Here is a 57,671-nt window from a genome sequence, read left to right as displayed (position 1 = left end):
GCCAGTGGAAAGAGCCATCTACCAATCAATATTCGAAAAACTACAATCCGCATAATGGCGAAGTATTAGGAGAGTTCCCGTTAAGTTCAAAAGAAGATACTGTGTCTGCGATTGCATCAGCGAAAGAAGCGTTTCAAAGTTGGCAACGGTTATCGTTTCATGAGCGTGCGAGTTACTTATGGAAAGCCGCTCAGATTTTAAAAGAACGAGTGACGGAGATCGGCCAAGATTTAACAAGTGAAGAAGGAAAAACACTCGCTGAAGGAATCGGTGAGACGAAGCGAGCAATTAGTATTTTGGAATATTACGCAGGAGAAGCGAATCAGCCGATGGGAGAAATGATGCCTTCGGCAAACGCGAACACGATGCTTTACAGTAAACGTGTCGCGGTTGGACCAGTCGGACTCATTACGCCGTGGAATTTCCCGATTGCGATTCCAGCTTGGAAAATGGCACCGGCACTCATTTATGGGAATACAGTTGTCATAAAACCGGCTGAAATTACACCGAAATCGGTGTATCATCTCATAAATGCTTTTCATGAAGCGGGTATTCCAGCAGGTGTGATCAATTGTGTATTCGGTAAAGGTTCTGTTGTTGGAACGGAATTAACGGAAAATCCGGATATAAAAGCGATCTCTTTTACAGGTTCAAATAACGTTGGGAAAACGATTCAGCAAGCGGCGATTGCGAGCGGAAAGAAAGTGCAGTTAGAAATGGGAGGGAAAAACCCATTAGTCGTATTAAAGGATGCTGATATCGGGAAAGCAGTCGATATTGCAATCAAAGGTGCATTCGTGTCAACAGGACAAAAATGTACAGCGACAAGCCGTGTCATTGTGGAAGAAGCTATTTATGAAGCGTTTCGAAATGAGCTTCTATTACGTACGAAGGCGCTGAAAGTTGGCAATCCATTTGAGCAAGATACGTTTATGGGGCCATGTGTATCTGAAAATCAACAGCAATCTGTTTTATCGATGATTGAAGTAGGAAAGACAGAAGCTTCTCTACTTTGCGGAGGCAGCGTATCAGAAGAAGATGAGTTAAAACGAGGATATTATGTTTTACCGACTATTTTCGAAGATGTGCCGCAAGATGCACGAATTGCGAAAGAAGAAATCTTCGGTCCTGTTATTTGTTTGTTTAAGGTGAACAGTTATCAAGAAGCGATTCATGTAGCGAATGATACAGAATATGGGCTGAGCGCATCTGTTTGTACAAATAATCTCAGCCTAGCCCAGCAGTTTATTGATGATATGGAAGTTGGGATGGTCCATGTCAATTCAGAAACAGCAGGAGCAGAGCCGCAAGTTCCATTTGGTGGTATGAAAAATTCGAGTGCAGGACCGCGTGAACAAGGAAAAACAGCGGCGGAATTTTACACAAGAGTAAAAACAGTATATATCGATCAAGTATAAGTTATAAAATGGGGGATGAACATGCGTAAAGGTACTTTTTTCATGGCAGGACACTCAAGACTTCCGAAAGGGATGGCTGTACGCAGTGTCTATGAAACATTAACAATCACAATAGAGGCAGATCACAAATATCACGTTATCATTGAAGCGTCATGTACCCTTGCTACTGAACATGGAAGAGACTTTATTGCTCAAATGTTAAGAGGACATAGTTTACAAGATGGCATTGAAGATATTATTCAAGAAATCTCGCACCATTATCAAGGAAAAGCACAAAATGCGATTATTAGTGCGGTAAAAGATTTGTATCGTCAATATACAAGCTATGTAAACGGCGAAAAACCGCATGAAGAATATGAAGAAACAAATCTATAACAAACTGCCTAGTTTATTGCGTTTTACTCTCTAAAGCGCATCCATAAACAAGAGCCAGTTATATTTCAGCTTATTTGATGAGCAGAATATGACTGGCTTTTTTATTTTTAAATGAATGAGGAGGCTAATAAAATGTCAAAATTAAATCAAGGTGGAAAACAGAAAAGAAGATGTACGGAAAATGGTGTGGTGAAAACTTGTAAGATGTGTAAAACGTGCGTGCGAGAGAAAGAAAATGAAAAGCATATGTTAAAGAAATCGAAAACGCTTTAACTTATAGAGATGAAGAACATGCCATTTCCTACTATAATAAAAATGAGAGTAAAGATTGGGAGGAAATGGCATGGGAAAAATGAAAGTAGAGTTTGAAGTGAAAGGGTTCGGTGAAGAAGAAATATCACATGTTGATGGTGCGTTCAAAAGTATTGAAATTGCAAGAGTACACAGCTTATCAAAAGAAACGACGTTAGGTGAATTAGAATCGATGTTACAAGCTATGTGTGATGAAGTGGAAAAAGATTATGAAAATCCGCCACAATTCACTGGAAGGATCACGATTCGAGCGAAAAAGGAAAATGCTGAAATGAAGTATTACGGATAATAAAACGTGAATGATGATGTTTTTTTGTACACAACAATCATAAAAAACATATTGACAGTGTTAATATTTTGAATTATTATTTAATTATAAAGTGATAAGATCCATATAAAGAATTAGCCTTCTCTATATCCGATCTTCATTTTCTGTCTGCCCATATTTGAATAATTAACTGTCTATTATTACTGTACTTTAAGAGATTAAAGAACACTCGTAATTTAAAGCCAGTTGTACGTTATCTGCAATTTGTATTGTAGATGCGTATGACTGGCTTTTTTGTTTAGCTGAGTAGTAAAAACCACCTCAAAATGCAGCTAGGTGGAGGTAATGCCGATAAAATTCCAATTGGTTGGGGAATGAAGCCCCTGCCGCGTATAGTTTTACTTTATTAAGACTAAGGAGGAAATAAAATGTCAGTAATTACAAAACAAGAAGTGAAGATGAAGTTTGCAAAGAAATATGAGGGGTATGAAATTGTACCTCATCCAGAACATAAACGTTTGTATCATATTGTGTTAGACGCACAATTACTTGGGCAGTTTTTTGAGGAGGTTAAAGACCATTCTGAGCAATCACTGCAATACATTCCGTATTCTCGCTTTATTATCGCAGATCAAATGAAAAAGCTATTCGGTGATTCATTTATGGAAAATATTCGCGGTATTATTCATGACCGTGAAACAGGCGGATTTACAATTGGTGTACAGGGCGAGACGACAGATGCAGGTGATTACGTAAAATTCGCAACGGCATTAACGCATTTAATTGGGACATCGAACTTTGATGCGATGACAGGCACGTACTACGCAAGATTTAATGTGAAAGATACGGACAGTAGCGATTCGTATCTTCGCCAAGCGTATCGATTATTTACGCTTCATACGGACGGGACTTTTGTTGATGAACCGACAGATTGGCTTCTTATGATGAAAATTGAGGAACAAAATGCAGTAGGAGGAGAATCACGTTTACTTCATTTAGATGATTGGGAAGAACTTGATAAGTTCCGCAACCATCCACTCGCATCTGTTAAGGTTACGTACAAAGCACCTCCAAGTAAAAATGCGCAGGAAATTGTATACCGTGAAACGTTCTTTGATGTAAACAATGCACCGTGTATTTGCTTTATCGATCAATTCGCTTATCCGGATAATATTGAACAGGCAACATACTTGAAGGAATTATCACACTCTGTGGAGAACTCTCCAGCAACGCATGCATTAAAATTACCAACTGGAGATCTCGTTCTATTAAATAATCTATTTTGGATGCACGGACGCGCTGCTTTTGAGAAAAACAAAGATTTATATCGCGAGCTTATGCGTCAGCGCGGTTGCTTTTCTAAATAATAGATTTGGCGGGTCTTTTCACAAGGCCTGCCTTTCCTAATATAGGGGATACAGACATAAGGAGGAAGTTACATGTATGATTTTCTAATTATCGGCGGAGGAATTGTCGGTCTTTCAACGGGAAGGGCCTTAACGAAAAAGTTTCCACATGCGAAAATCGCAGTCATCGAAAAAGAGGACGAACTTGCGCATCATCAAACCGGACATAATAGCGGTGTCATTCATTCTGGCATTTACTATAAACCAGGCAGCTACAAAACGAAATTTGCGAAAGAAGGAAACGCAGCGATGGTTGAGTTCTGCAAGGAAAATGGCATTGCCTATGACATGTGCGGCAAGGTGATCGTTGCGACAGAACAAGAAGAAATCCCTCTTTTACATAACTTGTATGAAAGAGGTCTACAAAATGGGCTGAACATTGCTAAAATCAACAAAGAAGAACTAGCGGAAATTGAGCCTCATGTAAAAGGATTAGGAGCCATACGTGTTCCGTCTTGCGGCATTGCCGATTATAAAGGAGTCAGTCATACATTTGCCCGTTTTATAGAAAAGAGCGGAGGAGAAGTACACTTAGGCACAAAAGCAGAACAAATTTTTGAACATAAAGATTTCGTTACAATCGAAACAAACAAAGGTGTTTTCGAAACAAAATTTCTCATTAATTGCGCTGGACTACATAGCGACCGAATCGCCAAAAAAACAGGAATACTAACAGATATGAAAATTGTCCCGTTCCGAGGTGAATATTATGAACTCGTTCCAGAAAAACGTCACCTTGTTAAACACTTAATTTACCCTGTTCCAAACCCAGACTTTCCGTTCCTTGGTGTTCACTTTACAAGAATGATCAATGGGGACGTTCATGCAGGGCCAAACGCAGTATTAAGTTTCAAGCGTGAAGGTTACACAAAGAAAGACTTTGATATAAAAGATTTCATGGAAACAATGACATACGCCGGCTTTTGGAAAATGGCGATGCCAAACATGAAAGAGGGCATGAAGGAAATGATTCGTTCTTTCAGTAAACAATCCTTTCTTAAAAGCTTGCAGCGCTTAATACCAGAGCTCACAGAAAAAGATATCGTTCCAACTCATGCCGGTGTAAGAGCGCAGGCGATTTTATCGAACGGCAACATGGTTGATGATTTCTGTATTATCCCAGGTATCAACTCGATGCATATTTGCAATGCACCGTCTCCAGCGGCAACCGCAAGTTTGAAAATTGGAGAGGAAATTGTGGGCAAAGTACCAGACGTAATTTCAGACCAAATTTCTTTGACAAAAGCTACTTTTTGAGGTAGCTTTTTAATTTTTTTTCGGTGAATTATGAAATTTGTTGAATTACGGATATATGCTAAGAAATAAGCGATATCTTTGCAAAATAACGAATATGGGATAAGAATACTCGATATTTCTATATGAAATAGGGGGGTATCCGGACGGTTTTGAAATATTAACAAGGTGTAGTTTTTAAAATGAAAGCGCTTTATATGTTAACCTATATTCCACATCGTTAGACAAGGAATTGATTTTATGAAACAATAGTAACAGGTAAGGAGAGGGTGCTTTTCCTTAAGTGCTTCGTATTGAATTTATTCTATAAGAGAAAGTGTGCTTAATGATTTTAAATGAAATAAGGAGCTGTTTTTATTATATGCAACCAAAAAATGATTTAGATTTTAGTCCGCAAGATGTAAATGTAGTGAACCCAAAACAGGCCAGGAAAGCCGTTGTTGCTACTGGTATCGGGAATGCGATGGAATGGTTTGACTTTGGATTATACGCGTATTTAGCGGTTATTTTAAGTCAATTATTCTTCTCTGGTGTTCACAATAGTGGCTTACAGCTTGTACTCACATTTGGTACATTCGCTGCTGCCTTTCTAGTTAGGCCGATTGGTGGTATTTTCTTCGGTAGAATTGGTGATAAATATGGCCGAAAGATTGTGCTAAGTACAACGATTATTTTAATGGCACTTTCCACATTATTTATCGCGCTACTACCAACATACGAACAAATTGGAATTTGGGCACCAATTTTATTATTAGTTGCTCGTATGGTTCAAGGATTTTCCACAGGAGGCGAATATTCCGGAGCGATGGTGTATATCGCTGAATCTTCACCTGATAAGAAGCGTGGTATACTCGGCAGTGGCCTTGAAATTGGGACGCTTTCTGGTTACATCGCCGCTTCAGTAATCGTTACTGTTTTGACAGTCGTGTTAACAGATGAACAAATGCTGAGCTGGGGATGGCGTATCCCGTTCTTAATCGCTGCACCAATTGGTTTGGTCGGTTTATATTTACGCCGCCATTTAGATGAATCCCCTATATTCCAAGAGATGGAAAAGGCACAAGAGGATTCTGAAGAAGATGAACAATTTTCGTTCATTGATATTTTGAAATATCATAAAAAAGATTTTCTCTTAAGCACAGTCATTGTAGCCTTCTTTAATATTACAAACTATATGATCCTTTCTTATATTCCTTCTTATCTAACACAAGTATTAAAAGTCAAAGAAACGACTGGTTTAATTATTATTTCAATTACGATGGCACTCATGATTCCACTGGCGCTTTATTTCGGGAAATTAAGCGATAAAGTTGGTAATAAACGTGTAGTACAAATCGGATTACTCGGTTTGACAGTATGTTCAATTCCTGCCTTTTTACTAATCGGTAATGGACATATTGCAGCTATTTTTATAGGTATCTTTATTTTAGGTTTCTTCCTAAGTGTTTATGAAGGAACATTACCTTCCTTGTTACCATCTCTCTTTTTCACAGATGTACGTTATCGTGCACTCTCGATATCATTTAATATCTCCGTATCCATTTTTGGTGGAACAACACCACTCGTATGTTCATATCTCGTTCATGCTACTGGAAATGCACTAGCACCCGCATTTTATTTAACTGGTGTCAGCGTCATCGGCTTACTTGTATTTAGCCTACTATTTATAACAACGTCAGGTCGTGCATTAAAAGGTTCGTACCCGACTGTAGAAACAAAAAAAGAAGCACACGAAATAGCGAAGCAAGACCCAGAAGAAGCACTTTGGTGGCACGAAGAATCTCTAGCAATTGAAGCAGAGAGACAATCATAATTGTGATTGTTTGAATTTTCAATATAATAAGGTTGAAGGTTACTGAATGCAAAATAGGAAAGGTGACGATTCGTTCAATTTTGAATGAGTCGTCACCTTTTTCTTTGTTCTGTTTCAATATGGAATATAGAAGAAAGAATGTTTTGATTTCAATTCATACTCTATCTTTATAAACATCCATTACCTTAAACGTTTGACAAACTAGCAATAAGTCTGGAGTAAAAGCAAGTCCATACTGGCTTAATTCCCAAGTGAAAAATTTAACATGCTCACTATACCAATAATCATAGCTTAAATCCCCTGCACCCTCAGACCTTGCAAAATCACTTGTTACTTCATTCATTTTTAAAAAATCGATCTTTGTATATTTTATAATTGCTAATGGATTATTGTCTCCATCCAATACAATATCGTACTGACCAACTTTTTGAATTTCTTCTCCTTCAAGCTCGTAAACACAATGTGCCGCGCATGTTCCTGTTTTGATTCCTTTAATAACTAAACTTCCTAATTCATCTCCCATTTCTTTGGAACCATCTCCAAACATCCATGCATCTGGAACACTCATGTTTAACTCGTTTTCTCTAGCATACATATGCCAATATTCTTCTATCTTATTAACCGACATTAGTCACTTCCCCCTTTTTAGTATTTGAATATTGCGAATTTAACATACAACCTATTATCTGTCAATAAGGTGAGTAGACACGGATAATGAGGTGATAGAAAGATAGTGCCTTTCGATTGAAACCCTGAACTGTGGAAAATTCAGGGTTTTTTGCGTTTCGTATCAATGTTCTTTTTTATGAAATACAATCCCATACTTCTTTAGCTTCTTATACAAATTAGCGCGTGACATTCCTAGTTCTTTTGCCGCAATGCTTTTGTTCCCATACGTTTTTTGTAACGTTTGAAGGATGCGTGTTTTCTCTAGACTTTCTTTTTCATCAGTGAGTGAGGGGATAGTCTGGTTAATGGGCTCTGAAAAAGATTTTGCTTGCGGTAGCAATTTGAGAATATCGGATTCGTATATTTCGCTTCCTTCGTGAAGGACGATCAGTCTTTCGATGAAATTCCGTAACTCACGGATGTTACCTGGCCAAGAGTATGCATGTAATCGCTCCGTTGCCCCTTGATGAACGAAAGGAGTCGGTTTGTTATATTTGAATGAAAATTCTCTGAAGAAATGATGAGCTAAATAAGAAATATCATCCGTTCGTTCCCGAAGCGGTGGAATGCAGGCAGTAAATACGTTGAGACGATAAAATAAATCAGACCGGAATGTTCCGTTTAACACCATATCTTCTAATATGCGATTCGTCGCGGCAATAATTCTGACGTTAATTTTTTTCGGCGTTTGTCCTCCGATTCGATAAATCTCTTTTTCTTGTAACGCGCGAAGGAGTTTCACCTGCATATCGAGTGGAAGTTCTCCCACCTCATCTAAAAATAAAGTGCCGCCGTCTGCTAGTTCTATTTTTCCAGGTTTCCCGCCCTTGGCAGCTCCGGTATACGCGCCTGATTCATAGCCAAATAATTCACTTTCAAACAAAGCATTTGGGATAGCCCCGCAATTAATTGGAATAAATGCTTGTTTACTTCTCAAACTAGCATCGTGAATCGCTTGCGCAAACAGTTCCTTCCCAACGCCGCTTTCCCCAGTAATCAAAATCGTCGCATCTGTCTTCGCTACTTTTTTCATGTCATGAATGATATGCTGGATCGCTAAGTTATTTCCTTTTATATTGCTGAAAGGATCGTCTCTATTATTTTGAATCATTTGTTGTTTAAGTTGCTGGAGTTCTTCAGATGTAGAGGTTAACTTTTCGTTTAATTTAATTGTCGCGGTAATATCTTTTTCTACGGACATAGAGCCAATCAGTTCATTACTTTCATTGTAAATGGGAGTTGTGCTGATCAATACATGCTTATCAGGACGAGGGAGGTGATAAAGATCCCGAACAGGTTGCTCTGTTTTCAACACTTTGAAATTCATAATATCTTCCTTAAAGAAAAATTCCTGAACATTCCTTCCGATAATCTCTTCTTTTTTTATGTCATACATCTTTTCCGCCGCTTCATTCCAATACAGCATCACACCTTCCGTATTTACAATCGAAATCGCTTCTTCTACATAAGAGAGTAATGTATGTAAAGTAGGCCCCGCAAAAAAATCAAATTGGTTCATAAAATCCCCCTTTAAGTCGTACACAAAAGTAGACACTTGTAGACAGTTTTGTCGCTAAAAGGATACAACTTTTTCAAGACAATGTAAATGAAATGACGGAATATTCGTTACTTTATTTATTGGCATGATACTTGCTAATAAAAAGTAAGACACGTTTCAAATACAAAAATGGAGGGAACAGAGATGAAAGTTAGTAAAATATACACAACCATTGACGCACATGTAGCGGGGGAACCGTTACGTATTATTACTGGCGGAGTGCCGGAGATAAAAGGAAACACACAATTAGAAAGAAGAGCTTATTGTATGGAGCACTTGGACCACCTTCGCGAAGTGTTAATGTATGAACCGAGAGGACATCATGGCATGTACGGATGCATCATTACGCCTCCGGCCAGTCCACATGCGGATTTCGGCGTATTGTTTATGCACAATGAAGGCTGGAGTACAATGTGTGGCCATGGAATTGTTGCGGTTGTCACAGTAGGGATTGAAACGGGCATGTTTGAAGTGACAGGAGACAACCAAAAGTTTATTATTGATAGTCCTGCTGGAGAGGTAATTGCGTACGCAAAATATAATGGAAACGAAGTAGAATCCGTCTCATTTGAAAATGTTCCTTCGTTTGTCTACAAAAAAGATGTTCCAATAAAAATGGATGGCTATGAATTTCAAGTAGATATCGCTTTTGGAGGAGCTTTCTATGCCGTTGTCGACAGTAAAGAATTGGATTTGAAAGTAAACTTTAAAGATTTATCAGCTATTCAAACGTGGGGCGGAAAAATTAAACACGATATTGAAAGCCAAATGGAAGTAAAACATCCTCTCGAAGAAGATTTAAAAGGAATATATGGCGTTATCTTTTCAGATGAACCAAATGAAAAAGATGCTACGTTACGAAATGTAACCATTTTTGCTGACGGTCAAGTAGATCGCTCTCCTTGTGGTACTGGCACTTCCGCAAGACTTGCTACTCTTTTTGAAAAGGGTGCTCTGCAGGAGGGAGAAAGCTTCGTCCATGAGTGTATCACTGACGGACAATTTATCGGTGAAGTATTGTCCGTGACGAAAGTGGATGAGTACGAGGCAATTGTTCCAAAAGTAACGGGTCAGGCATTTATTACAGGGTTTCATCAATTTGTAGTGGATCCGAGAGATCCGCTAAAACGAGGTTTCTTATTAGCATAATGTTTGTAAAGAGTTGTTTTCTACTTAGAAAACAACTCTTCTTATAAAAAGGGGGAATTGGATGAAGTGGTGGAGGAAACAGAATTTACCTATCAAAATTTTGATAGGGGCATGTATAGGGATTTTGCTAGGAGTCATATTGGGACCGAAAGTCGTCTTTTTAAAAGCAGTCGGTGATATCTTTATCCGTTTACTACAAATGATTATCGTTCCTTTGACGTTTCTAAGTATTGTATCAGGCATCGCACAACTTGAGAATCCGAAAATGTTAAAATCAATCGGCGGTAGAATTTTTGTTTATTATGCAGTAACCGCTGTATTAGCCACAAGTATTGGTGTCGCAATTGCTTTTTTAATTAATCCTGGTAAAGGAGCAGAAGGGCTTCTTGAGAAAGGAAAGAACTTTAAAGCAGAAGAATTTAATTTTGTTGATAACATTACCCAGTGGTTTCCTTCAAACGTCATTCAAGCAGCCTCAGAAACGAATATGCTTCAAATCATTATCTTCGCTATTTTTGTCGGCATCGCACTTATCCTTCTTGGAGACCAAGCAAAGAACGTTCGTAAATTAGTACATGAAGGTTCAGGGGTCATGATTAAAATTGCTGAACTCGTTATTGGATTTGCCCCTTACGGCATTATGGCGCTCATCGCAAACGTAGTCGGAACATTTGGAGCTGACATGCTTACCGCAGTCGTCAGCTATGTCATAGCCGATTATTTGTCGTTGTTACTCATTTTGTTCATTATGTATCCGATTATATTGAAAACGATTGGGAAAATCAGTCCCGTTTCCTTTTACAAACAAGTGAGTCCAGCTATGCTTGTCGCTGCGAGTACAACGTCAAGTAGTGCCACACTTCCTGTCACAATGGAAGTAGCGCAAAAACGACTTCGTATACCTGAGAAGGTAGCTGGATTCACCATTCCGCTTGGCGCTACAGTTAACATGAACGGACTATCAGCAGCGCTCGGCGTTTTAGCAGTATTTGCATTAAACGTATATGGCATCCCGATTACGTTCGGTCTTATTGTACAAACTGTATTTCTAGGAATCGTACTTGCGGCGGGATGTGCTGGAGTAAAAGGTGCAGACGTCATTACCGCAACCATTCTACTCTCGACACTAGGTCTTCCTCTTACAATTATCCCGATTATCGCAGCCGTTTCCCCGCTTGTAGATATGGGGCACACAGTTGTAAATATTACAGGCGACTTAGTAGGAGCGCAGTTCGTGAACAAAAATATGGAATCTAGTGATATGTTAGATGGAGATGTAGAGGAAGGGAAGCAAATTGGTTAGTGATAGCGCAAAAACAAAGATCCCTCTTATTACAAATATGAAATGTAATAAGAGGGATCTTTTTTATGATACGGCTTGCTCTTCTTTCTCTACGCGGCGATCTTCCCAACACTCTGTGTTCTGTAAGTCAGGGATATCACTCGCATGGAAAATCGGAGTTTTGCCAGCTTTCTTTTGTTTTATATAGTCTGCTAAAGCGGCGTATGCGAACTTACCAAGAAGGGTAATCGCAATTAAATTTGTAAATACCATAAGACCCATAAATAAATCTGCCATAGTCCAAACTGTTTGAAGCGTCGCAACGGAGCCGAATACAACCATCGCAACTACCGCAACACGATAAATCATTAACCAGGCTTTACTTTCTTTAATGAATGCAATATTTGTTTCACCATAATAGTAGTTTCCTAGTAATGAACTGAATGCAAATAAGAAAATAATGATGGCTAAGAAACTGCTTGCCCATGGGCCAATTTGTGAGCTTAGCGCTGCTTGTGTTAACTCAATACCTTCTAAATTTGTTTGCTTATATGCCCCGGAACATAAGACGATAAATGCTGTTGAAGTACATACTAAAAACGTATCAACGAAAACGCCGAGAGCTTGAACAAGTCCTTGTTTTACAGGATGTGTGACATGTGATGTAGCAGCAGCGTTTGGTGAACTACCCATACCAGCTTCCGTTGCGAATAAACCGCGCTGAATACCGTACTTCATTGCTGCCCCAATACCACCCGCAACTGCTTGATCTAAACCAAAAGCACCTTTAAAGATTTCCGAGAACACATCAGGTAATATATAGAAGTTTTTAATCACAACAAAAACAGCTACAGCGATGTAAACAATAGCCATTGGCGGAACAATCGTTTCTGTAATACGTGCAATACTTTTAATACCACCAAAAATAATAATCGCAACGAGTGCAGCCATTACAATTCCTACGATATAACGCTCTAAACCAAAAGCGTTTTCAAATGCTAATGTTACTGTATTTGCCTGTACAGAGTTGAAAATTAAGCCATAAGTAACAGTAATCAGGAGTGAGAACCAAACGCCCATCCAGCGTTTATTTAGCCCTTTTTCCATATAATAAGCGGGACCCCCGCGGAATCCACGCCCATCTTTTATCTTATAAATTTGTGCAAGCGTACACTCTACAAAACTTGTAGCCGCTCCAATAATTGCGATGAACCACATCCAAAATACAGCACCAGGCCCACCCATTGAAATCGCCAGCGCTACACCAGCTAAATTTCCGATACCAATACGGGCTGCTGCACTCAAACAAAATGCTTGGAAAGGAGAAATACCATCCTTTTTCGCGCCCTTCTTGCTAAACCCATTACTAATTAAACGAATCATTTCACGGAAATGACTAATTTGTACAAATTTTAATTTAAAAGAAAAATAAAGCCCGAGACCGATTAACATAGCAATAAGAATATATGACCATAAAATGTTATTCGTTATCCCAAGGAATCTACTAAAAGTATCGACCATCTAATGCACTTCCTTTTTTAGTTATAAGAAAAGTATATTTTAAAAATAACGTAGACGCAAATCGAGTGCGGGAGAACGTTGATTTATAAGGGTTTATAATGTTTTTCTTATTTTTAAAACTTTTCTGAAATAAATAAGTGGAGCAGGTTGGCGAAATTTGTTGCTTGGTTGATATGTTTGGAGAGATAGATGAGTTGCGGGTAATTGAATAAGTGAAGGAGCTATTTGGGTTTGAAATAGCTCTTTTTTGTGGTTAGAGTCGCAAAATTTGTCGCTTGGTCGATATATTTGGAAAATCGCCGATATATTTGAAGGAATGGTTGATATCGTTTTATTGATTATGATGATTACGCGAATGTATGTTCTTTTTTGCTATTTTGTAGTACAATTTAGAAAGAAGATAAAGAAGAAAATCTTGCTGCAAGAGAAAATATACAGTTTATTAAAATTGGATCAGCATGGTCATAAATTGTACGCTTATTCCGCAGAAATAAACCATTACAGCTACTTCACCAAGACTTCCACATGTCGATTGAATCCCAATCATAAGTAAGAAACTGAAGTACGATGTTCAAAATTCTGAAAAATGAAAGAGGATGATTGGAATGGAAGGAAAAGAAATAGATTTGCTTCTTTCGCATATGATTATGGATGTTATAGAGGAGCATGTTGCTTTTAAATGGGAAGCTACGAAAGAACCATTTATTAACCCATACAATGGTAGAGTAAGCTATGATTATTCTGGAGAGGTCAGAAAAATGACAAAAGAGGATCTAAAAGAGATTGAAAAAACGTTGGGGGAAAATGATGCCTCCATGCTTTTTGAATCTAAATTGGATCAACTGTTAGATACAATTCATATTAATAGTTGGACTGCTACTTACACATCAAACCTCGGAAAACATTGGATCAGTTTTAGAGATTTAGTTGAAGAAAAGTATAATGAATGGAAGTATGAGAACTTCGAATTATATGATGAGGACGGTGAAGAGATAAATGAGGAGTTAGCAGAAGAGCTAGATGATTTGTTTTTTTCTTTTTTTCGTAATACTTCTCATGAAATGTATGTAGCTAAGTTATTGAAAAAAATAGAGTGATTATATATTGAAAGGTGGGTAATAGTTTTTCAAAAATAGATTCGAATTTTACAAAGGATACAGACGTGGAGAGGGACTACTGGTTAAAGTGGTCTCTTTTTGTTTGCCTTAGATAAATCAATTCAATAGAGAAAAATATCTATTTTAAACCTATGCTACAATAAAGAAAGAATATAAATAAGGAAGTGGAAGTATGGATGTATTACAATTTGTGCAATCATACATAATGAAAAGTGCTGAAAAGATTGATCGTTTATATGTACGTAAAGAGCATAATGTCACGATTCTCCCCGTTATAAAGCAGACTCCTCGCAAGGTTGTAGCAACTGCAGAAATTTTCCTCAGTGAAGTAGAAGTTTTAGAAGCTTCTGCGGATGTAACTAAAATATTTTATTCACCTAATGTAAAGAAAAAAGAAAGTGAAGTTTTAAAGTGGTTAACTGTACATGAGGTTACAGATTGTATAGAGCGTGGGATTTTAATAAAAGAGGTTCGATTTAAAAAGGATGGAAAAACGGTTGAATCCACTTTGTATCGTATGGGATATGGTTTGTTTACGTATATGGAAAAGAACAAAGAGATAGAGAGGACAAAGGAGGAGGAGGCTTTAGGCCGATGGATTCAAGAAAAGAAATCCGCTCCTGATTATACAAATGAATATACAGAAAGATTGTGGAATCTTTTACATGCTATCGAAGGGAATATAGAGAATGGACTACCAGTTATGGATGAGAAACGTTGGTCCTTTCATAAGGTATTTTTATTTTTAGAGTTTCTACTTGCTATATATAAAATTAGTTGTGAGAAACGGGCTTTTGATTGGAAAGAGGTTGGTGCAGCGCATTATCGGGTGATTAGTGGTTCCAAAAAGTTTGATCCATATAAAAAAGAATTTCTCGGTAAGTTGGAGGAAGTGTTAGATGCACCACCGCATTGTTTAGGATTAGTTAGTCTAGGTACGGTTACACCAATATTCTTTTGCGGAGATTTATATGAAGGAAATACGCATTATGAATGCGACACAGTGAGATCATTAACGGATTTACTTGTATTTCGCCATGAGTATAAAACGAATGCGAAAGTTTTATGGCTTGTTGAAAATAGAGCTGTACTAACGAGGATGGCGGCAGAGAGTGAATTTTTAGTAAGTTCGGGTAGCCTTATAGTAGGTGTAGATGGTCAATTGCGTAGTGGGCATAAAAAATTTGTTCAAAGCGTACTGGCACATTCGGAATCTATCACAAAGATTATGATTTGGACAGACTATGACAGTGCAGGAAAAATCATTAGTGATACATTATTTGAACTAGTTGCACCATATGAATGTCGAACGCGCTGGGTTTCTTCAGATGGAAAAATATTAAGTAAGCAGGAATTTGAAGAATCAAGTTGTTTAAGGGAAAGTGAACAAGAAGAAAGTTTAGGAGGTGTGGATATTTGGAAGGAATGGATCAGTCAGTAATTTCGATTTTGCAAACAGATACATCGCATATTTCATTAAGAAATGCGATGAAAGATTTGAATAAATTATCAGGTGTTATTTCTGAGCTCGGACAAAATGAGTATTTTAATGATCCATTAAAAACTTACCAATTTCTACAGCTATTACATATTTTGAATGAAGAAGCTTTAGGTTTGACATCGTCTATTGAGGATGTACGTACGTTAAAGTTTCGTTATCGTAATATGTATGGTGATGATCCAGATATTAATTTAGATCACTTTATTAATGTTTTAGATAAGTATGGTTGGATTGCAAAAGGAAAAAGCAAGATTACGATGATGGATGTTGGAAAGCGTATGATTGATGTATTAATTCGGCTTGCGAATGATTCGTTGGCTTATTATATGCAAGATGATGTAACGCGTTCATTGCATCAAGCGAATCGCGATGCAGATTTAAGTGAAGCGTATGATGACAAAGGGATATCTGGTGGGAATAAGTTAGCGAGTATGATTAAAAATGTTGAAGAAGCGGTTGAAAAGTTAAAAGAAAGAGAACTTGAATATTTGGCAGATCGATATGCGTTGCCGCAGGTGCAAATTATTCATAGTTTAATGACTGAATTAAATAGTCGTTTTGAAGAACGGTTCCAAAAGTTTCAAACGTTTGAAGAAAGTCTTACGCTTGAGCCAATTATGAAACGGGGAACAAGTGTCATTTTTGAAGGATCACAAGTAAGCTTAGGGACGATTCGAAAAATATTAAATTTCACTCATATTCAGGATTCATCAGTTGGTGTTCGTATTCAACACGATTTGCTTCGTCGTTTTATTGAAAATTGTTTTACAAAGCAAGATATAGAGCAGCCGGATGCTCATGAAATATTAAGTTTTATGGAACAAGATAGGCGCGTTGGTGAACGCCTTGATGGATTGTGGATACCGGTGAAATTTGCCTCGCCATTATCACCAGACGCGATAGCTGGTGGAATTGATTTTCTAGAAAATTATCAACCATATACAGATGAAATTGAGGAAGTACCGGAAGAAGAATATGAAGATGTAGAAGCGTTATCGAAAGAAGAGGTTGCAAGACTACTTGAAGAGCAACAATGGAGTATGACAAAGGAACAAATTCATACAGAGCGTCTTGAATCATTTCTGATTGAAAAAGAAGAGGCAGATATGGAAGAACTTGTGCTAGAAGCAGGATCGGATATGTGGGGAGATGCTGTCAATGCATTAATTGCACTATCGGCATTAACTGCAAATAATAAAGCGGAAATACTTGATAATCAAAATGTGAAAGAACGAAATATACAAAAGGAATGGGAATGGGTGAATGAAGATGATAGGAGAAAACGAGTTCGAAACAAAAGCAGCAATTAGCCCACTAACGAAACTGAGTGAACTGCGGCACGTCTTATCACGCGATGAAGAATATACTTTTATGCAGCTATTATTTTCTTCTTCAGCACGCGTTCGAGTGGACAATTTTGGACAACCGCGCAAGGAAGTCATGCGTATGCTCGGTCTGAAAAATGATGATGTCGAAGGGTTCCAATCGTTTTTAAAGCGTGTAAACGGTGCATTAACTGGCTATTTTCAGTGTATATATGATGAACGACGTGATCAAGTGGTTGTGTTAATGCGTGTCCCAGCAAGGCAGGCGCGTTCTGTTTTATCTTCAGAAAGTCTTGGTATGCTTATGTTTATTTTTTATCATCAAGAGGTTTTGCAAAATGAATTTACGTTATTTAATCAATTATTAACAGCGCTAGGGCATGAAACGTTGCAAGCACGCCGAAAGGTACAAGCCAATTTAGAGCCATTACTGAAAATCGGAGCCATTACAAAGTATGAATCTTCATCAAAAGAAGAAGCTTATGCGCTTACAGCGATTGGAAGTAGAATGTTTTCGAATGCATTTTTACACCGGGCAGCAGAGTTTAGTCAGTCGCAACAACTCCATATGGATGATGTGCTAAAGTTTTTCAAACGTTATAACGTAGGAGGAGAAGAATTATGATTCCATATCGTATCTCTTTCACTGGTATACGTGATTATAAACCGACAAAGATTGATCTATCTGGTAGTCAGGAGCACATCTTAATTGCAGGGGCAAACGGTGCTGGAAAATCAACACTTACCTTTTGTTGGGGTGCGGTGATGGCCTCTAGTAAAGTGAATATTGAGGGGCTTCGTTCAAAAAATTTACCGGATCATCAAGTATGGCGCTCACAAATTGAACTTATTTATGAAAATAACGGTTTTATTGATGCTGCACGCTTTGTGAAATTTAGGATTGCCCTTGAACAATTGCCGGGACAACCAATTAAGAAAGCATATTATATTGCAGAAGGTGATGCCGTAGATGAATGGGATCATGAAACTCGCTTTTCATCCACGGACAAGCACTTTAATTTTCGAGAATATAAAAGGTTATTATTGCAAAAATACAAAATTGATCCAGATGCATTTTATTTAATTTGGTATCAGCAAGATGTAAATCAATTTGCGGTTATGAAGCCAGAGGAACGGTTTCGTATTTTTAGTGAGATGACAGGTATCGATAAGTTGCAAAAATCGTTAGAAGCAATTAAAGATAGTGAGCGCGAAGCTGAATCTGCGATGCAGGTGGCGAAGAATAATCGGAGACAGTATAAGTTTGATCTTGATATATGGAAACAGGAAAAGGACCGGTATGAAGGCCAGCAACTTCGTTTGAAAGGTGGGCTAATTCAATATAAAACAGCACTTGATGTACTGGAAAACTACTACAACTCTGAACGTTTACACTATCAGGAAGAACTCGAAGAAACAAAAGAGAGGCTGGAAGACAAGCGGGAAGAATCGCTGCGTAAAGAAAGTGATATCTCTTTGCTGGAGGCGGAATTAGCCGAGAGAAAAGATGGGCTTCTTGATGCTGAGAAGGAACTTGAGAGAACAGAGGATGAACTAGGGAAGTGTAAGGAAGAAAAGAAAGAGTATCAAAGAGAATATGCGAACATTGCAGAAGAAATAAAAGAAATAACCGAACGAGTGAACAGCATTCCAAGTGAAAAAGAAGTATATGAAGAAACAGTAGAAAAAGAACAATATATGAAAAAATCAGTGCAAGAAAAAGCACGAGTAAGTGGAGAAATCAGTGGTGCAGAACATAATCAGCATCAACTTGTCGCAAGTGTAGAAAGTTTAAAGATTCAAGTACAGGCAGATAAAGAAGCAGTAAAATATGCGAAAAGTTACATAGAGCAATATAGCTCGAGTTTTTCTATTGAACAGCAGCAAATGGAAACAGAACAATTACTTCGTCAAAAAAAAGACGAGGCGGCATTACTTATAACAGAACTTGAGAAAAAGCGTGATGAACAAAAGCAGCTTAAATCAAATCGTTACGTAAGTCCACGTCAAGAAGAGGGGTTACGATACTTTAAGAGGAAGGGTGTAAAAGCTTACCCCCTTCGAGATTTAATTGAACTTGAAGGTGATGCTGAAATCCAGGTAGAGAATATTTTAAATACAATTAAATATACAATTTTTGTAGAAGCGAAACAATTTATTCCACCAAACGATTTGTATTATGTTTCACTCCCGCTAATTATCCCAACAGAAAGTGTAGTCTCAATGCCACAATACAAATTGAAAATAAAAGATCGTATTGATGATCGGCTAGTACCAGTTGCGCTAAAGGCATTATGGTGGGTAAAGCAATTTTTTACTGATGAGTATCCATGTATTCAGCGAAATGCACTTCGTGATGAACGAGGATTACGCGGCGCACAAGAAAAGGGAGAATATATTTTAAGTGAAAAAGCCATTGCACATCGTTTGCAAGAAACAGCAGAATGGATTGAAAAGCATGAGAACTTACTTGTGCATTGTAATGAAAGTATTGCAGAGTTAACTGAGAAGGAGAAGAAGCTTCGTGATATTGCTTATAAAGTGAGAGAAGCAGAAGCAGTTCTTCAAAAAGCAGGAGACCGCGCTTTTCGCATCGAGATGTTAGAGCGAAAACAAAAAGAAAAGGAAAACCTAGAAGAATCGTTATCTTCTCTACGGAAGATAGATCAAGAACTTCATACACGAATTGAAATGGTGAAACAACGCCTTGAAAAACTACACGAATTTGCACTCGTTTACCGAGAGCTTGAGAAGGAACAAGAAAAGATTGCGCGAATGCAACAACTTGAAGCGCTCCAGCGCGAAGTATCTCAAAAAATAAAAGTATTGGAATCACAAAAAGATGAATTAGGAGATACATGTAATGAATTAGAAAATCAATGTGAAAAGCTAAAGAGAAAGGGAAGAAATGAAAAATTAGAGTTAGAGGGACTGCGTGAATATATGCAGCAGTTAGAAAAGAAGCATAAACAAGCATATGATAGCTTTATAACAAGTGAGGAAAATCTTATTACAGCACAAAGGCAACAGCGAGATGTACGTGACACGTATGGAGATCTATTAGAGAAGTTAGAAGAGAAAATAGATGGAGAAACTTGGTCTGAAATAACAGCTATTTCAAAGCGTGAGGAAGGAAAAGCGAAGCTAGATTACGCCTTGCAAGAGGACGTCAATCCATTAGCACCAGAAAACTACGAAAAAATGAAAGTAGAATATGAAAGAAGTAATGATGAACTTCATAATTCTGAGCAAATCTTGTCCGAAATCCGTGAAAATATGGAAGTATTCACAGAGCGCTTGGAAACAACCATTCAAATGAATGTGTATAACATCCATAAAAATTTTGAGCATTATATGGAACAATTCCATTTTGAAGGAAAAGTGGAATGGCATATGGAACCGAATAAACACGGTGAAATGCGCTATTACCTCTATATAAAAGCACGCAAAAAAGGGCACCGTGGCAAAATGGAAGATATAAGTGCTAAAGGACGAGGTGGTAAGGTCGGAAGTGGTGTATCTGGTGGCGAAGAATCGCTATCTTCACTACTCTTTGCTCTCGCACTACTGAAAACAATTGAAGCATCTCCAGGTTATATTATTCTTGATGAGTATGATAGCGCACTTGATGATAATCGAAAAGAAAAAGTATTTACGTTATTTGAAGAAGAATTGCAGAGGAAAATGATTATCGTATCACCGAAAAGTCATGATCCAAAGTATTTAAATCATTTTTCAAAATCAATTGCTGTCATGCATGATGCGAGTGTGCCAGTTAGTAAGCTGATACCGATTAAGAGAGCGTAATGATCTTTAATTGCTCTACATATATTTTGATACTATTATTTGTATGGACGTTTAAAGTTTTCGAAAGAGGATTGTATAATAAGTATTAAAGACTGAAATGATAAGCTATTCGTGTACTTTTCTTTAGACGATAGAAATCGTAAGAGGTTCATGAGTCATTCTCTATAGAATTTCATATGAGAGGAAGTGAAGAGATGAAAATTCAAGCAATGGAGATGGAAAATTTTAAGGGGATTCCCTATAAGAAAATTCATTTTAATGAACAGTTTACTTTAATCATAGGTGATAATGGGATTGGAAAAACTTCTATTTTAGAAGCATTAAGTGTAGGATTAGGTGGTTTTTTAGCAGGACTAGACGGAGTAGCCACAAGGAATATACACGCTGAGGAAATTAGAAAAGAGTGGGATCGTGTAGGTGATGCAACAGTTACTCCTGAGAAGCAAATACCGTGTTCGGTAACTTGCCAAGGTGTTGTTCACGGTAAAACTTTTAATTGGAAAAGATCGATTGAAACGTTAAAAGGAAAGACGACCCGTATACATGCAAAGCAAATTATTTCTTATGCGGAAGAAGTACAAAAGCAAATTACAAGAGAAAAAAATCATGATATCGTATTGCCGATTATCTCGTATCAGAGTGCAGGGAGACTCTTTTCCCAAAAGAAAAATAAGTGGATAGACCCATTTGAGCGTCAGGAGTTATCGAGATTCATTGGTTATACGGATTGTTTAGAAGCAGAATCAAATATTAAGTTGTTTGTAAACTGGTTACGCAGAATGACAATGATTCAAATTCAAAAGAGGAAAAAGATTGGTGAGTTAGATGCCACTTTACATGCAGTTGAAGAATTTATGCGAGGGCTCGTCAAAGATAATGAAACTGTAAGTATGATGTATGACTTTGAGGAAGAAGAAGTCATTGTACAATTAGGAGAGCAATCGATACCACTGCGTTTAATGAGTGCTGGATATAGAAGTGTAATTGGGATGGTAGCTGATCTTGCTTTCCGTATGTCACTTTTAAATCCGCAGCTTAAAGAGATGGCAGTAAAAGAAACGCCGGGTGTTGTTCTAATTGATGAGTTGGACCTACACCTTCATCCAAAATGGCAATGGAAAATTGTTGAAGATTTAAAGCGGACGTTCCCTAAAGTACAATTTATCGCAACTACACATGCGCCAATTGTAATATCTTCATGTAAACAAGGGGAAATCATTCAATTGTATGAAGATAATGGAATCATTATGAATGAAAATCAAAATAGTCCGTACGGTTGGCAAACTGAAGATATTTTATTACATGTCATGGGAACTGTGAACCGTGTGCCTGCCGTCCAAAAAAAGATTGAAGAAGTAAAAAAATTATACGCTCAAAAACTACAAAGAAAGCTAACGGAAGGTGAAAAATTGATTCTGAAGCAACTGACAGCGGAGCTATATCGTATTTTGCCAGAGGATGACCCTGCTGTCACTTTAGCAAAGTTAGATGCATTGGACGAGAAAGTATCAGGGATGGGATGAAATGAAAAAAGTAAATCGTAGCGTAATCCCAGATAGTTTGAGAATAAATGGTGGTAAATGGACGGCCGACCTACTAGCGGCCGTTCAACAAACGGGAGAGTTTAGTAAGGTATCATCCTCTTTGAAAAGTAACTATAATCAACCAGATGTCAAAGGAGCTTTAGAAAAGATGTATAGCGGAAAATGTTGTTATTGTGAAAGGTGTCTTGGTATTGGTAGTTATGGACATATCGAACATCGGAAGCCAAAGGCGCTTCCTCAATTTCATCATTTAACATACGAATGGAATAATTTACACTGGTGTTGTCAAACGTGCAATATGGCTAAAAGAAATCAGTGGGATGACGAATACCCTATTCTTGATCCGGCAGTAGAAGACCCAAAAGAGTACGTAACATTTAATATTATAACCGGAGAAATTACCCCCATTCAAAACCAAAAACGTGGAGAAACCACAATTAAACACGCCGATTTGAACAGGGACAAACTTGTTCGAGCAAGAGAACGAATAAGCCAAAAAGTAATGAAAACCATTGTGAGGGCCAAATCTACCCCAACTCCAGAAGATGAGGCATTCTATAAAGAAAGTTTACTAGAATTAACACATGAAGAAGCAGATTTTTCATCTTTTATGGAACAGATTGTGCGGGAGTATTTGTAGGGTTGGTTTGTCCGAGAGTTATTAGAAGTTAGTGCGTGAATATGAGGAGATAAATTGGTGCCTTAGGTATGGAAAAAGAATGGGGCTTTACTAGATAGGGTTTTGTGTATTTTCATGAATTATTAAAGGAAAAGGTATATTATATAATAAGTGGAGGGAGTCACATGAAAAAACAAGAATCTCCAGTAGAGAATTCTCTTATTAATGAGGACATTGAACCGATACTGCGACAGTTTATTTCCATTAATGTAGAGAGAGGCGTTCCAGTAGAAAAATCATTAGAGCTACTTAAAGATTTATTAAATCTTGTTACTCAAGATAGAGAGCATGAATGGCTTAATAAAGTGGAAGCAGTCATACGTTCCGCAAATAATAATGAATGATTTAAGACGTGGAGATGCACGTCTTTTTTGTACAGATAATTCTTTTTCTACATCAGTATCCTAAAAAATGTAATGATCCAGATAGAAAGTTTGTCTGTTATTACAAATGAAAGAGAACTAGATTGTATGAAACGGTTATAAAGAGACTTTCAATTTAAGTAGTTGTCAATTTTTTTTTGAAGGCATTCTATTACCACTCTTTCGAAATTCATAGCGTAAGTTAATACGTTAATCTGTTTAGGAGCGGAAAGTTGATTAAATCGTTTGGTATTTCTAAAGAAGCGATGTAAAAACTTACGCTTTGTATCTGTTAATCTGTCTTGGTGTTTTTGGGGAAGCCCAGCTCTTTCGTATAGAAATTCTTTTACGGCTGCATCTAACCTCAAACTAGCAATCCAATTTAAAGTGGCCTCTGTTGAATGATTGTTTATATATTTTTGTGGAACAGATGGGTTGTAGTGATACTCTTTTAAGTCTTGTTTTGTAAATCCGGTCATTTTTGTAAGTTGTGAAAGAGACAAATTTTGGTTTGAAAGTTTATTTAAAATATTTTGTTTGCTAGTTTTATTAGAATCTCCTTTATTATGCAGTCTTCTTAATATTTTCAGGGATTGTGTAGTATCTCCTGTGAATTCTTCTATTATGCAGGGAGCTTCATCTAGATTAGTATGACTAATCATGAAATAATATAAATCATATTTTCCTACTAGAACATATTCATCGTCCTGAGGATGCTTTTCAACTGGTAAGAGTAAATCAAAGGTACTAAGATAAGAGAACACGTTATCCATCCTTGTATAGAACACTTTTGTAATATGTGGGATATATAGTGGTTTTATTTTTCTAAGAGGAATCGTAATAATTTCTTGTGTGAGATATGTGCTAATCATATATACACCTCCTAATAGTATGTATACGACATTTTAAAATTGTCCTATGACAATTTTATATGAAAAAGTATGTAGCAAATTTGTGAAGAGAATTGTTTGGTAGAGGTATGAGACTCCGACTGGGTGAAGTTGGAGTTTTTTTGTTTAATATTTACATTTTGAGCTATATACTTGTATGTAAATGGAATAATATGAACTATTGTTACGGAGGAAGTATATGCGAGAGAAACTACTTATTGAATGGGCAAAAAAAATAAAACAGGTTAACCAGATAGATACTAATAAATCGAATTGGATTACAAAGATAGATGATAGAGGATTATATGTTGAAACAGAATTCTCACGTGAAAAGTACAAAAGGGGAGAAGGATCACATCCATATTTTATGATAACTTTTGAGGCTCTTCAGCAAGCTTGGCAAAAATTCATTAATGTTCGTGCAGTAACGGGTGAAAATTTTGGGCAGGTGAGTGAACATAACGCTTTTTTGATGACTTTCTTTTCACAACTTCCTTTTGTGAATGTAACTGGCTCAAAATCTATTACACTTAAAGAATTTCAAACAGATGATCTACCATGTGAGCAATACCATAAAGTGATTACTTTTTTAGAAGAGGTAATAGATAATGCATATGATCCCAAAGAATTAAGTAACCAAACTACTGGGAATTTATATAGAGTTAAATCTAAAGGACGCCAAGATCTGAGATTGTTAGGCTTTTTGAATGAAGCTCATGAGATTAATATAACTCTATTAAATGAATATATTGAATCAAAAAATAAGAATGCTTTTATTCGCAATTTGATTTTGAAACAGGAATATTTTCAAATTGCTCTATTTATACTTGATCTCTTACGTAGCTATTCAAAGCCTGAAAAGAAAGAAGCTTTAGTGAATTTAGCAATGACGATTGTTCGAAATTCGCGAGGGGATAATTTAATGCTTGAATCATTAGCTAAGGAGCGTACTCATAACTTGCTAATGTGGCTTGAGAAGGTAGGATTAATTAACGAGAGCTGGGTTCCAGTTGAGCAATATTTAAAAGAGAATGGTGAAGAGGGCAATACTATGGATACTAAATTACGTCAAGGTTTTTTGAAAGTTATGGGAGAGTATTTGGAGGCAAAAAGAGAAGATTTAAAAAATCATGATTTAGCTTCATTTGTTAGAGCGGACATGCCAAAAGAGTTTATGCAGCTTTCTTTTATAGATGGTAGTAAATATACTGTAACAGGTTCAGTTGGAAAGGGGAATTGGGCAGCTGTCCCTTGGTTCGCGATTATGAATAGCGGCATTACAACATCGACTAGAAGAGGGTATTATGTTGTTTACTTATTTAGCGAAGATATGAATCGACTATATTTAACAATAGGACAAGGTGTAACCGACACTTCTAAGGGAGACATGGAGAATACTAAAATTGAGATTCGCCAACAAATACATATGTCTGAAAAAGTGAAAAAAGATGATGATATATCCCTTGGAACAGGCCAAAGAGGAACAGGATACGCAGACTCAACAGCGGCATACATTTCATATGATGCTAATCAAATGCCAAGTGAAACAGAATTAGTAGAAGATTTAAAAGAAATGCTTAGCTATTATGAGAGGTATATTGTTTTTAGAGAGAAAGGGGCTGAGCCTGCAATGGTTTCCGAGAAAAAAGAAATAGATTTGAACGAGAAGGAAATTGTAGATCATGTCTCTTCTTATATGAAAAGCAAAGGTTTTTATTACGATAAACAAGATATTATTAACTTTGTCTTTTCCTTAAAGACGAAACCCTTTGTTATTTTATCTGGTATTTCAGGGACAGGGAAAACCAAAATTGTTCAGTGGTTTGCTGAAGGTTTAGGTGCAACTGAGGAAAATGGACAGTTCACGCTTATTCCTGTACGCCCTGACTGGAGCGATAGTTCTGACTTACTTGGTTACGTGAATATTCAAGGTGAATTTCAGGAAAGGCCGTTAATTCAAGTTCTGAAAAAAGCAACAGAGAATCCGGACAAGCCTTATTTTGTTGTGCTCGATGAGATGAATTTAGCTCGCGTAGAATACTATTTCAGTGATTTTCTAAGTGTCATTGAAAGCCGTAGATGGGAAGAGGGAGTATGTGTTACATCGGCTGTTCTTCCAGAATCAATTGTTGGGGAGAGAATTACGATTCCATCAAATGTGTACGTTGTTGGAACGATCAATATGGATGAAACGACACATCCATTAAGTAAAAAAGTACTGGATCGTGCGAATACAATTGAATTTAATCAAGTGAAGTTAGATTCCTTTGAGTTTTTAATGGATGCAGAAGAAGTACAGGCAAAGTGCGTTTCCAATAGTTCCTTAACAGCCAAGTTTCTTCATTTAAAAGAATGTTTTCAGCTTAATAAAGATCTCGTGAAGAAAGTATCTCATATTTTAATTGAAATGAATGAGATTCTTGAACTGATTGGAGCGCAAGTTGGGTACCGGATACGTGACGAAATTTGTTTTTACATGGCTTATAACGAAAAAAGTGACCTGTTATCGTTTGACGAGGCGTTAGACTATCAATTGTATCAAAAGATCTTACCGCGTATTGCAGGAAGCGATGGGAGAACAGAAGAAGCATTAAAGAAATTGTATACGCTATGTACAAATCAAGAGTTTGATAATGAAGATGTGATGTCTTATGCGAAGTATCCTCGTTCTGCTAAAAAGCTGTCTCATATGTTAAGGAGGTTCGAGTATGATGGCTTCACCTCTTTCTGGATCTAACAGTGATATAGAGTTAGTTAAGATTGAGACAAAAGATTTGTCATTGACGATTAAAGGGAATACCTATCATGAAAAATATGAGGGCTTAAAAAAACACCAATCAATTGTTTCAGATGAAATGATGCATTTTCATGTGTCTGGAACAAGTGATTCTGTCATGGTATATGATGCTCGGTTACAAAAGCTTAGTGAATTAACCGAGCACCCTCCTATCTTTTTCGAGAATAGAAGTTATCAACTCGTTGTTGTTCCTAAAAATGATCAGGAGTTGTCTTTTCACCATGAGCATCCATCTCTTCGAAAGGGAATCAGCTCTACTCAAATGGGTTCATTGAAACTATTAATGGGAAATCTCTCATTTCCAAATGAAGTAGGATATACAACATTTGAAATTAGAGATGATAAAAATACTTTATTAACAGTCACATTAGAGATTTTTCCATCAAAGCTCGATTACAAAGATGACTATCGAGCTTTATTGGAAGAAGTGAACGATGAAATTTACAATTTGGCATTTCATTTATTGAAAAGAACTTACTTAAGAGCATCAACAATCTATGCGACTAATCCATCTAAAAGTGAGTTTTATCGAATTTTAAATGACTCGTTTCATAGATTTATGAGTGCAATTTCTCATATTAAAAGGCAGCGGCACCATACACTTACTACTCGACATCAGCTTGTACAAGGGGAAAAGATTCGTAGGCTTGATTCTGTTGGGATGAATTACTTACGAAAAAGACCTCACTTGTTTCAAGAAGTAGGGGAAAACATGGTTCCATCAAAAGGCATTACAGCTTATAAGGAAGTAACGTACGATACATTGGAAAATCGATTTGTTAAGTGGATGATTCAGAGAGTCGTACATAAAATAGATGATTTACTTAAATCGTTGGAAAAGGATAATGGATTTAAGAGTTTACCAATTGACGATGAGCTGATTCAAAACGTAAGAAAAATGAGATCTCGAATGAAAAATGAATTGAATGATCCATTTTGGAATGGGATTGGAAAATTGGATCGTTCTGTCTTTTCTCTAGTCATTCAAATGGCTGCTGGTTATAGAGAGGCGTATCAAATTTTTCTAATGTTATCGAGAGGTTTAACACTAAGAGGGCAGATTTTTAAAATGTCTGTTAAAGATGTTGCGAGATTGTATGAGTATTGGACGTATTTAAAGCTTGGACAAATTCTATCTAAAAAATATGAAACAGTGGATCAAGATATTATTAAAGTTCGGCAAGACGGATTATATGTAACACTTGATGAAAGTAAAACGGCAAAAAGAGTATTTAGGCACCCAGAAACAGATGAAATGATTGAACTTTATTTTCAAAAAAGAAACAAAGCATTGCCAACGGTCACGCAAAAGCCGGATACAATGCTTGCGATTGAGAAGAAAGGGAAGGACTATCAATATCAATACATTTTTGACGCCAAATACCGAATCGACTTTGCCAAAAGTGACTCCCATTATAAAAGACAGTATGGAACGCCGGGGCCAATGGAAGAGGACATTAACACAATGCACCGATATCGAGATGCATTAGTAGTAGACCAAGGTGGACCATTTGAGCGAACAGCCTACGGAGCTTATGTATTATTCCCATGGAATCAAGAGGAAGAATATGAGTATCATCCTTTCTATAAAAGCATTGAAAAAGTAAACATCGGTGGATTTCCATTCTTACCAAACGCAACAAGACTAGTAGAACAATTTCTCGACCATCTTATTGAAAAGAGCCCAGAAGAGATTATAAGGGAAGGAATCCTTCCAAGAGGAACAAAAGAAGAATGGCAATCCTCTTTAGATGAAAAGGTATTAGTTGGTAGTGTGAAAACAGAAAAAGACTATGAAGAATATATGAAAGAAGGCTTCTATCGAATTCCTGTCTCACATTTAAAAACAGGCTGGCAAGAAGCGAAATACATAGCCTTATATGTACCAAAAAAGTGGTATGGAGAAAACGGTGGGATTCAATATGTCGCCAGGATTAAAGACATCCATATAAACAGGGAGGATTCATTATTTAGTGATGAAACAAATAATTATGTTTATTTTAAACTAGGGCCATGGAAAAAGCTCGATCATCCTATTCGTCCAGTGGGATATGGTATTCAGGCATATATTCTAACAAGCATGTCACTATTAAAAGAAGTGCAAGAGCTCCCTGAATTATTTATGAAGTCAAAAGAAGAACGGGTTCTTTGGAAGACGATGCGGCGATTTACGAAACAAGTGAAGATCGAATTAGATCACTTATATTTGGATGAGGCGTCTTCTATTAGGAGTTATTCTATTCAAGATGTTCAAATTAGGATTGATTATGAGCAGGGGAATGTGATGGTAGGGAAAGAAGACCAATTTAAGGAATTGCCTTTGGAGTTGGTTGTTAGGAGTTCTGCGGTATTGTTTAAGGTGGTTTTGGAGTGTTTATGTTTGTATAGAATATATTTAGAAGGTGTTTGATGTTTTCGTAACTGTTGAATACTGCTTTAGTTGTCTTTATCTGTTATAGGATATTCTAGAGTAATTGTTTGGATAATTTGTGACTATATAAGGAGGTTGATCATCAATATTTCAGAAGAATGGTTGTTATAGAACGGAATTAAGGATTAAGATATAATACAATTGATTGGAACGATGAGTGTTTATGGATTTTGTTTTCAAAAATAGCGGATAGAGATAGGATTTTCTATCAATTTTCGTTCACAGATAATAGTAGTTTGAAGAGGAAGCATTAAAGAATAGATATCTTTGGAACTTCCTTTTTTTCTGTTTAGACGGAGTTATGATAATAGGATTAATGTTTGTAAGAAATATTTTTGTTTTTATACAGACAATTTTGTGAGTTTAATTTCAATATATTATTTGCTATTTTTTATTGAACTAGTTCTTTATTTAATGATTCAGCTTTATTTATACTATCTCATGTGAATGAAATATTTGGTAATGTTTGTTTTGGGCAATAGGCGTTTGGGTTGCTATAGTTCATAACCCTTATATTAACGATAATAAATTTATACATTAATATTGATTTATGAAACTGTTATGATAACAATCATCCAGTGAGAAAGAGTGTAATTTCATTGTCATTTCATCAGATATTTCTTTGATGAAATGACAATGAAAAATATATTTATATAAGGCGATTTTAAACGAATGGTGTAGAAAATTATGATTGTCACAGAATGCGAAGAAGAAATTAATATGAAACACTTTGTATACAGAATGTTTAAATCAGAATTGTGATTTTGAAAGTGGGTGTAGAGGGCTTAATTGAGGAGATGAGAAATTATATCTTATTGAAAAGTGAAATGAAGTTGTCTGGTATGAATGTATTCCATTCTGTAGCGATGAAGATTAATAATTATTGTATAAGATAAAATAATTCAAATTGCTAATAGCATGCTTGAAATAAACTTTTAAAGAAGAGATGTATTTAATGAATTAATTAACGATGTAATCCCAATATAGTTTATACTGTGTGACAGTATTAGATTTAGTGTAGAAATATCAATGTATAATGGGTAAAATAATAAATAAATTCAAATTGATTTAGTGAGGTGGTAACTAATGGGGAATGTATTAGATATTAAAGGTGTTATGGAAAAATCTGCAGAAACTTTAACTTACAATACTATGGTAACAATAGATAATCATGGAGAGCTTTATGCAGAAATGGTACATTATTTAGAAATGTTAAATATGTGGACTAGTAAATTACAGGGATTTGAGCAAAACGCAGTTCTTAAAGAAGTCTGTTATGACCTACTTTCTTCTTTATACATAGCTGGACAAGGCATGTATAGAAATGCGTATATATGCTTAAGAAGTGCTCTTGAATTAGGAGTTAGTTTTACATACTTTATTGATAGAAATTATGACTACCTACTATGGAAGGTAAATGACTATGATATGAAATGGTCAACTTTAAAAGATCCTGATAATGGTTTGTTGAGCAAGAAATACTTTTCATTATTTTTAGGTGATATTGAAGTTTCAGAACTGATAGAGAAGTTTAAAACTGTTTATAGGGAATGTTCTGAATATGTTCATGGAAAATATAAATATATGCATACAATTGGAGAACAGAAAATACTTTACCAAAAAGAAAAAATTGAAACATGGGCATCGATGTTTATAGACATAGTAAAGTTACTAAATATATTATATACAATAAGATTTACTGAGTATGCAAATTCATTTGCAGATGATAAGAAAATAAGTCTAAAGGAAATACTTTCAGATTACAAACTAGGGGGGATTTTATGAGCATGACTTTTGATGATGAATTTATTTTTCGAACAGAGGATATCAGATCTCAGGAACTAATTGATATTTTTGTTGCAACTAAAATGGATAGGGATAATTTAAACTATATTAAAAGTAAATCTCCTTTATTATTAGAAGGGAGCAGGGGTACAGGTAAAACAATGCTTTTAAGAGTTGCTGAAAAAGAAATGGATGAAGCGTTTAATTCCACAAGAGAGCTAGCGGTATTTGTGAATTTTAGTAAAGCAATATTTGTTGATGTAAATAAGGATATAGGTTTCTTTAGAAATTGGATGTTTTCAAAGGTGTTATTTGCTCTCAAAAGAAAATTGGAAAAAAAGGGGATACTACTCTCTTCAACTGGTATATTAGGCAACTATTTTGGATTTATAGACAAAGAAGATGATATTTTACAGAAGTTAGATGATTTTATATACGTTCTTGAAAATTCATGGGGTAATAAAAACTTTGACATATCTGAAAAAGTTAGTGAAATTTTTGGAGTTGATATAAGACGAGTCGGAATTATAAGAGATGTTGATTATTTTAAAGCATTAATAGAAGATATCTGCGAAACGTGTAATATTAAAAGGATAGTATTACTTTTTGATGAAGCATGTCATAATTTTATTCCAATTCAACAAAGAGAATTTTTCACTATGTTTAGGGATTTAAGGTGCCCTTTTATTAGCTGCAAGGCTGCTGTGTATCCTGGTATAACATCGTATGGTACATTTCAAGCTTTTCATGATGCTATGGTAAAAAAGGTAGAGAGAGAGATTACTAGTCCAGATTACTTAGAAAAAATGAGAGAGATTGTAAAAAATCAAGTGGATGATAACACTTATAAAATATTTGAAAAAAATGGTGATAATTTTAATGCTCTAATTTATGCAGCATCAGGAAATCCAAGATTATTACTTAAAAGTTTATTTATGGCAAGTGAAGATTTAAAAAGCCTTAAAACTAGTAATGTTAACTCTACAATTAAAAATTTCTATAGGACGAATATTTGGAATGAGCATACTAAATTAAGTGATATCTACATAGGCCATAAAAAACTTATTGACTGGGGAAGATGGTTTGTAGAGAATAAAGTCTTAACAGAAACAATTAATAAAAATGAGAAAAGGTTAAATGAAGAAAAGCATCAACAAACAATCTTTTTTACAATCCAGAGAGATGCTCCTGCAGTTGTGAAACAATCGATAAGGATACTGGAATATTCAGGGATTATATCGCTTCACACTGAAGGTACGAAAGTTAGGACAGATGTTTTTGACAGATATCAAATAAATTTTGGAGTTGTATTAGCTTCAGAATCTAAGAGTACACCGGTTAACAGATATAAGGAAATAATCTCGGATTTGTCAATAAAACTGTTTACCGAATATGGTATAAATTCACCATCATATGAAAATATAAATGAATTGACATTTGCTAAATCTGAAGCGGATGTAAAAAAAATTCTGGAAACGTTGTTGAAAGAACCTATAGATAAATTAGATATCACAGGGTTTCAATGTGACACATTAAAAAATGTCGGTTTTACAACGTTAGAAGATATTATAAGCGCTAAAGAAGAAGATTTACAAAAAGCTTATGGAATTGGTCCTGTAAAATCAAGGAAAATTTATAATGTTGCTTTTAATGCTACTATAGAATATATATCTGGTTAATAGATATCAAAACTTTAATTAAAGTATCTTCACAATCTGAACTGTACCCTATAAAATGGACAGTTTAATAAAAAGACCCTAAAAAATCAAGCACTAAAAAAGATGGTTTCGGTATTCTACCGGGGCGATCTTTTTTAGTGTCCACTAATAACGGTTATTATTATAGTCCTCCATAATAATAAAGGTCTATTTTTTAACCGCGCTTTATACCATCCCTTTGTTCTGGAGTCAGCGGTGATTAATCCCTGTTTACTTTTAAAAAGCATATGTTGTGAAATCCACAATCTTCATTTATATAGAACAAATTTTAATAGTTCTCCCCTCAAATCTATGAACTTTGTCATTATAGGGGTTGTCTATTTGTTTCCCATCACATTTTGAGTATGTTATATATTGTCCATAAAACTTTAGAATTAAGTGACGTAAATAATACCTCTTTTTAGTATAAAATACTATTAAGATACTAATTGATATTGTTTTATTAATGTAATAACTAAAATTCACCTACGGATGCATAAGGTGGTTTATAGCCTCTATAAGTCATCCTATAACAACACATGTTTTTATATTATAATTGTATGTAATAAAATATAAGGTGATGAGCGATGAATACTATTCTTATAACAGAAGAACAAAAGTATTTAGATAAGACCGTAAATGTGATTGATAGTTTATTAGATCAAACGCAAGATGCGATAAAAAAAGAAGTGACTTCACAAGTGGAAGCGAGCTTAAAAGAAGTAAAACAAAAACAAATAAAGAAATTGAATGAGGCTCGAAAAAGTCCTTATTTCGGCAGACTTGATTTTGAAGATGAATATGGTGAAGAAACTATTTATATAGGGAAAAAAGGTATTGATGATGACGGAGAGCTCGTTGTAGTAGATTGGCGTACTGATTTAGGGAAGCTTTACAATGCTTATCAAGGCGTACAAGCCCGCTTCTCTATTGGAAACGATCAGAGTAAACCAGTTCAGATTCTTGGTAAACGAGGTATCATTATTCAAGATGGGGATATCGTTAGTGTAAATGAAATCGGTAAAAGTGGAATTGTAGAAGAGGAAGATGGCCAACAAGTAAAATATATGGATGATTATTTAAATGAAATCTTATCTAATACAGGAGAATCTCATCAATTAAGAGATATTGTTTCAAGTATTCAGGCAGAACAGGATGAGATTATCCGTTTACCATTAAAAGATACAATTATTGTCCAGGGAGCAGCAGGTAGTGGAAAATCGACTATTGCTCTTCATCGTATCTCCTATCTCTTATATCAATATCATGAAAAAGTGAAACCAAAGGATATTTTGATTTTGGCACCAAACGAAATTTTCTTATCATATATTAAAGATATTGTTCCCGAGATTGAAGTAGACGGTATTGAACAACGTACATTCTATGATTGGGCATCGACTTATTTTACAGATGTAAATAGCATTCCAGAACTTCATGATCATTATGTGAACGTTTATGCTGCTTCTAATAAAGAAGATTTAATAAAAATCTCTAAATATAAAGGGTCTCTTCGTTTTAAAAAGCTATTAGATGATTTCGTAGAATATATCGGAAGTACAATGATCCCACATGGTAGCATCATTATTGGAGCAGATGTTATGCTTCAAAAAGACGAAATCCATAAATTTTATCAAACGAAAGAACATTTGCCACTTAATGTTCGTATGAAACAAGTAAAAGACGTCATTACAAATTGGAGTATTGCAGAAACAAAGAAAAAGCTAAAACAAATTGAAGAAGATTTTGAAGATGCATATCAAAAGTGGGTTATTACGCTTCCAGAAGGAGAGGAGCGTAAAGCAATTTATGAAGCATTAGAAAAAGCAAAAGAATTACGCGAGAACGTATTCCGAGAAAAAATGAAAAGTGAAATTGAGTTATATGTGAAGAAAATGCAGCATATTTCTGCAGTTCTTATGTATAAATCTATTTTCCAAAAGAAAGTATTTGATACGTTCCATAAGGATATAGAACAAGAATTGCTTAGCTTGCTTTTGAAAAATGGACGACAAGTAAAACAAGAAAAATTTACATATGAAGATATTGCACCGCTTATTTACTTGGATGCGAAGATTAACGGTAAAAAGTTGGAATATGAGCATATTTTCATTGACGAGGCACAAGATTATAGTCCATTCCAACTTGCAATTATGAAAGATTATGCGAAATCGATGACAATTCTAGGTGACATTGGGCAAGGGATTTTCTCTTTTTATGGGTTAGATCGTTGGGAAGAGATTGAGTCCTATGTATTTAAAGAAAAAGAGTACAAGCGTCTGCATCTACAGACGAGTTATCGTTCTACAAGACAAGTAATGGATATGGCAAACCGTGTGCTGTTAAATAGTAACTATGATTTTCCACTTGTAATTCCGGTGAATCGTCCAGGTGCTGTACCTTCTATTAAAAATGTGACAAGCGCTGGAGATTTGTATGATGAGATGGTACGTTCTATTCAAACTTTTGAAGAAAAGGAACATAAAACGATTGCTATTTTAACAGATACGAAACAATCAGCTATCGACACGTATGATGAGCTTGGGCGCCGAGGAGTAAATGGTATTCAAGTTATTTTAGAAGGAAGACAAGAACTATGTGAAAAAATTGTTATTATTCCATCGTATTTAGTAAAGGGACTGGAATTTGATGCGGTTATTATGCACGATGTAAGTGAAAGAACCTTTAAAGATGAGACATTACACGCTAAAATGTTATATATGTCCATCACACGTGCACACCATGATTTACATATGTTTTATCGTGGTAACATATCACCGTTATTGGAGGATCGTGATCCGAATGCACCTCCAAAACCAAGAAAATCTTTTGAAGACTGGTTAATCACAGATATTTCTAATCCAAACATCGAACCACAAGTGGAAAAGATGAAAGTAGTAGAGCAAGAAGATACGTTACGTTTGTTTGACGATGAGGAAGAAGAGGTAGTCATGGAAGCATTTGAAGAAGATCGTGAACGTTACTATGACTTTTATGCATGGTTGAAAGTATGGCATCGTTGGGCAGAATTAAAGAAGAAGCTACAGGAATAGAAATTAAAGGGTTGTGATATAGAAATGAAAGTATATTCTGGCGGGTTTACAGCCGAGCATTTATATCGTAATGAAGTGAAGATTGTGGCAGACCTACAATTAAAAGGGATGTCAAAGCAAGCTATTAAAGATAAAGTATTTGAAGAGAACCTCTTTCATTGCCGTAGTGAAGCGGCAATGAAAGATATTTTTCCACGTGTGTATAGAAGAGCGGAAAAGTTGAATGATACATTGCGTGAAATGTTAGTGAATGGTTCACGTTCTGATAATAATGCTATTTTGTTATATGCGTTTTTAACGCACTTTAAGTTTCCGCGTGATTTGGTGTTAGAAGTTATTCATTATAACTTAAGGCGCTTTAAGAATACGGTGACAGAAGGAAATGTCATGACCTTTTTTGAAGAAAAAGGTCAACAGTATGAAGAAGTTCGAAACTGGACGGACCAAACGAAGTATAAACTAAAGCAAGTTACATTAAAGATCTTAGTGGATGGAGAACTCCTTGTGAAAAAAGGAAATGAGTATGAAATTAAATCGATTCCGCTAAGTAAAGAACTGAGGGAATATGTAGAGAAGGATCCCGAGTATAATGACTTGCTTATTCTTACATTAAATGACTGATGGTGGTATAAGTGGAAATAATTCAAAAGAAATTGGATCGTTTTTTTGAAGAAATTCAAAAAGATGACTTTTTAGAGATGCGTGGACTTGGAAATGAAGTCCCTTATTTTGTGTTTGATTACAATCCTGAATATGAACTAATGGTTAGAAATTCAGTGAAATATTTTGCAGATAAAATGCATGTTAACGTAAAGGTTTTAAATTTATTTGACATGATCATTGATCTGTTTGAAGACATTGGTGGTATAGAGGGATTAAAACAATTTGAAGAAGAGCAAGGAACGAAAGAATTATTCGAAGCAATTCTTCCAACTTTAGAAGAAGAGCAATTGGTAGAACGCATTGGGGAAGAGGCTGAAGATGCACAAATGGTATTTGTCACAGGCATAGGCAGTGTCTTTCAACTTGTAAGTACACAAGAACTTTTAAACCAATTACATGCCAGAGTAACAAATACACCAATTATTATGTTTTACCCAGGAGAGTATACGGGACAAGGGTTGAGCTTATTCAATCGTTTTGAATCAAATGGATATTATCGTGCGTTTTCGATATAGAGAATAAGGGGAGAAACAAGTATGTTACAGGACTCTTTTACAATTAAGGAATTATTTAAAAAAGAAATTGATCGTGAAATTAATGGTGTGGTCCAAGCAGGACAGCGAGATGAAGATGTTATTCAAGATGAATTAGAAGAGTACGTTATGACAAAAGAAATTAGCGAGAATATGGCGTATTTTTTTAAAAATTATGCATATAGCTTTGAGAATCAAACAACGAAAATGGGCGTGTGGATTTCTGGCTTCTTCGGATCCGGTAAATCTCACTTCTTAAAAATTTTATCGTACTTATTAAACAACGAAAAAGTATATGGCAAGCGAGCTGTAGATTTTTTTGTGGAGAAGACTGATGATCAGGAGCTTTTAAATATTCTTCAGCAATCTGCAAATTATACGAGCCAATCGATTTTATTCAACGTGGATTCTAAATCAGCGGGTGGAAAAAAGGAAAAAGCAACGATTGTTGATGTGTTCTTAAAAGTGTTTAATGAACACTTAGGTTACTCTTCCACACCATGGATTGCTAATTTAGAAAGACAACTTGCAGAAGAGGGTATTTATAGTCAGTTTGTTGAGCGTTTTGAAGAGATAGATGGTACAAAATGGGTAGATAGCCGTGCGCGTTTGTTATTTAAGAAAAAATCATTTGTTGAGGCATTAACACAATTAGGGTATACAAAAGATACTGCAGAAACTGTGTTAGCTGCTTCTAATAAGAACTTTGAAATGAGTTCGGATGACTTTGCTAAGTTAGTTGCTAAGCATGTGGAAAATCAAGGGCAGGATTATCGATTGACATTCTTAGTAGATGAAGTTGGGCAGTATATTGGTGATGATTCTGATTTAATGTTAAATCTTCAAACGGTAACAGAAGATTTAGGTAACCATTGTCACGGAAAAGTTTGGGTTATTGTTACATCTCAAGAACAAATCGATGCTGTAACAAAAATAAAAGGAATGGAGAAGTTTTCAAAAATCCAAGGCCGATTTGCGACAAAAGTTCATCTTACAAGTTCGAATACAGACGAAGTTATTAAACGTCGTCTTTTAGAAAAAACACCAGCAACAGCAGACCGTTTGCAAATTGATTTTGATCAAATTGGTCAAAGTTTAAACAACACACTAACGTTTGAAAAAGATAAAAGTGTTCTTCAAAATGGATTCAAACATGCAGATGAATATGCATCTATTTATCCATTCGTTCCGTATCAAGTAGAATTATTACAACGTGTATTCAATAAGGTTCGCCGACAAGGAGAAGCAGGTGCTCACTTATCACAAGGGGAACGCTCTTTACTAAATGCCTTCCAGGAAGTTGCAATCCAGTTAAAAGATGAAGATACAAACCAATTAGCTCGATTCTCTCAATTCTATGAAACGGTTAAACGTTTCTTAAGCACATCCGTTTCATCTACGATTATTGAAGCAGGCAAACGTGACGGTATTACTGAGTTTGATGTGGAAGTGCTTAAAGTATTATTCATGATTAAAGGTATTGATGAAGTAAAAGCGACAGTTGAAAATATTACAACATTGCTTGTAGATAGTGTAGATTGCATTAAAAATGAACTAGAAAAACAAGTAATTCAGTCGTTAAGCCGTCTTCATCAAAAAATGTTGATTGCTAAGAATGCAGACCGGACATTTGTCTTCTTGAGTGATGATGAACAGGAAATTAACCGTGAAATTCAAAATGAACATGTAAATGAGGCAAATATTGTTGACTCATTAGGCAGAGTGTTCTATGAAGATATTATAAAAATAAAATCGTACCGTTATCAAAAAACGCATGATTTTGAATTTAATAAGGCATTTGACACATATAATCGCGGTGGAAAAACAAATGCGTTAACACTTCAAGTGTATACAGGTGATGTTTCAGAAGAACAAGCGCGTGCAGATGCGAACTCTGGAACAATGATTATGTATATTCCTGATCATTATGCAGAAAAATTCTTTGAGCCAATGCAATATGCGCAAAAAATTCAAACATTTGCTAATAAGAAGAGTTCAACAAGTTTAACGGAAAAGCAAAAACGAATATTAGATGAAAAACGTGCACAAATTGGTCAATTTGAACAGAAGGCAACAGAAGCGTTAGTGGAAGCAGCAACAAATGCAAAATACTTTATTCAAGGACAAGATTACGAATTTAAGAGTACATTAGAAAGTCAATTGCAAAGTGCATTTGAGATTTTAGTTCGAAATACGTATAGCTATTTAAGTTATATTGATGAACCGGTACCTGTGAAAAATGCCAATGAAGTCCTTTTTGATTGGGCAACAAAAGGACTTCCGGCAAGATTAGATGGTACATTTGAAAATCATCTAGCGTATGACACAGTAGTTCGCTTCTTAGAGGAAAGTCGCGGGAGACAAATTGTTACAATGAAATTGTTAGTAGAGAAATTTAAAGATGTACCGTACGGATGGAGCGAAAATGATATTGCAGGTATGGTTGCAGCAGCTCTCTATAATAAAAAAATTAAGCTGATGTACTTAAATGAAAGTTTTGATACAATGAACTCGCAGTTTATCGCTCGAATCACGAAGGCTTCTGAAAGAGAAAAAGTCGTTATTGAGGCGCAAATCGGCATACCACCACGTGTGCGTAAAGAAGTTGTAGAAGCAATGCGTGAACTGTTCAACTTCTATGATATTGGTGAAACGTACGATGAAGTTGCGAAAAACATTCGTGATCAAATTCAGAAACACTTCATGGAGCCAATCAAGGGTATGCAAGATACGAAGCGACATGAGGACCAGCAATATCCATATCCGGGTGGTATTACACTCTCTAAAATTAAAAATAGCATTGTAGATTTATTGTCTATCACAAAGCAAGAAAACTTTATAGAAGAGTTTATTGAGCTTGATGAGGATTTAGAAGAATGGTCAGAAGATGTACAGCATTTAAACTCATTCTATAATGGTAATGCAATTCGTCATTTTAAAGAAAGTGTACACGTATTAAAAGAACGTCGTGATGATTTAGACGTAGCGCAGCATGATGCAGAAGTGCAAAAAGTGAAAAATAGCATTGTAAATATCTTAACAAGCGATAATCCATACAAGCAGATTCCTAACTTGCCAATTTTGAATGAGCAATTGAAACAAGGACTTTCTAATTTTGTAAAACGGGAAATTGGTACACAATTGAAGCAGATGGAAGCAATTCGTCGTGATATGGAGAGCTTACAAACACGTTATAAGGATATAGATTCTATCAAAGCAGTAGTTCAAGAGAAAATAGCTGAATTACAGCAACGCATTGAACAAATGCAAGACCTTGAGAGTATTTCGCGTGTATACACATATACACAAATGGCAAACAATGACTACCGCCGTTTGGAAGAAAAAGTTCGGGAGCTATATGAAGAGTATATAGGTGATGAACCAGACGTTGATGATCAATTTGAAATTGTGGAAATGAGCGTCTCGCAATTGATGTCAGCTACATTACCAAATGGTCAGTTTGAAATTAAAAACAGTCAAGATTTAAAACAATGGTTGAAAAAACTTGAAGATGAAGTAAGTAAAGAATTAAATCAAAGAAAAACAGTAATGATTAAAAAATAAAGGAGAAAAATGCGATGAACAAAAAAGCGCTAAAGGAATTTGCGGTTTATGCCCGCAACGAACTTCGTGAACAAATCGCATTACGAGCACAAGCCTTTGGGATCACACCCGAAGGCTCTCCTGTGCTTGTAACAGGTGCGGACTACGTAGAAATAAACGGAAAGAAATATCCAGCAACTTATAAAAACAGTATTCAAAAGCTGTTAAAAGAAATTGAAACAAAAGGCTACGATAATATAATTGAAGAAGTAGCATACACATGGTTTAACAGACTGATTGCGATTCGTTACATGGAAGTACATAACTATCTTCCATCAAAAGTGCGTGTACTTTCTAGTGAAACGAAAGGGAAAGTCGATCCAGATATTTTAACGGAGTATCAATATACGGATTTACCAGTTAATAAAGAAGAAGTCGCTTCTTTATTAACGCAAGGAAATCGAGAAGAAGCATTTCGTAAGTTGTTAGTTGCACAGTGTAATGAATTAAATGAGATTATGGATTTCTTATTTGAAAAGTTAGAGGACTATACGGAATTATTATTACCAGAATCTCTGCTTCATGCAGACTCTCTTATTAATCAATTAGTCACTCAATTAGATGAAGAGGATTTTCAAGAAGTTGAAGTTATTGGATGGCTCTACCAATTCTATATGTCAGAGAAAAAGGAACAGGTTGGTGGGCTTAAAAATAATGCTGTAAAAAAAGAAGACTTACCTGTTGTTACTCAGTTATTCACACCAAAATGGATTGTACAATATATGGTACAAAACTCGCTAGGTAAATTGTACGATGAGTGGAATCCAGAGAACAATCTTGTAAAGGAGTGGGAATACTATCTTAAATCATCTGAGAAACTACCTATTCCAGATGTTACAGTTTTGGAAGAAATAAAGTTAATTGACCCTGCTTGTGGATCAGGCCATATCTTAGTTTACGCCTTCGATTTACTATATGATATGTATATAGAAGCAGGATACTCGGAACGTGATATACCAAGATTAATTATGGAAAAGAATTTATATGGTCTGGACATTGATAAACGTGCAGTACAAATGGCAAGCTTTGCATTAATGATGAAGGGACAGGAGAAATATCGCCGTTTCTTAAAAAAAGCAAACAATCTAAAGTTAAATATTCATAAATTTGTAGATAGTGAAAAAATTTCTAAAGAAGCATTGGCCTTCTTTGCAGAAAAAGTGGGAGATATTAGCTGGGTGGCCTCTTTGCAAGAGCAATTTGAAAATGCGAAGCAGTTTGGGTCATTAATCGTTCCTAGAGAAGTTACTTCTGTATACTTGGAATATATCAAATGCATCGAATCTTATAACTTAGAGACAACAGATTTATTAGAGGAAGCTTATATTCTTGAATTAATAGAGAAATTAAGGCCTTTATTAGAGCAAGCATATTTATTAGCTTTAAAATATGAAGTGGTGGTTACTAATCCGCCTTATCATAATAAATATAATTCTGTTTTAAAGAGCTTTATGAATAATTATTATAAAGAATTTAAATCAGACTTATATTCGGCATTTATTTATGCTTGTACAAATATGACAGTAGAGAATGGTTTTGTGGGAATGATGACACCATTTACTTGGATGTTCATAACTTCTCATGAGAGGTTACGAAGATACATTATTAATAATTACAGTATTTCTTCCTTGATACAACCTGAATACCATGCATGCTATGAGATTGCGCATGTGCCTATTTGTACATTTGTGATTCAAAATCAGGATCAATCGCCTGTCGGAGAATATATTTGTCTAGAAGATTTTAAAGGTGCAAGTCTACAGCCCATTAAGGTAAAAGAAGCTATTAATAATATAGTTAATTATCGTTATACCACTAATAGTAAGGGCTATGAAAAAATACCTGGTTCACCTATTGCTTATTGGTTAAGTTTATCAGTGATGAACATCTTTCGTAACAATACTGTAGATAAGTTTGCTTTACCGTGTACTGGTATGCAGACAGGAAACAATGGGAAATATGTTAGGGATTGGTTTGAGGTTAGTGTAAAAGAAACAAATATTTATGATATAAATATGAAACTAAAATGGGTTAGATATAACATGGGAGGAGAATTTCGAAAGTGGTATGGAGAATATAATAGCGTTATCTTTTGGAAAGATAATGGAGAAAAAGTTAAAAATGAAAAAAGTAGTGTAATCAGGAATGAGGCATACTTTTTTAACAAGGGGATCTCATGGAAGCGCATAGGAATATCTAATTTAGGTTTGAAAGTTTTACCAGAGGGTTTTATATTTGATCAATCTGGAGATTCTATGTTTTTAAATCAAAAGGACTTTCAGAATCAACTATTAGCTTTTTTTAATACCAAAGTGGCAAAAATATTCCTTAAAGTTTTCTCTCCTACAATGAATTTAACAGCTGGTAATATAAAAAATTTTCCTATAATTAAATTAGATTCAGAGAAGAAAGTTATGGTAGATGAATTAGTAGAGAACTCTATACTTTTATCCAAAAGGGATTGGGATTCCTTCGAAACATCATGGGAATTTCAAAAGCATCCACTCCTTACTTGCCGTGGACAAGCTAGAATATTAGAACAATGGTACGAAAATTGGCAAGAACATGCAGAAAAGCAATTCCGTCAACTTCAACAAAACGAAGAAGAACTTAATAGAATTTTTATCGAGTTATACGGCTTACAAGACGAACTAACACCAGAAGTACCGGATGGAGAAGTAACAGTACGACGTGCTGATCGTGTTCGTGACGCTAAATCTTTCTTATCCTATTGCATCGGCCTTATGATGGGACGTTATTCATTAGATGTAGAAGGTTTAGCATATGCAGGTGGAGAGTGGGATACTAGTAAGTATAAAACATTCCAACCAGATTCCGATGGGATTATTCCAGTAACAGATATAGAGTATTTTGAAGATGATGTGGTGACTCGTTTGCAAGAATTACTGGTTATTATGTGTGGGCAAGATACACTTTCTGAGAATCTTCGCTGGTTAGCTGAGTCACTTACAATGAACGATAATGAGACACCTGTTGAGCGTCTTCGCCGTTATTTTTTTGCTGAGTTTTATAGTGATCACTGTAAGATGTATCAAAAGCGTCCAATTTATTGGATGGCAGATTCAGGTAAGAACAAAGGTTTCCGAGCATTGTTCTACTTACATCGCTATACACCAGAAACGTTAGCGACAATGCGCTTCTCTTATGTACAAAACTTACAAGAAAAGTTAAGCCAGGAACAAAAACGTTTGGAACAAGACCTTGTAAATCCGGATTTAACAACTGTAATGAAGAAACGATATAATAAGCAACTAAAGATACTTAAAGCACAGCAAGACGAGCTTATTGATTTTGATAAGAAGATGGCTGAACTTGCAAATCAACGTATTGCACTTGATTTAGATGATGGAGTAGTTGTAAACTACAAGAAGATTGAAAGCGTGCTTGCGAAGATTAAATAATAAAAAGTGGATAGAGCGTGCTCTCTATCCATTTTTTTATTTGAGTTGTTTACAATCGTCCTTTTCTTTTTTATTCTAGGAGTTGGACAATAAGTTTAGTGAGAGTTGGTGACTGATGAATATCATAGAAGAGTTACTTCGACTGTTTCATCAACAACAAGAAGAAAATAAAGGTGCGAATCGTTCACTTGTGTTTTGGTATGATGCACAGAGTGAAGATCGCGATGCGACAGAAATAGAAGAAGCACTCAAACATAAAAATATTCAAGTGCATTATTTAGACGAACATAATGCTTTCCGCACAAAGGTTTTATTGGAGAAAGAGGATACGGATAATTCGTATTTAATTTATGCTCCATTTCCGAAACCAGAGGATCGAGAAAACTTTTTATTAGATATTTTGTTATATAGCGGAAGTTACGGTGAGTTTCAAGCTGATGTGATTGCGATTCGAATGAAAGAATTACGTTTAGATCATCTTGCGATTCGACCATTTTTAGAAGAACATACGAAGTTCTTTGATAATAAGCAACGTGTAGCGAAGTTTCAAAAGTTGCTTCCTAATAAGCCGACAGTTGAGCAAGTGAAACAAACGATGCTTGCTGTGTTATGTAATGCAAAAAGTATTACTCCACAAGATATTTTAAAAAGTGTTGTAGCTGGTGGAAGTTTGTCTGATACAAATGAAGTTCTTGTACAAATTGCTAAGTATTTGGATAAGGAAGTATTCTATACGTTCGTTGAAGAGTATTTTGGAATTTCTAAACAAGAAGATAACCGTCTAGCTCAAATTATGGAAACGATTGTGTTTCAGCATTATGCTGCATATTTAGATGCGAAGGTATTAGCATTTAAGTATGAGTCAACAGTTCCGAATATATGTAAAGTGTTTGTTGAAGACTGGTTAAAGTCTGAGGAACGGGATGTACTAGAGAAAATTCTAGACATGTTGGAACCAAAATGGCATGTTGCACAATCAATAGATCAACATACATATCAAGCTTTCCTTCGATGCGATACGTTTGCAGTAGTAGAACGTAAAATTCTTGATGTGTTGCATGAGCTTCTTCTAAATGAAACGATTGTGGTAACAGAATGGAAGAGCATTTTAACGGAACGAAGTAAGAGTTATTGGTATAAGACGCGTTTTCATAGGGAGTATGAATTATTAGAGAAGGCTCTTCGTGTATATGAGTGGAGAGCTATATTTGAGCGTGATGATGCACCAAAGAGTGAAGAAGAGTGGTTTACGTTTTATACAGAGAAATATTACAATGTCGATCAAGCATACCGCCATCTTCAAGTACATTATGTAAATGAATCTAGTTTAGATGAATACCGCGAATTACTGGAGAGATTTACGTTTTGGTATGAAAATCAGTATTTAGTGGAGTTAGGCCGCTATACAGATGAGATAGTAGAGACTAGGCTAAAAGAGAGTTGGCCGATTAATGATGTTATGCAGCAGAAAAACTTTTATCGTTATATGATTCGTCCGCTAGTGGAAGGATCAAGAGAGCGTATTTTTGTGATTATTTCTGATGCACTTCGTTATGAAATTGGACAAGAGCTGACAAATAGTTTTAGTCAGCGTTTGAATACGGAAGTAAGATTAATTCCAATGCAGGCATCACTTCCTACATATACGCAACTGGGAATGGCTGCGTTATTACCTGGAAAAATATCTGATATTGCAAATGATGGTACGGTGTATGTAGATGAAATTTCTACAAAAGGATTACAAAATCGAAATAAGATTTTACAATCTCGTGAACCAGATTCCGTTGCATTAAAAATGGAAAAGTTTATTGGATTGAGTAAGGAAGATGGCCTCGGATTAATTAAAGGAAAACGCGTTGTCTATTTATATCATGATAATATCGATGCGATTGGTGATTCTGGTAAAACGGAAGGTTATACGTATGAAGCAGTTGAAAATACGATAGAACGTGTGAAGATTGCTGTTCGAAAGCTGACTAGTACGTATGAAGCTGGGCGTATTTTTATTACAAGTGATCATGGCTTCTTATATCAATCTTCAGAGGTAGAAAAATATCAAAAAACAGAAAATATAAAAGGTGATGTTTTCGATAAGAATCGTCGATTTGCTATTGGAAAAGATTTAATAGAGCCTGAAGGAACAGTAAAGATTTCTTTAAACTATTTAGGATTAGAACAAGAAGCGGTTATTGCCAAAGGGTTAAATCGTTTTACTGCTGGTGGTGGACTACGCTTTGTTCACGGGGGAGCAATGCCACAAGAAAGTATAGTTCCTTTAATTGAGTATCGTCAGTTAAAAGGAAAGGCACGTAAGACAGAAAAAGAACTTGTAGATGTTCGAGTTGCTTCCATTCAAAAAGTTATTACAAGTTATCAATTTATCGTGCCATTTTTCCAAGAGGAAAAAGTGTCAAATGAGTTATATCCAAGAACGTTGTGTGCAGCATTTTATCGGAACAATGAGCGTATTTCAAATGAATTAACAATTGTGTTTGATTCTAAAGGAGAAGTAGCAGAGCGTCAGACGGATGCTGTGTTCCATCTCCTTGAAGATCGTTATAAAACTGGCGATGTTTGTGTACTGCGCTTAGAGGATGTTTCAGGGCGTGCGACAGAGTTGTACAAAGAAGAAGAGTTTGAACTGAAGTTATATAGTATTTAAATATGTAAAAGGCCTTCCGATTATTTCTAACATTGGAAGGTCTTTTCTTTTTGCTATAATGAAATATAGAAATGTTATTGATAGGAGGAATCGTATGTTAGAGGTGGGCGATATTGTCAAAGGGCCGCTATGGCCCGAGATAGTGGAAATAAAAAGATGTGAAGATATACAAGGCAGTTTTTATCGTGTTGAGGCATACGGAAAAGACAGCAATAAGTACTATCAAGTCATTGTACTTCCAGAACAATTGCAATCTATTGAAAAATCAAATGCTTCACCTGAAAAACTTTTGCTGTCTCCAAAGCAATTGCAGCGTTATATGTTATATCAGGAACTTTTAATCGATCGGAAATTTTCAAAGTCTCGTGCATTGGGAAATAAAAATGTTCTTCCACTTCCACATCAAATTGAAGCAGTTTATGGAAGAATGCTGCAGGTACCAACTGTACGGTTTTTACTTGCAGATGATCCAGGAGCAGGGAAAACGATTATGGCAGGAATGCTCATTCGTGAATTGAAAGCAAGAAGAAGTGCGGATCGGATTTTAATTCTTGTTCCTCCATTAGTATTAAAACAATGGCAGCAAGAATTATATGAAAAGTTTGGAGAAGAATTTACGATTGTGACGCGTCGTACTTTAGAGGAATATAGCGGTAAAAATCCATTTGTTGAACAGAACTGTATATTAACTTCTCTTTATTGGGCGTCACGGGATGATATTAAAAGTCTTGTAATGGAAGCTGATTTTGATTTGGTTATTGTGGACGAAGCGCATAAGATGGCAGCCTATACAACAGGAAGTAAAAATAAAAAAACGAAGCGCACAAAGATATATCAGTTAGGGGAAGTAATTCTTCGGCATAGTGAACATGCTTTGTTGCTGACCGCGACTCCTCATAAAGGAGATGTGGAAAACTTTCGTCATTTAATGCGGCTGATTGATCCAGATATTTTCTCTTCTATTGGGATTAAAGAAACGCTACGTGATAAAGCGAACCCGTTTATTATTCGCCGTTTAAAAGAAAGTTTGAAGCAATTTGATGGTACGCCGTTATTTCCAAAGCGTACAACAAAAACAATCAAGTATAATTTATCAGATAAAGAATTAGAACTATATGAAGCTGTAACCGAATATGTAAAGGTACATTTTAATCGCGCGATGAATCGAGGGAATAATAGTACTGCTTTTGCGATGATGTTATTACAAAGAAGATTAAGTTCTTCCATAGAAGCGGTTCATTTATCTTTAGTGCGCCGTCATCAACGATTGGTAACCTTGTTAGAAGAGATGGAGCAAAAACAGGTTGATCTTGTGGACATATCTGTAGAGGATTACGAGGAAGCAACACTCGAAGAACAAGAACTGCTAGAACAAAACAGTGAGGAGAGTATAGATACAATTGATCCACGCGAGCTTGAAGTAGAGATTGCAGAGTTAGAGCGCCTTATTCATTATTCGGGTCATATTCGCCAAAACTACGTTGAACGTAAATATATAGAGCTTGAAAATACATTGTTTGGTGCAGACGGCCTTTTGCAAAAAGGAGAGAAGATTCTTATTTTTACGGAATCAACTGATACGCTGCATTATTTAGAACAGCGTCTTAATACACATGGATTACGTATTGCTAAGATTATTGGGAAATACTCTATGGATGAAAGAAGAAGACAAGTGGAGCTGTTCCGAAACGATTATCCAATTATGCTTGCGACGGATGCGGGTGGAGAGTCTATCAATTTACAGTTTTGTAATCAAATGGTGAACTATGATATTCCATGGAATCCAAATAAATTAGAGCAGCGTATGGGACGTATACATCGTATTGGACAAAAAAATGAAGTGTTCGTATTTAACTTAGTGGCTGGCAATACGCGTGAAGGTGACGTACTACATACTCTTTTAGTAAAAATGGACAAAATGAAAAATGATTTAGGACAAGACCTTGTTTACGATTTTATAGGAGATCGTCTCGAAGATCGAATGATAGATTTACCTACACTTATGCAGCATGCTGTTCTCAATCGAGAGCGATTAGAAGATATAAAACAAGAAGTGGACCAAGCTTTGTCTGAAGAATATGTGGAGTTGCTAAGAATTGCTCAAGAAGAACGCCTTGCGATGGATAGTATTGATTTGCCTGGTATGCAGCGCGAACAATATGAGATTGCAGTACAAAAGGTCCCAATAAGAGTGTATGCAGATTTTACTGCCGAGACGTTAAGTGACCATAGAGTTAGAGTATATCCTTCACAAAATAATCAGATGTATCGTATTGAGAGAATTCCAAAATCAATTCGTGAATTTGCGAGAAATCATCGCATCCCGTTGAAAGGAAAAGAGGATTCATATCGTTTTACAAGTAAAGAAAAATATATGGATGATACAATGTCATTGATCCTAAATGATAATCCGTTGTTTTCTTTATCATTAAAGCTTATGAAAGAAGAGACAGAAGGATTAGCGATTCCTACTTATGAAATCCCGTTTCCGATTCAAGAAAGATTAGAAGTTGAAGGATATGAAATCGGATTAACAGATGGAACAGGAAGAGAACTATATAAAGATATTGTGTATTTTGCAAGACGAGAAAACGGAGATGTAATAGAATTAGATTCATATTGGTTATACGGCTCTTCATTTGATACAGCGATTCCAAAAGAAGAGCAAGAAACTAATTTGTTCATGAAAGCGATGGATCATGTCATGAAAAAGCGGGAAGATTTTGTGATAATGAATGAAACGCAGTTGAATAAAAAAATGCAATTTTTACGTCGTGCGTTTGATTCACAATATCAAAATACAATGGAAAAGTTAGAGAAGTATCGCAATGAAAATATAGATAACCGTAATTCTGCATTGATTAATCAGATGAAAGCACAATTACTAGATATTGAAGACCGTCGTAAAAGTCGTCTCGGAGAGGTAGAACGAGAGAGAAACGTAAATGTTATGCCACCTTATAAAGCGGTGCAAGTAACGCTGATACCTAAAAGCACAGATACCTATCGCTTATTATCGAGCGATTATATAGAAATGATTACAGAATATGAGAAGATAAAGCATCGTAAAAACGTCAAAGTATATTCTAATCTATCATTAATAGATTTCATGAGTGAAGATGAAAATGGAAATCCACGTTGTATTATTTTAACAGCTGATGAGAGGTTTACATTATCACTTAACCACCAGCAAGATTTGGAAGAATTACCGTTTGATGTTTATACGTATGTTATACAAAATAATCAAGTTGTAAAAGAGTGTAAGTGGAAAGGTTAGAAATAATGCAGTATATACGTGAGAGGATTTAAAACTAGATGTTTTTTAGAACAGAGAACTGTGTGCGTTCTCTGTTCTAATTTTTTGATAGTGATGTTAAAAGGGAGGAAACTATGAGCAAATTAAGCAATGTTCTCCGTATGATAGAACTTCTTCACGCCAGGGGGAAAATGAAGATTAGTGAACTCGCAGATGAGCTTGAAGTTAAGGAACGTATGATTCGCATTTATCGGGATGAGCTTGAAAAAGCAGGAATCTTTGTTGAAAGTGAAAGAGGACGTGGGGGTGGGTACTATATTTCCAATACATCTTTATTCCCAATTAGAAATTTGTCTCATAAAGAATTACGTGCTTTAACATTTGCAATTGAACAGTTGTTATCTAAAGGAAATGCAATTTATTCAGACGATGCACAAATAGCATTGGATAAGCTGAAAGCATTACGAAAGTTGGAAAAAGATCGAGATCGTCATATTTATTTTGTTCAGCGTTCCAAACCAAATTATGAGTTTTCAGATGAGAATCGAAAATACTTACAGTTACAAGAAGCATTTGGTACAAGATGTAAAGTGAAAATTCAGTATGAAAAACGATCTGGTGAAAGATCTGAACGCATTATTGCTCCATATGGATTTGTACATTATAATGAATTTTTTTACTGTATTGCTATGTGTGATCGGAGAAATGACACACGTATGTTCAAGTTGTCCCGGATGAAAGATATTCGAATAGTTTATGATACATATACAATCCCTGAGGAATTTGATATTCGAAAGGAGTTCCCAAGATTCGGTATTATGAATGAACCGTTGGAGATAGAATTACTTATTTATCCACCATTTTCTGTGTCTGTACCAGAATCGATTTGGGGAGAAAATCAAATTATAGAATTTAATTCTGATGGTAGTATTCGCTTTCGCGCAACAATGAGTGGGAAAGAATCGATAAAGAAGTGGATTTTGGGTATGGGGGCTTCTGTAAAAATAGTAGAGCCGAAATCTTTGCGAGAGGAAATCATTGAAGAGGGGCGGGAGTTGTTGAAGTTATATGATTCGTTTTGAATGAAAAGTTATGTAAAAATATAAATTATACTTACTATTGCATGTAGATATATAAAGAACTCTAGCTCAACAAAGAGATATTTGAATGAGCTGGAGTTCTTTTTTATAATAAATCCCTTAAAAACTAACATTTAGGATAAAAGTGACGTTATGATTGCCGTATTTTTTGATATGATGAATATATATTTATAAGTTATTAATAAAAATTATTAAAGTTAGTTTGTATTGTGGAATCAGTTTGGAAATGGAGAATAATGGTGAGGGGATGATAAAATGATTCGAGAATTTAAGCGCGCTTTTTTAGAAGCGACAGCGATATGTGCTGAGAAAATCAGAATGTATAATGAAGGACGGAAATGGAATTATCAATTAATTGTGACATTAGTGTGTAATGGCGTATTTGGTGTGTTTTTATCTGTAATTAGCGCGCTATTTGTTTCAGTAGTATTATCTGTATTCACTAAAAGTTTTTACAGTAGTTGGTACATTTCATTTAAAATATTTGTGGTGTTAAGTGGTGTAATGCTATTTCTAAATTTATCATCAAGAACATTAAATATACCAATGCTATTCTTAAAAACTGCATTTTTTATAAAAGACAAATTCACTACAATGAGTTCTTTTATAAAACATATAGTTGTCCCGTATGCTATTACAGGTGTATCTATATATATCATGTATCACATGATTTTAAAGTTTCTTAGTGGATTCGGTATTAATGGTGAAATTGCTGAAATATATTCTATAATTCTATCTGTTGGATTAGCGGTGGCGGGGTGTTATTCCTTTCCGGTGGAAAAAGATGTACGAGATATCAACGAATTGATAATGTCTCCGGTGCTAATTATTGCTAATATCGGGATTAGTTATGCTATTTCGAAAGAGAATGTACTAAATAATTTAAAACAGGGACATGAAGATATAGCTTCATATGTATTCATTCTGTTTTTAATTGCCGCGTGCTTGCAAGTTATCACTTATTTCAAGAAATTGTTCGAAAAACTTCATGATCCTGAATTGTCAAAGTATGAAGAAAATATAGTTATTTATGCTGGTAATGGAAAAGAAAAAATGGAATCTATTAAAGGGCATATTAGATCAATGATTGAAGAGGTTAATCAAGTAATAAAAGAATTTAAAGTTATAAAAAAAGATAAACGTTTTTATTTTCAGTTCATGGCATGGATAAGTATTAGTTTAATCATTTTAATTGGGATGAATTATATAAGTAAGATCATATTTATTAAATTTCAAGGACCTATTATGAGAGTTTTAGAGTATGTATTATCATTTGTATTTTTAATTTTTCTTATAAATAAACTATGTGTTTTCGCTTATTTGGCGTTAGCAAAAAGGACAGGTTTAGAAAAAAGAAAGAGATGGGAATATTTTGGATTAGCGTGTTTTATATTCGGTATGTTATTAAGTGTTGTAACAATGTTGTTTTCAATTAGGTTAAACTTTGTTATTATAGCGTGTTTTGTAATTGCATCCATGATTTTTTTGAGTACATCTTTTATCGAGTGGTTATTAAAGAAAGATAAAGTAGATGAGAATATGCAAGAAGAGGTAAAATAGGGCGCTTTAGTGGAGTTGATATAGTCATATGGATATAACTTTACTAAGCCCTTACAATGAATTTCAAAGAGAAAGTGTCCATATGGCAAATAAGTGATTTAATGAAGACTTAAACAATGCTTGTTTTATAGCATCCAGACTAATTTGTTAAAGAATTAAACGACGAGTATGTTGTATCAGAAGTAACGATTTATACATGAATCAAGCAATATTTTCCTAGCGAAACGATTGTGGAGAATAACAGGCCCGATTAATGAAAATTTGCAACATGTAGTTAAAATAAATAAGGGATATACATTATAAAGAAATCACAGGAAGAAAGTTCCTGTGATTTCTTTTATGTGACATAAATAGTACCGCTTTGTTTGATATATTTAAAGAGGATATAGAAAAGATGTTTTATTAATTAATATAAAGGGAGTTATAGCTATATGAACAATACTAACAATTTACCTGATGTATTAATGCAATTTGATCCAGACATATTAGAAGAACAAATAATAAAATCACTTGTAAATATTCAGGGGGGGATTTCTAAATTTGACCCGTTATCAATTTTGATTCACGTGTATGCATTTAATCTCTTTCAACATGTTATGAATCCCGAAGATGCTGTACAAGGGAATGTTGATCCTTCACTTGATAAGGGAATTGATTTAGTACAAAGTATGATAGTATCATCAAACGTTGCAGTTAATGGTGATGGTTTAAATTCCGAAGAGTTTAAGATTTTCTTAGATACTTTAGAAAAACTTTTTGTTACTGCGAACATGTATGTAAATACAGTACCAAAGGATGAGCTAATTAAGTATTCGCAAGGCATGCAATTAAATGTATCGGGAACGTTATACCCTTATTTTGAAGAAGATCATTTTCAGGATTTACTCCTACCATATGACAAGGTTTTTCGGGATATTTTTAATGTATCTGCTGAGGATATTGTGAAAGGACTCATGGCAATAAGTGAACGCTTGAGAACAACAGAGTTCATGCGTCGCCTTATTGATGAGAAGGCATATGAATTAACACCAGATAACATATTAAAAATAGCAGATTATTTTGATGTGCAGAAGATTACGAATTGGCCTATAGAATTTATAAAAGCATTGACTTTACAACCTGGTGATAATGATGAGTTTTTAAATGAACTGTCGAAGGTTATGTTTAAAGAAAGGCCTATTAAATATAGACCGTTTATATGTATTAAAGGTAAGTATTATTGTTTTTCTGTTAATAATTTAATGGATAATTTCTATAGATCGGTAATGCGTGCATTACGAGAGCAAGATAAAAGTCTAATAAATGTTGTTGGGGAGATTCAACAAAGAGTGTCTGAAGAAATTCCTTTTAGATTATTTAACAAAATGCTTCCAACAGCTCAAATATTTAGGAATGTATATTATAAGGCTCCAGTTGGTGCTAATGGTAAGAATGAATGGTGTGAATGCGATGGTTTAGTCTTGTTTGATGATGTAATGATTATTGTCGAGGTAAAAGGAGGAGCATTATCACCTGTATCACCATTTTCTGATGAAGAGGCTTATAAAAAATCATTGAAAGCTTTAGCACAAAATCCTTATGAACAATCCTTGCGATTATTTGACGAGTATAACCGTAGTAATCGAATAGATATTTATAGTAAAGAAAATAAAAAACGTTATAATCTTATCAAAGCCATTGATAATGTGAAGTTTATACAGGCATGCTGTGTTACTCTTGATGATTTCAATGAAATTGCTGCTCAAATTGAAAAAACGGAATTTATTAAGGAAAGTACGTTACCTGTTTGGTGTGTTTCAATAAATGATTTAAGGGTGTATCCTGAGATTTTTGATTCGCCTAGCATTTTTATGAACTATTTATATCAAAGAAGTCTTGCAACTAAAAATCCCCACATTAAGACGAATGATGAGTTGGATCATATCGGATTATATTTTGAATACAATGATTACTCAATGCATATAAGTGAAATGCTTAAAGAGATAGAAGCAAGTGATGTCTTTATCTCAAGCCATAGAGATGAAATAGATATGTATATGGCAGGAAAGGTTAATAACAAATTTATAGAAAAGGATTCAGAGAATTTCTTTGAAGTGTTTTTCGGACCAATAGAAAAGCCAAAACAAAAAATGGATCCTATATTTGAGCAACTAATTAGATTATTAGATAATACAAGAGATACTCTCTGTGTTAGAGCTGCTAGGTATCTACTTTTATTAGATTCAGAGACACGTGACAACGTTAGAGAATTTATTAGCTCTAGAACTCAAAAGCTTTTATTACATAAACAGAAGCTATGGACTCCATATGTGGCTTATAATTATAAAAAAGAGGATAGGGTAGATAAATTACCAGTTATTATGATGTTTTTACTTAACGCCTCTAATAAAATTTTTAAAGATGCTGTGGAACGTAAACGTTTTCTAATGGAGAGAGTTGTACATGAAGATGAGCCAACCCTATGTATATTAATAGGTGTTAATAAGGGAAAAGAATTGACGAAGGCTATTACTCAAATAATAACACCTGAGCAGTTTCAGGTGATGTCAGAGTCAGCCTACGAAACTTTGAAAAATAATCGGCAAAAAATAGAGCGAGCAAGAAGGTTTAAAGAGTTTTAACATGATAAGTAAGCCCTTATTAAGAACAGGAGTAGTCTTCCTGTTCTTTTTTGTTAATTTTAAAAGAGGTAACGTATTATATAAAAATAAAAGTGGAAAAATTTAATGGTTTCAGCCGATCTATTAGAACTTATAAACACACTAGCCCAGCACGAAGGTGTAACGCTTGAAGATGTGGAAAAAGTACGGAAACAAAAAAGCGGAACAACGCGGTGGTTTTCAGGAGCGAATCTTTTTAGTTGAGGTACATGATGACTAAAGTCCAGCTTAACCTCTAAAGCATATATTGGCTTGAAATCGTCCAACTATTTCACAAGGTGTTGTAAAATGGATATATTACACACGAGAAAGCACAAGATTCAATAGGGAGGCTTCCAAATGCACATGGATAAAGGAGGAAATTTACAATTAACCAGCCAGGCTCTTCAGATAATGAATAACGGAATCGCAGTTACAAACCAAGATGGAACAATCACATTCAGCAATCCATCATTCTGCAGCATGTTAAACAAAACGGAAAATGAAATAACAGGTAAACACATATCAACAATCATTCCTAATCGTAAACAACTAGTAGTGAATCAAAATGATAGTTTGCATCAGTACGAAAGCAAAATCGGCAACCAAGTGTTCATCGTGAATGAATCTCCTATTTATCAAGGCGGGAAAGAAGACGGATCGATTGTCATTCTAGAAAATAAGGGGAAAAGCATATCGTCTTTGGAAAGTGCTATTAGCCGATATGAAAATGCTTTGAATTTACTGTCTGAATGTATTATAGGGGTGAATGAGAAAGGAATTATCAATTTTTTTAGTGGTGCTTATGCGCAATTTTTGGGGATTGATGATCCGAAGGAAGCGATTGGGAAGCATTGTACGGAGGTTGTTGAGAATACGCGGATGCATGTTATTGTGAAGACGGGACAGGTGGAAATTGGGCATATTCAGCGCGTGAATAATCAGAATGTTATTGCAAATCGTATTCCTATTATGAAGGAAGGACGGGTTATTGGTGCGATTGGTAAAATCATGTTTCATGATATCCAGCAGTTTAAAGCTTTGGCGGATCAGATTCGCGAAATGGAATCGAAGTTATCATACTATCAAACTGAGTTGAAGCGGCTGCAGGAAGGACGGTTTTCGTTTCAAAGTATTGTAGGTGAGAGTGCGAAAATGGAAGAAGTGAAAATGATGGCTTTGAAGGTTTCGAAAAGCCGTTCTACGGTTTTGATAAGAGGAGAGAGCGGAACGGGAAAGGAGCTTTTTGCTAATGCGGTTCATCATGCGAGTCCGCGTGCTGATGGGGCATTCATTCGGTTGAATTGTGCTGCGATTCCGAGGGATCTTTTAGAAGCTGAATTGTTTGGGTATGAGGAAGGAGCTTTTACCGGAGCGAAGAAGGGCGGTAAGCCTGGAAAGATTGAGCTGGCTCATAAGGGAACGTTGTTTTTAGATGAGATCGGCGATATGTCTTTGGACATGCAGGTGAAGTTGCTTCGGGTGCTGCAAGAGAAAGAGATTGAAAGAATTGGCGGCACGAAAATTCAAAAGATTGATGTCCGTTTTATTGCGGCAACGCATCGAAATCTCCGTGAAATGGTGCAAAGAGGGGATTTTAGAGAGGATTTATATTATAGGTTACATGTGTTTGCGATTGATATTCCTCCGCTACGAGAGCGAAAGGAAGATATGGTACACTTAACGGAATTTTTAATTCGGAAATTGAATGAGGAGCTTGGGAGTAGCGTTCTTTCGTTAGACGACAGGGTAAGGGACATTTTTATGGAGCATAATTGGCCAGGGAATATTCGGGAGCTAGAGAATGTGCTGGAGAGAGCGATGAATGTTGTGGAAGGAACGGTTATTCACGTGCATCATCTTCCTGTTTATTTACGGCAAAGTAATTTGGAAGAAGTGTTGGAGTGTGAGGGATATCAAGGGGAGAACGAGATAAGCTATTCACTGCAGGAGGAAGTGGAATCCGCTGAGAAAAGGGTGATTGCGAGAGCTCTGGAAAAGACAGCCGGAAATAGAAAAGAGGCAGCGGATCTTTTGGGAATTCATCGAGCCAGTTTATATCGAAAAATAGAAAGATACGGAATCGGATAAAGTGAAACTATAATCAGTGGGGGTGTCCATCCCCCACTGATTATTAGTTGAACCAATCGGGCTTTTACGGGCAGTTGATCTCCGGCCTAACTTCTTCGCTTCAGCTGAATTTTGAGGTAGGAGTCTTACTG

At 35.5% G+C, this 57,671-nt stretch carries 36 protein-coding genes and 1 pseudogene (1 of these 37 only partly in view); 33 read left to right on the top strand and 4 right to left on the bottom strand.

The genetic code is table 11. The annotated features are described in order from the left end of the window. The 7 genes from CN373_RS10935 to CN373_RS10910 all read left to right on the top strand — a co-directional run. Positions 1–1,418 carry the 3' portion of an aldehyde dehydrogenase family protein gene (locus tag CN373_RS10935; RefSeq protein ID WP_098359319.1) on the top strand. It extends 25 nt beyond the left edge of the window, so only the last 1,418 of its 1,443 coding nucleotides appear in the window; its start codon lies off the left edge, out of view; the stop codon is at positions 1,416–1,418. 21 nt (positions 1,419–1,439) lie between these two features. Then, the gene (locus tag CN373_RS10930) at positions 1,440–1,793 is read left to right on the top strand and encodes a DUF3870 domain-containing protein (RefSeq protein WP_001225459.1); all 354 of its coding nucleotides are present in this window, start codon (positions 1,440–1,442) and stop codon (positions 1,791–1,793) included. Positions 1,794–1,925: 132 nt separating this feature from the next. Beyond that, positions 1,926–2,066, top strand: coding sequence for a hypothetical protein (locus CN373_RS25555; RefSeq protein WP_165771894.1), 141 nt, complete (start codon positions 1,926–1,928; stop codon positions 2,064–2,066). A gap of 70 nt (positions 2,067–2,136) precedes the next feature. After that, positions 2,137–2,394 (top strand): hypothetical protein, encoded by a 258-nt coding sequence (locus tag CN373_RS10925; protein WP_098359318.1) that lies wholly within the window; start codon positions 2,137–2,139, stop codon positions 2,392–2,394. A 407-nt stretch (positions 2,395–2,801) separates the two neighbouring features. Next, positions 2,802–3,740 (top strand): glutarate dioxygenase GlaH, encoded by a 939-nt coding sequence (gene glaH, locus CN373_RS10920; RefSeq protein WP_098359317.1) that lies wholly within the window; start codon positions 2,802–2,804, stop codon positions 3,738–3,740. A 72-nt stretch (positions 3,741–3,812) separates the two neighbouring features. Further along, the gene (lhgO, locus tag CN373_RS10915; protein WP_098359316.1) at positions 3,813–5,036 is read left to right on the top strand and encodes an L-2-hydroxyglutarate oxidase; all 1,224 of its coding nucleotides are present in this window, start codon (positions 3,813–3,815) and stop codon (positions 5,034–5,036) included. Between the two features lie 358 nt (positions 5,037–5,394). After that, on the top strand, positions 5,395–6,846 hold the full coding sequence (locus tag CN373_RS10910; RefSeq protein ID WP_098359315.1) for an MFS transporter: 1,452 nt from the start codon (positions 5,395–5,397) through the stop codon (positions 6,844–6,846). Positions 6,847–7,000: 154 nt separating this feature from the next. Here CN373_RS10910 and CN373_RS10905 read toward each other — a convergent pair whose 3' ends face one another. Together CN373_RS10905 and CN373_RS10900 are read right to left on the bottom strand one after the other, a co-directional pair. Next, the gene (locus CN373_RS10905; RefSeq protein WP_098359314.1) at positions 7,001–7,474 is read right to left on the bottom strand and encodes an ASCH domain-containing protein; all 474 of its coding nucleotides are present in this window, start codon (positions 7,472–7,474) and stop codon (positions 7,001–7,003) included. Positions 7,475–7,636: 162 nt separating this feature from the next. Continuing rightward, positions 7,637–9,034 carry a sigma-54 interaction domain-containing protein gene (locus CN373_RS10900; protein WP_098359313.1) on the bottom strand — a complete coding sequence of 466 codons (1,398 nt, stop codon included), beginning with the start codon at positions 9,032–9,034 and terminating at the stop codon, positions 7,637–7,639. Between the two features lie 183 nt (positions 9,035–9,217). On the opposite strand from CN373_RS10900, the gene CN373_RS10895 reads away from it, so the two are divergent. Together CN373_RS10895 and CN373_RS10890 are read left to right on the top strand one after the other, a co-directional pair. Beyond that, a complete protein-coding gene (locus CN373_RS10895) occupies positions 9,218–10,222 on the top strand; it encodes a proline racemase family protein (protein ID WP_098359312.1) in 1,005 nt (334 codons plus the stop codon). A 61-nt stretch (positions 10,223–10,283) separates the two neighbouring features. Further along, a complete protein-coding gene (locus CN373_RS10890; protein ID WP_098359311.1) occupies positions 10,284–11,525 on the top strand; it encodes a dicarboxylate/amino acid:cation symporter in 1,242 nt (413 codons plus the stop codon). Positions 11,526–11,588: 63 nt separating this feature from the next. Here CN373_RS10890 and CN373_RS10885 read toward each other — a convergent pair whose 3' ends face one another. Next, on the bottom strand, positions 11,589–13,025 hold the full coding sequence (locus CN373_RS10885) for an alanine/glycine:cation symporter family protein (protein WP_098359310.1): 1,437 nt from the start codon (positions 13,023–13,025) through the stop codon (positions 11,589–11,591). A gap of 605 nt (positions 13,026–13,630) precedes the next feature. Here CN373_RS10885 and CN373_RS10880 point away from each other — a divergent pair. The 8 genes from CN373_RS10880 (at position 13,631) to CN373_RS10845 (ending at position 23,343) form a co-directional block, all read left to right on the top strand. Then, on the top strand, positions 13,631–14,122 hold the full coding sequence (locus tag CN373_RS10880; RefSeq protein ID WP_165771893.1) for a hypothetical protein: 492 nt from the start codon (positions 13,631–13,633) through the stop codon (positions 14,120–14,122). 193 nt (positions 14,123–14,315) lie between these two features. Then, positions 14,316–15,584, top strand: a complete 1,269-nt coding sequence (locus CN373_RS10875) for a histidine kinase (protein WP_098359308.1) — start codon at positions 14,316–14,318, stop codon at positions 15,582–15,584. Next, a complete protein-coding gene (locus CN373_RS10870) occupies positions 15,560–16,954 on the top strand; it encodes a hypothetical protein (RefSeq protein ID WP_098359307.1) in 1,395 nt (464 codons plus the stop codon). The genes CN373_RS10875 and CN373_RS10870 overlap by 25 nt, the downstream gene beginning before the upstream one ends. Then, positions 16,914–17,594: a hypothetical protein gene (locus CN373_RS10865; RefSeq protein ID WP_098359306.1), complete on the top strand. Its 681-nt coding sequence runs from the start codon at positions 16,914–16,916 to the stop codon at positions 17,592–17,594. Before CN373_RS10870 ends, CN373_RS10865 begins: the two co-directional genes overlap by 41 nt. Continuing rightward, the gene (locus tag CN373_RS10860) at positions 17,591–20,776 is read left to right on the top strand and encodes a hypothetical protein (protein WP_098359305.1); all 3,186 of its coding nucleotides are present in this window, start codon (positions 17,591–17,593) and stop codon (positions 20,774–20,776) included. The genes CN373_RS10865 and CN373_RS10860 overlap by 4 nt, the downstream gene beginning before the upstream one ends. A 194-nt stretch (positions 20,777–20,970) precedes the next feature. Continuing rightward, positions 20,971–22,299 (top strand): AAA family ATPase, encoded by a 1,329-nt coding sequence (locus CN373_RS10855; protein ID WP_165771892.1) that lies wholly within the window; start codon positions 20,971–20,973, stop codon positions 22,297–22,299. Between the two features lies 1 nt (position 22,300). Further along, positions 22,301–22,960: a retron system putative HNH endonuclease gene (locus CN373_RS10850; protein WP_165771891.1), complete on the top strand. Its 660-nt coding sequence runs from the start codon at positions 22,301–22,303 to the stop codon at positions 22,958–22,960. Between the two features lie 164 nt (positions 22,961–23,124). Further along, positions 23,125–23,343 carry a hypothetical protein gene (locus CN373_RS10845; RefSeq protein WP_098359302.1) on the top strand — a complete coding sequence of 73 codons (219 nt, stop codon included), beginning with the start codon at positions 23,125–23,127 and terminating at the stop codon, positions 23,341–23,343. Between the two features lie 149 nt (positions 23,344–23,492). On the opposite strand, the gene CN373_RS10840 is transcribed toward CN373_RS10845, so the two are convergent. Next, positions 23,493–24,233, bottom strand: a complete 741-nt coding sequence (locus CN373_RS10840) for a hypothetical protein (RefSeq protein ID WP_098359301.1) — start codon at positions 24,231–24,233, stop codon at positions 23,493–23,495. A gap of 217 nt (positions 24,234–24,450) precedes the next feature. Here CN373_RS10840 and CN373_RS10835 point away from each other — a divergent pair, with 217 nt between their 5' ends. The 16 genes and pseudogenes from CN373_RS10835 (at position 24,451) to CN373_RS10760 (ending at position 57,540) form a co-directional block, all read left to right on the top strand. Next, positions 24,451–26,988 carry an MrcB family domain-containing protein gene (locus tag CN373_RS10835; protein WP_098359300.1) on the top strand — a complete coding sequence of 846 codons (2,538 nt, stop codon included), beginning with the start codon at positions 24,451–24,453 and terminating at the stop codon, positions 26,986–26,988. Next, a complete protein-coding gene (locus CN373_RS10830; protein ID WP_113745328.1) occupies positions 26,963–29,458 on the top strand; it encodes a restriction endonuclease-like protein in 2,496 nt (831 codons plus the stop codon). The genes CN373_RS10835 and CN373_RS10830 overlap by 26 nt, the downstream gene beginning before the upstream one ends. Before the next feature lie 1,107 nt (positions 29,459–30,565). Then, a complete protein-coding gene (locus CN373_RS10825; protein WP_098359298.1) occupies positions 30,566–31,264 on the top strand; it encodes a hypothetical protein in 699 nt (232 codons plus the stop codon). After that, positions 31,261–32,943: a hypothetical protein gene (locus CN373_RS25550; protein WP_098359297.1), complete on the top strand. Its 1,683-nt coding sequence runs from the start codon at positions 31,261–31,263 to the stop codon at positions 32,941–32,943. Before CN373_RS10825 ends, CN373_RS25550 begins: the two co-directional genes overlap by 4 nt. 605 nt (positions 32,944–33,548) lie before the next feature. Continuing rightward, positions 33,549–36,011, top strand: a complete 2,463-nt coding sequence (gene helD / locus CN373_RS10815) for an RNA polymerase recycling motor HelD (protein ID WP_098359296.1) — start codon at positions 33,549–33,551, stop codon at positions 36,009–36,011. Positions 36,012–36,035: 24 nt separating this feature from the next. After that, positions 36,036–36,632, top strand: coding sequence for a DUF1819 family protein (locus CN373_RS10810; RefSeq protein WP_240519107.1), 597 nt, complete (start codon positions 36,036–36,038; stop codon positions 36,630–36,632). An 11-nt stretch (positions 36,633–36,643) separates the two neighbouring features. Then, complete coding sequence (locus CN373_RS10805) at positions 36,644–37,189, top strand: DUF1788 domain-containing protein (protein WP_240519106.1); 546 nt, start codon at positions 36,644–36,646, stop codon at positions 37,187–37,189. Between the two features lie 21 nt (positions 37,190–37,210). Next, positions 37,211–40,771, top strand: a complete 3,561-nt coding sequence (gene brxC / locus CN373_RS10800) for a BREX system P-loop protein BrxC (RefSeq protein WP_098359294.1) — start codon at positions 37,211–37,213, stop codon at positions 40,769–40,771. A 14-nt stretch (positions 40,772–40,785) separates the two neighbouring features. Further along, positions 40,786–44,232 (top strand): BREX-1 system adenine-specific DNA-methyltransferase PglX, encoded by a 3,447-nt coding sequence (gene pglX, locus CN373_RS10795; RefSeq protein WP_098359293.1) that lies wholly within the window; start codon positions 40,786–40,788, stop codon positions 44,230–44,232. Between the two features lie 115 nt (positions 44,233–44,347). Beyond that, entirely contained in the window at positions 44,348–46,894 is a 2,547-nt protein-coding gene (pglZ, locus tag CN373_RS10790) for a BREX-1 system phosphatase PglZ type A (protein ID WP_098359292.1), read from the top strand. A 94-nt stretch (positions 46,895–46,988) separates the two neighbouring features. Beyond that, positions 46,989–50,171, top strand: coding sequence for a DEAD/DEAH box helicase (locus CN373_RS10785; RefSeq protein ID WP_098359291.1), 3,183 nt, complete (start codon positions 46,989–46,991; stop codon positions 50,169–50,171). A 113-nt stretch (positions 50,172–50,284) separates the two neighbouring features. Beyond that, the gene (locus tag CN373_RS10780) at positions 50,285–51,232 is read left to right on the top strand and encodes a helix-turn-helix transcriptional regulator (protein ID WP_098359290.1); all 948 of its coding nucleotides are present in this window, start codon (positions 50,285–50,287) and stop codon (positions 51,230–51,232) included. Positions 51,233–51,505: 273 nt separating this feature from the next. After that, positions 51,506–52,810, top strand: coding sequence for a teichoic acid transporter (locus CN373_RS10775; RefSeq protein ID WP_098359289.1), 1,305 nt, complete (start codon positions 51,506–51,508; stop codon positions 52,808–52,810). A gap of 431 nt (positions 52,811–53,241) precedes the next feature. Further along, on the top strand, positions 53,242–55,431 hold the full coding sequence (locus CN373_RS10770) for a hypothetical protein (RefSeq protein ID WP_098359288.1): 2,190 nt from the start codon (positions 53,242–53,244) through the stop codon (positions 55,429–55,431). A 114-nt stretch (positions 55,432–55,545) separates the two neighbouring features. Next, positions 55,546–55,690 (top strand): annotated as a pseudogene (locus CN373_RS10765) (nucleoside triphosphate pyrophosphohydrolase); the annotation flags it as partial. A 119-nt stretch (positions 55,691–55,809) separates the two neighbouring features. Beyond that, on the top strand, positions 55,810–57,540 hold the full coding sequence (locus CN373_RS10760) for a sigma 54-interacting transcriptional regulator (protein WP_098359287.1): 1,731 nt from the start codon (positions 55,810–55,812) through the stop codon (positions 57,538–57,540). Positions 57,541–57,671: the final 131 nt, after the last annotated feature.

The organism is Bacillus cereus, from assembly GCF_002561295.1.
Lineage (GTDB): Bacteria > Bacillota > Bacilli > Bacillales > Bacillaceae_G > Bacillus_A > Bacillus_A cereus_S.
This window is presented reverse-complemented; position numbering and strand designations above follow the sequence as displayed.

Bases quoted from the DNA above. Each gene is read 5' to 3' on its own strand.
- CN373_RS10930 (WP_001225459.1), top strand. From the start codon at position 1,440: ATGCGTAAAGGTACTTTTTTCATGGCAGGACACTCAAGACTTCCGAAA.
- CN373_RS25555 (WP_165771894.1), top strand. From the start codon at position 1,926: ATGTCAAAATTAAATCAAGGTGGAAAACAGAAAAGAAGATGTACGGAA.
- CN373_RS10925 (WP_098359318.1), top strand. From the start codon at position 2,137: ATGGGAAAAATGAAAGTAGAGTTTGAAGTGAAAGGGTTCGGTGAAGAA.
- glaH (WP_098359317.1), top strand. From the start codon at position 2,802: ATGTCAGTAATTACAAAACAAGAAGTGAAGATGAAGTTTGCAAAGAAA.
- lhgO (WP_098359316.1), top strand. From the start codon at position 3,813: ATGTATGATTTTCTAATTATCGGCGGAGGAATTGTCGGTCTTTCAACG.
- CN373_RS10910 (WP_098359315.1), top strand. From the start codon at position 5,395: ATGCAACCAAAAAATGATTTAGATTTTAGTCCGCAAGATGTAAATGTA.
- CN373_RS10905 (WP_098359314.1), bottom strand. From the start codon at position 7,474: ATGTCGGTTAATAAGATAGAAGAATATTGGCATATGTATGCTAGAGAA.
- CN373_RS10900 (WP_098359313.1), bottom strand. From the start codon at position 9,034: ATGAACCAATTTGATTTTTTTGCGGGGCCTACTTTACATACATTACTC.
- CN373_RS10895 (WP_098359312.1), top strand. From the start codon at position 9,218: ATGAAAGTTAGTAAAATATACACAACCATTGACGCACATGTAGCGGGG.
- CN373_RS10890 (WP_098359311.1), top strand. From the start codon at position 10,284: ATGAAGTGGTGGAGGAAACAGAATTTACCTATCAAAATTTTGATAGGG.
- CN373_RS10885 (WP_098359310.1), bottom strand. From the start codon at position 13,025: ATGGTCGATACTTTTAGTAGATTCCTTGGGATAACGAATAACATTTTA.
- CN373_RS10880 (WP_165771893.1), top strand. From the start codon at position 13,631: ATGGAAGGAAAAGAAATAGATTTGCTTCTTTCGCATATGATTATGGAT.
- CN373_RS10875 (WP_098359308.1), top strand. From the start codon at position 14,316: ATGGATGTATTACAATTTGTGCAATCATACATAATGAAAAGTGCTGAA.
- CN373_RS10865 (WP_098359306.1), top strand. From the start codon at position 16,914: ATGATAGGAGAAAACGAGTTCGAAACAAAAGCAGCAATTAGCCCACTA.
- CN373_RS10860 (WP_098359305.1), top strand. From the start codon at position 17,591: ATGATTCCATATCGTATCTCTTTCACTGGTATACGTGATTATAAACCG.
- CN373_RS10855 (WP_165771892.1), top strand. From the start codon at position 20,971: ATGAAAATTCAAGCAATGGAGATGGAAAATTTTAAGGGGATTCCCTAT.
- CN373_RS10850 (WP_165771891.1), top strand. From the start codon at position 22,301: ATGAAAAAAGTAAATCGTAGCGTAATCCCAGATAGTTTGAGAATAAAT.
- CN373_RS10845 (WP_098359302.1), top strand. From the start codon at position 23,125: ATGAAAAAACAAGAATCTCCAGTAGAGAATTCTCTTATTAATGAGGAC.
- CN373_RS10840 (WP_098359301.1), bottom strand. From the start codon at position 24,233: ATGATTAGCACATATCTCACACAAGAAATTATTACGATTCCTCTTAGA.
- CN373_RS10835 (WP_098359300.1), top strand. From the start codon at position 24,451: ATGCGAGAGAAACTACTTATTGAATGGGCAAAAAAAATAAAACAGGTT.
- CN373_RS10830 (WP_113745328.1), top strand. From the start codon at position 26,963: ATGGCTTCACCTCTTTCTGGATCTAACAGTGATATAGAGTTAGTTAAG.
- CN373_RS10825 (WP_098359298.1), top strand. From the start codon at position 30,566: ATGGGGAATGTATTAGATATTAAAGGTGTTATGGAAAAATCTGCAGAA.
- CN373_RS25550 (WP_098359297.1), top strand. From the start codon at position 31,261: ATGAGCATGACTTTTGATGATGAATTTATTTTTCGAACAGAGGATATC.
- helD (WP_098359296.1), top strand. From the start codon at position 33,549: ATGAATACTATTCTTATAACAGAAGAACAAAAGTATTTAGATAAGACC.
- CN373_RS10810 (WP_240519107.1), top strand. From the start codon at position 36,036: ATGAAAGTATATTCTGGCGGGTTTACAGCCGAGCATTTATATCGTAAT.
- brxC (WP_098359294.1), top strand. From the start codon at position 37,211: ATGTTACAGGACTCTTTTACAATTAAGGAATTATTTAAAAAAGAAATT.
- pglX (WP_098359293.1), top strand. From the start codon at position 40,786: ATGAACAAAAAAGCGCTAAAGGAATTTGCGGTTTATGCCCGCAACGAA.
- pglZ (WP_098359292.1), top strand. From the start codon at position 44,348: ATGAATATCATAGAAGAGTTACTTCGACTGTTTCATCAACAACAAGAA.
- CN373_RS10785 (WP_098359291.1), top strand. From the start codon at position 46,989: ATGTTAGAGGTGGGCGATATTGTCAAAGGGCCGCTATGGCCCGAGATA.
- CN373_RS10780 (WP_098359290.1), top strand. From the start codon at position 50,285: ATGAGCAAATTAAGCAATGTTCTCCGTATGATAGAACTTCTTCACGCC.
- CN373_RS10775 (WP_098359289.1), top strand. From the start codon at position 51,506: ATGATTCGAGAATTTAAGCGCGCTTTTTTAGAAGCGACAGCGATATGT.
- CN373_RS10770 (WP_098359288.1), top strand. From the start codon at position 53,242: ATGAACAATACTAACAATTTACCTGATGTATTAATGCAATTTGATCCA.
- CN373_RS10760 (WP_098359287.1), top strand. From the start codon at position 55,810: ATGCACATGGATAAAGGAGGAAATTTACAATTAACCAGCCAGGCTCTT.